51 protein-coding genes and 1 tRNA gene are annotated in these 57,671 nt (G+C 27.7%); 26 read left to right on the top strand and 26 right to left on the bottom strand.

Going from position 1 to position 57,671, the window contains the following annotated elements; translation table 4 throughout:
- Positions 1–602 precede the first annotated feature (602 nt).
- The 5 genes from CJF60_RS02210 to CJF60_RS02190 all read right to left on the bottom strand — a co-directional run bounded on the left by CJF60_RS02210 (position 603) and on the right by CJF60_RS02190 (position 4,013).
- Positions 603–1,274 (bottom strand): hypothetical protein, encoded by a 672-nt coding sequence (locus tag CJF60_RS02210; RefSeq protein ID WP_084232649.1) that lies wholly within the window; start codon positions 1,272–1,274, stop codon positions 603–605.
- A 50-nt stretch (positions 1,275–1,324) separates the two neighbouring features.
- Positions 1,325–1,642 carry a hypothetical protein gene (locus CJF60_RS02205; RefSeq protein ID WP_084232648.1) on the bottom strand — a complete coding sequence of 106 codons (318 nt, stop codon included), beginning with the start codon at positions 1,640–1,642 and terminating at the stop codon, positions 1,325–1,327.
- A gap of 296 nt (positions 1,643–1,938) precedes the next feature.
- Positions 1,939–2,205, bottom strand: coding sequence for a 30S ribosomal protein S15 (rpsO, locus tag CJF60_RS02200; protein ID WP_084232646.1), 267 nt, complete (start codon positions 2,203–2,205; stop codon positions 1,939–1,941).
- Between the two features lie 125 nt (positions 2,206–2,330).
- A complete protein-coding gene (locus CJF60_RS02195; protein ID WP_084232644.1) occupies positions 2,331–3,188 on the bottom strand; it encodes an FAD synthase in 858 nt (285 codons plus the stop codon).
- Positions 3,189–3,191: 3 nt separating this feature from the next.
- The gene (locus CJF60_RS02190) at positions 3,192–4,013 is read right to left on the bottom strand and encodes a YcsE-related riboflavin metabolism phosphatase (RefSeq protein WP_084232642.1); all 822 of its coding nucleotides are present in this window, start codon (positions 4,011–4,013) and stop codon (positions 3,192–3,194) included.
- A gap of 155 nt (positions 4,014–4,168) precedes the next feature.
- On the opposite strand from CJF60_RS02190, the gene CJF60_RS02185 reads away from it, so the two are divergent.
- A complete protein-coding gene (locus tag CJF60_RS02185) occupies positions 4,169–5,005 on the top strand; it encodes an MAGa7180 family putative nuclease (protein WP_084232640.1) in 837 nt (278 codons plus the stop codon).
- Positions 4,998–7,019, top strand: coding sequence for a UU173 family protein (locus tag CJF60_RS02180; protein ID WP_084232638.1), 2,022 nt, complete (start codon positions 4,998–5,000; stop codon positions 7,017–7,019). Before CJF60_RS02185 ends, CJF60_RS02180 begins: the two co-directional genes overlap by 8 nt.
- A gap of 59 nt (positions 7,020–7,078) precedes the next feature.
- On the opposite strand, the gene CJF60_RS02175 is transcribed toward CJF60_RS02180, so the two are convergent.
- From CJF60_RS02175 to CJF60_RS02130, 10 genes are all read right to left on the bottom strand, one after another.
- On the bottom strand, positions 7,079–7,609 hold the full coding sequence (locus tag CJF60_RS02175; protein ID WP_084232636.1) for a hypothetical protein: 531 nt from the start codon (positions 7,607–7,609) through the stop codon (positions 7,079–7,081).
- A 255-nt stretch (positions 7,610–7,864) separates the two neighbouring features.
- On the bottom strand, positions 7,865–8,161 hold the full coding sequence (locus CJF60_RS02170; protein WP_084232634.1) for a hypothetical protein: 297 nt from the start codon (positions 8,159–8,161) through the stop codon (positions 7,865–7,867).
- The gene (locus CJF60_RS02165; protein WP_084232632.1) at positions 8,133–10,259 is read right to left on the bottom strand and encodes a S8 family serine peptidase; all 2,127 of its coding nucleotides are present in this window, start codon (positions 10,257–10,259) and stop codon (positions 8,133–8,135) included. The genes CJF60_RS02170 and CJF60_RS02165 overlap by 29 nt, the downstream gene beginning before the upstream one ends.
- A gap of 308 nt (positions 10,260–10,567) precedes the next feature.
- Positions 10,568–11,611: a hypothetical protein gene (locus CJF60_RS02160; protein ID WP_084232630.1), complete on the bottom strand. Its 1,044-nt coding sequence runs from the start codon at positions 11,609–11,611 to the stop codon at positions 10,568–10,570.
- 279 nt (positions 11,612–11,890) lie between these two features.
- Positions 11,891–12,940 carry a hypothetical protein gene (locus CJF60_RS02155; protein WP_084232628.1) on the bottom strand — a complete coding sequence of 350 codons (1,050 nt, stop codon included), beginning with the start codon at positions 12,938–12,940 and terminating at the stop codon, positions 11,891–11,893.
- Between the two features lie 197 nt (positions 12,941–13,137).
- The gene (locus CJF60_RS02150; protein ID WP_084232626.1) at positions 13,138–13,614 is read right to left on the bottom strand and encodes an OsmC family protein; all 477 of its coding nucleotides are present in this window, start codon (positions 13,612–13,614) and stop codon (positions 13,138–13,140) included.
- Between the two features lie 137 nt (positions 13,615–13,751).
- Positions 13,752–14,948 carry a cell division protein FtsZ gene (gene ftsZ, locus CJF60_RS02145; RefSeq protein WP_084232624.1) on the bottom strand — a complete coding sequence of 399 codons (1,197 nt, stop codon included), beginning with the start codon at positions 14,946–14,948 and terminating at the stop codon, positions 13,752–13,754.
- A gap of 19 nt (positions 14,949–14,967) precedes the next feature.
- Positions 14,968–16,194: a hypothetical protein gene (locus tag CJF60_RS02140; protein WP_084232622.1), complete on the bottom strand. Its 1,227-nt coding sequence runs from the start codon at positions 16,192–16,194 to the stop codon at positions 14,968–14,970.
- Between the two features lie 25 nt (positions 16,195–16,219).
- Positions 16,220–17,113 carry a 16S rRNA (cytosine(1402)-N(4))-methyltransferase RsmH gene (gene rsmH, locus CJF60_RS02135; protein WP_084232620.1) on the bottom strand — a complete coding sequence of 298 codons (894 nt, stop codon included), beginning with the start codon at positions 17,111–17,113 and terminating at the stop codon, positions 16,220–16,222.
- A gap of 3 nt (positions 17,114–17,116) precedes the next feature.
- Complete coding sequence (locus CJF60_RS02130; protein ID WP_084232618.1) at positions 17,117–17,569, bottom strand: division/cell wall cluster transcriptional repressor MraZ; 453 nt, start codon at positions 17,567–17,569, stop codon at positions 17,117–17,119.
- Between the two features lie 473 nt (positions 17,570–18,042).
- On the opposite strand from CJF60_RS02130, the gene rplM reads away from it, so the two are divergent.
- The 3 genes from rplM (at position 18,043) to CJF60_RS02115 (ending at position 19,004) form a co-directional block, all read left to right on the top strand.
- Complete coding sequence (gene rplM, locus CJF60_RS02125) at positions 18,043–18,477, top strand: 50S ribosomal protein L13 (protein ID WP_084232616.1); 435 nt, start codon at positions 18,043–18,045, stop codon at positions 18,475–18,477.
- Positions 18,477–18,869, top strand: coding sequence for a 30S ribosomal protein S9 (rpsI, locus tag CJF60_RS02120; RefSeq protein WP_084232614.1), 393 nt, complete (start codon positions 18,477–18,479; stop codon positions 18,867–18,869). Before rplM ends, rpsI begins: the two co-directional genes overlap by 1 nt.
- Before the next feature lie 58 nt (positions 18,870–18,927).
- Positions 18,928–19,004: transfer RNA gene (locus CJF60_RS02115), tRNA-Ile, on the top strand.
- 78 nt (positions 19,005–19,082) lie between these two features.
- Here the strand turns inward: CJF60_RS02115 and CJF60_RS02110 are convergent.
- The 3 genes from CJF60_RS02110 to CJF60_RS02100 form a co-directional block, all read right to left on the bottom strand.
- The gene (locus CJF60_RS02110; protein ID WP_084232612.1) at positions 19,083–20,009 is read right to left on the bottom strand and encodes a hypothetical protein; all 927 of its coding nucleotides are present in this window, start codon (positions 20,007–20,009) and stop codon (positions 19,083–19,085) included.
- A gap of 407 nt (positions 20,010–20,416) precedes the next feature.
- A complete protein-coding gene (locus tag CJF60_RS02105; RefSeq protein ID WP_084232610.1) occupies positions 20,417–21,229 on the bottom strand; it encodes a hypothetical protein in 813 nt (270 codons plus the stop codon).
- A gap of 94 nt (positions 21,230–21,323) precedes the next feature.
- On the bottom strand, positions 21,324–23,213 hold the full coding sequence (locus CJF60_RS02100) for a S8 family serine peptidase (protein WP_159444213.1): 1,890 nt from the start codon (positions 23,211–23,213) through the stop codon (positions 21,324–21,326).
- Between the two features lie 541 nt (positions 23,214–23,754).
- Here CJF60_RS02100 and CJF60_RS02095 point away from each other — a divergent pair.
- The 6 genes from CJF60_RS02095 to CJF60_RS02075 all read left to right on the top strand — a co-directional run bounded on the left by CJF60_RS02095 (position 23,755) and on the right by CJF60_RS02075 (position 32,586).
- Positions 23,755–24,849, top strand: a complete 1,095-nt coding sequence (locus tag CJF60_RS02095; RefSeq protein WP_234805288.1) for a zinc-binding dehydrogenase — start codon at positions 23,755–23,757, stop codon at positions 24,847–24,849.
- A 495-nt stretch (positions 24,850–25,344) separates the two neighbouring features.
- Positions 25,345–25,473 (top strand): hypothetical protein, encoded by a 129-nt coding sequence (locus CJF60_RS05385; protein ID WP_268875533.1) that lies wholly within the window; start codon positions 25,345–25,347, stop codon positions 25,471–25,473.
- Positions 25,461–28,199, top strand: coding sequence for an SGNH/GDSL hydrolase family protein (locus CJF60_RS02090; protein WP_143823573.1), 2,739 nt, complete (start codon positions 25,461–25,463; stop codon positions 28,197–28,199). Before CJF60_RS05385 ends, CJF60_RS02090 begins: the two co-directional genes overlap by 13 nt.
- A gap of 115 nt (positions 28,200–28,314) precedes the next feature.
- Positions 28,315–28,677: a PTS transporter subunit EIIB gene (locus CJF60_RS02085; protein WP_084232456.1), complete on the top strand. Its 363-nt coding sequence runs from the start codon at positions 28,315–28,317 to the stop codon at positions 28,675–28,677.
- Positions 28,664–31,885 carry a DEAD/DEAH box helicase gene (locus CJF60_RS02080; RefSeq protein ID WP_084232454.1) on the top strand — a complete coding sequence of 1,074 codons (3,222 nt, stop codon included), beginning with the start codon at positions 28,664–28,666 and terminating at the stop codon, positions 31,883–31,885. Before CJF60_RS02085 ends, CJF60_RS02080 begins: the two co-directional genes overlap by 14 nt.
- Positions 31,886–31,980: 95 nt before the next feature.
- Positions 31,981–32,586 (top strand): hypothetical protein, encoded by a 606-nt coding sequence (locus CJF60_RS02075; protein WP_084232452.1) that lies wholly within the window; start codon positions 31,981–31,983, stop codon positions 32,584–32,586.
- A gap of 58 nt (positions 32,587–32,644) precedes the next feature.
- Here CJF60_RS02075 and CJF60_RS02070 read toward each other — a convergent pair whose 3' ends face one another.
- Complete coding sequence (locus CJF60_RS02070) at positions 32,645–33,763, bottom strand: potassium channel family protein (RefSeq protein WP_159444206.1); 1,119 nt, start codon at positions 33,761–33,763, stop codon at positions 32,645–32,647.
- Positions 33,764–33,807: 44 nt separating this feature from the next.
- Between CJF60_RS02070 and tsaE the strand changes: the two genes are divergently transcribed.
- A complete protein-coding gene (gene tsaE / locus CJF60_RS02065) occupies positions 33,808–34,203 on the top strand; it encodes a tRNA (adenosine(37)-N6)-threonylcarbamoyltransferase complex ATPase subunit type 1 TsaE (protein WP_084232448.1) in 396 nt (131 codons plus the stop codon).
- Here the strand turns inward: tsaE and CJF60_RS02060 are convergent, their stop codons facing one another.
- The gene (locus CJF60_RS02060; protein WP_084232447.1) at positions 34,204–34,737 is read right to left on the bottom strand and encodes a hypothetical protein; all 534 of its coding nucleotides are present in this window, start codon (positions 34,735–34,737) and stop codon (positions 34,204–34,206) included.
- Between the two features lie 97 nt (positions 34,738–34,834).
- Here CJF60_RS02060 and tsaD point away from each other — a divergent pair, with 97 nt between their 5' ends.
- Positions 34,835–35,758: a tRNA (adenosine(37)-N6)-threonylcarbamoyltransferase complex transferase subunit TsaD gene (gene tsaD, locus CJF60_RS02055; protein WP_084232446.1), complete on the top strand. Its 924-nt coding sequence runs from the start codon at positions 34,835–34,837 to the stop codon at positions 35,756–35,758.
- Positions 35,759–35,793: 35 nt separating this feature from the next.
- Positions 35,794–36,660 (top strand): hypothetical protein, encoded by an 867-nt coding sequence (locus CJF60_RS02050; RefSeq protein WP_084232445.1) that lies wholly within the window; start codon positions 35,794–35,796, stop codon positions 36,658–36,660.
- 50 nt (positions 36,661–36,710) lie between these two features.
- On the opposite strand, the gene msrB is transcribed toward CJF60_RS02050, so the two are convergent.
- Entirely contained in the window at positions 36,711–37,142 is a 432-nt protein-coding gene (msrB, locus tag CJF60_RS02045) for a peptide-methionine (R)-S-oxide reductase MsrB (protein WP_084232444.1), read from the bottom strand.
- Positions 37,143–37,305: 163 nt separating this feature from the next.
- Here msrB and rpmB point away from each other — a divergent pair, with 163 nt between their 5' ends.
- Entirely contained in the window at positions 37,306–37,497 is a 192-nt protein-coding gene (gene rpmB / locus CJF60_RS02040; protein ID WP_084232443.1) for a 50S ribosomal protein L28, read from the top strand.
- 44 nt (positions 37,498–37,541) lie between these two features.
- On the opposite strand, the gene CJF60_RS02035 is transcribed toward rpmB, so the two are convergent.
- A complete protein-coding gene (locus tag CJF60_RS02035) occupies positions 37,542–38,210 on the bottom strand; it encodes a ribulose-phosphate 3-epimerase (protein WP_084232442.1) in 669 nt (222 codons plus the stop codon).
- 167 nt (positions 38,211–38,377) lie between these two features.
- Here CJF60_RS02035 and CJF60_RS02030 point away from each other — a divergent pair, with 167 nt between their 5' ends.
- The gene (locus CJF60_RS02030; protein WP_084232441.1) at positions 38,378–39,526 is read left to right on the top strand and encodes a YbhB/YbcL family Raf kinase inhibitor-like protein; all 1,149 of its coding nucleotides are present in this window, start codon (positions 38,378–38,380) and stop codon (positions 39,524–39,526) included.
- Positions 39,527–39,680: 154 nt separating this feature from the next.
- Positions 39,681–40,442, top strand: a complete 762-nt coding sequence (locus CJF60_RS02025) for a YgjP-like metallopeptidase domain-containing protein (protein WP_084232440.1) — start codon at positions 39,681–39,683, stop codon at positions 40,440–40,442.
- 1 nt (position 40,443) lies between these two features.
- On the opposite strand, the gene CJF60_RS02020 is transcribed toward CJF60_RS02025, so the two are convergent.
- The 3 genes from CJF60_RS02020 to CJF60_RS02010 all read right to left on the bottom strand — a co-directional run bounded on the left by CJF60_RS02020 (position 40,444) and on the right by CJF60_RS02010 (position 43,785).
- On the bottom strand, positions 40,444–41,214 hold the full coding sequence (locus CJF60_RS02020; RefSeq protein WP_084232439.1) for a nitroreductase family protein: 771 nt from the start codon (positions 41,212–41,214) through the stop codon (positions 40,444–40,446).
- Positions 41,215–41,375: 161 nt separating this feature from the next.
- Positions 41,376–41,834, bottom strand: a complete 459-nt coding sequence (locus CJF60_RS02015; RefSeq protein WP_084232438.1) for a hypothetical protein — start codon at positions 41,832–41,834, stop codon at positions 41,376–41,378.
- A gap of 400 nt (positions 41,835–42,234) precedes the next feature.
- Positions 42,235–43,785, bottom strand: coding sequence for a phospho-sugar mutase (locus CJF60_RS02010; RefSeq protein WP_159444205.1), 1,551 nt, complete (start codon positions 43,783–43,785; stop codon positions 42,235–42,237).
- Between the two features lie 292 nt (positions 43,786–44,077).
- Between CJF60_RS02010 and CJF60_RS02005 the strand changes: the two genes are divergently transcribed.
- From CJF60_RS02005 to CJF60_RS01965, 9 genes are all read left to right on the top strand, one after another.
- On the top strand, positions 44,078–45,562 hold the full coding sequence (locus CJF60_RS02005) for a glycogen synthase (protein WP_084232436.1): 1,485 nt from the start codon (positions 44,078–44,080) through the stop codon (positions 45,560–45,562).
- Positions 45,450–47,456 (top strand): 1,4-alpha-glucan branching protein GlgB, encoded by a 2,007-nt coding sequence (gene glgB / locus CJF60_RS02000; RefSeq protein ID WP_180737977.1) that lies wholly within the window; start codon positions 45,450–45,452, stop codon positions 47,454–47,456. Before CJF60_RS02005 ends, glgB begins: the two co-directional genes overlap by 113 nt.
- A gap of 18 nt (positions 47,457–47,474) precedes the next feature.
- Positions 47,475–49,649: a type I pullulanase gene (gene pulA, locus CJF60_RS01995; RefSeq protein ID WP_084232434.1), complete on the top strand. Its 2,175-nt coding sequence runs from the start codon at positions 47,475–47,477 to the stop codon at positions 49,647–49,649.
- A 9-nt stretch (positions 49,650–49,658) separates the two neighbouring features.
- A complete protein-coding gene (locus CJF60_RS01990) occupies positions 49,659–50,783 on the top strand; it encodes a glucose-1-phosphate adenylyltransferase (protein ID WP_084232433.1) in 1,125 nt (374 codons plus the stop codon).
- Positions 50,783–51,901, top strand: a complete 1,119-nt coding sequence (gene glgD / locus CJF60_RS01985) for a glucose-1-phosphate adenylyltransferase subunit GlgD (RefSeq protein WP_084232432.1) — start codon at positions 50,783–50,785, stop codon at positions 51,899–51,901. The genes CJF60_RS01990 and glgD overlap by 1 nt, the downstream gene beginning before the upstream one ends.
- A 540-nt stretch (positions 51,902–52,441) precedes the next feature.
- Positions 52,442–53,422: a dihydroxyacetone kinase subunit DhaK gene (dhaK, locus tag CJF60_RS01980; protein ID WP_084232431.1), complete on the top strand. Its 981-nt coding sequence runs from the start codon at positions 52,442–52,444 to the stop codon at positions 53,420–53,422.
- Positions 53,416–54,015, top strand: a complete 600-nt coding sequence (dhaL, locus tag CJF60_RS01975; RefSeq protein ID WP_084232430.1) for a dihydroxyacetone kinase subunit DhaL — start codon at positions 53,416–53,418, stop codon at positions 54,013–54,015. Before dhaK ends, dhaL begins: the two co-directional genes overlap by 7 nt.
- 1 nt (position 54,016) lies before the next feature.
- On the top strand, positions 54,017–54,391 hold the full coding sequence (locus tag CJF60_RS01970) for a PTS-dependent dihydroxyacetone kinase phosphotransferase subunit DhaM (RefSeq protein ID WP_084232429.1): 375 nt from the start codon (positions 54,017–54,019) through the stop codon (positions 54,389–54,391).
- Positions 54,392–54,504: 113 nt separating this feature from the next.
- Complete coding sequence (locus tag CJF60_RS01965; protein ID WP_084232428.1) at positions 54,505–56,880, top strand: MIP family Ig-specific serine endopeptidase; 2,376 nt, start codon at positions 54,505–54,507, stop codon at positions 56,878–56,880.
- A gap of 221 nt (positions 56,881–57,101) precedes the next feature.
- Here CJF60_RS01965 and CJF60_RS01960 read toward each other — a convergent pair whose 3' ends face one another.
- Complete coding sequence (locus CJF60_RS01960) at positions 57,102–57,608, bottom strand: RpiB/LacA/LacB family sugar-phosphate isomerase (protein WP_084232427.1); 507 nt, start codon at positions 57,606–57,608, stop codon at positions 57,102–57,104.
- Positions 57,609–57,671 lie beyond the last annotated feature (63 nt).

Genomic DNA, 57,671 nt, shown 5'->3' with positions numbered 1-57,671 from the left:
GCTATGTACAAGTAATTGTTAAAAAATCGTTTTAACGATTTAAAACTACAATTCATCTATATTTAAAAATCTAATTCACAATTTAATCATGAATTAATAATCTAAAAATTTATTACGTGTTTTAGATGAGTACAAAAAGATAAAATTTTTACTTATTAATTTCTGAAATCAAAAAATTCAATTTTGAAAATTGATAAGAAATAATTAGCTCTTTTTTAAAACCTAAAATGGTCATTAAACTCATTGAAGGTTTTAATACTGTTTGTGTTTGAAAATTCATATTAAACCCTTTCTTATATTAATCATTTTCTAGATGATGAAAATGATTTTTTAACTTTGCAGAAATTTATTCTGCACAATAATTATATTGTTTTATTCAAAATATTATTAATTTTATAAATTTTCAGTTTTTGTGAAAATTTTCTCATATTTTAGTGACTAGAGGTCATTAATGACCATGTTTGTTTAACTTTTTAGTCTAAATGATCCATTACTAGATATAAGCAATTCAAAATTTAAAACAATAAAACCTATCCTTATTTTGCAAGGATAGGTATATTAGAAGTTGGTTTTTTTGAGTTGTTTACTAAAAAAACTAAGACTTATTTTTCAGTTATGATTTTCCATTCATTGAAATCAAAATCATTTAATTCACTTTTAGGTACAGGTAATAAAAACGATGTAATTGTATTAGGGCCAGTAAAGCGATTCTGTTTTTCATATGGCTTTGTCAACAAATAATCTTGTTCAGGAACATTAAAATATGAAAATTTTAATGTTAAAGTTTTGTTTTCTTTATCAATTATATAATCATACATTTGAATTCCTTTATCAACTTTATGGTAGACCAGACCACTCTCGCCAAAGGATTCGCCATAAACTATTAAATGAGTTAGATCTTTTACAAAAAGATAGTTATTATTTTTTAGATCTAATTTTTTATTAATCAAATCATAATTAAAATATGAATTTCAAGGTTTCATTTTTTCAATGTCATCACCTTTTAAACTAGCATCAATTTTTTCTTTAGCAAATTTAGAAAATTTTTCATTTTCTTCTTCACTAGTACGTAGCTGTGTTTTTAAACTTGATTCATCAGTTATTAAACTAATTGATTTAAATTGCTTATCAGTTGACTTTTGATCTTCTTTTTTAAGGGCAGTACCTAAAACTGTTTTCTTTGCAATTTCTTTTTTAATTTCATCTAGAGAATTTACTTTAAAAAACACTTCGCTATTTTCATTGTTAGGAGTGATTTTTTCATCGTAAATCATTTTATGCCGTAGTGCATCATTAACGCTTTTTTCTGCATCAATTCCTAGCCCTATTTCATATGAATACGATCTAATACTTTTACTTGTATCCTCTGATCATCAATAATCAGAAAATGTAAAGTATTCATAGCCTGCATATTTAAGTTGAATAACAGTTTTTTATTATCTAGAATTTTTACACTTACATCTGTTCCTTTACCAGTTTCAGCAAAACGCTTATCTTCTTCGGTTAATTTTGTTTTACTAGTTGTTGGTGTACAAGCGATGGCAAATGAAGCAAAAATGGGAATTGCTAACAATGCTGATGAAATAAAAATCTTTTTAATTTTTGCTTTTTTATTAAAGTTCTGAGTATCTAGGCGAGACATTTTATCTCTCTTTCTGAACTATTCCTTGGAATAATTCTAAAATATGTTAAATAAATACGTCATAAATAGTCGCTATTAGATTTTGCTAAATTTACACATATTTATATTTACCTAAAGTATATTACTTTGTCAAAAAAGTTGATATTTTAAAAATATTTTAGGTATTTTTAAAATACTTTTTTTGACAAAAAAATAGTTTTAAAATCACTTAATAATTGCTGATCGTGTCTATTTTAATTAAACAAAAAAAGCATCAAAAAAACTGCTCAAACGAGCAGTTTCAAGTTATAAACTTTTTACTTACGAATACCAAGTTTAGCAATTAAACTTAAGTATGATTGATAATTAGTTTTTTGTAAATAAGATAGTAATTTTTTACGTTGTTCAATTTTTGCTAGAAAACCACGTTTTGAATGACGATCTTTTTTATTTTCTTGAAAGTGTAATTTTAGTCTTTCAATATCATCTGTAAGGATAGCGATTTGTACTTCAATAGCACCTGTGTTTTTTTCGCTTCCACCAAATTCTTTAACTAATTGGCTAGTTTTAGCTTTATCTTTCATTTCTTTTCCCTTCTAAACCGAGCCTTAATTTATAAAATTAAAACCCAGCATAAAATAATTTTTTTTATTTTAGCAAAAATCTTGAGTAAAAGCAAGATTTTTCTTTAAATAATTAAGCGTGTTTTTTAAGATTGATTTTCCTCATCTTGATGTCTTAAAAACAAGATTTTTGAGTTCTTAAAATCATCTTGAGAAACGCTATCACGATGTGCTGCAGTGATGATTCTAACTGTTTCAATAAATTCTAAAGTAACTTTTCCAGGTTCAATTGTTAAGTCATCAATTAAAACGTGAATTTTATTTTTTAGTTTACCTTTATGTAAAACAGCAGGAATTTTTTGATCATTGCGATCGATATAGACTAAATAAATACCACTATGAATAGGTTCAATTTCGCCAGGATATTCAAATTCTAAATTCTTATTTAATTCAACAGTAATATTGTAATTTAATGCTAGATTTTGATTAATAAAATCAATATGTCCATAACTTAGTTGACTTTTTAATAAGGATGTACTGATTTTACTGCGATTTTCTTCAAATAGATCAACGACTATTACATCTTCATAAAGTTCTTTTAAACGATCAGCTTTACAAATACCTTTGTGTCCACCTGATCAATCAGAACCAACGATAAAAGCAAACTTATCTAAATCTTTTTCAAGTGGTTTAAAAAATTCTTCAAAAGTTAAACCTTCAACATCTTCAAATTTTCATAAAACAGTTGAATCAAAACCATAATCTGCAAAAACTTGTAGGCGATTTGCTAGTTGCATAAAATTACGATGTTCTAAAATTTTTGATGATTTAGGTAATTTTCTAGCATCAACTACAGCTGTTAAAACTATTTCATAACCTCTATCTCGATATGTTTTAGCAACATCAAATAATGATTCATGTCCTTTATGAAAAGTTTCATAACCACCTAATAAAAAGACTTGTTTTCTAGCATCTGATTTATTTGGATAAATGTATGTTTTCATAGACTAAATAATTTTAATTGCTTTACAATGGTGATAAACACCATCTTCAGAACAATTTAAAGATGTAACTTCCTTTGCATTTTCTTTGACTTTATCAATAGCGTTTTTAACGGCAACACCATATTTAACACCTGCAACCATTTCGATATCGTTTTCACTATCACCAAAAGCAATTACATTATCTAAAGTTAGATTATGTAATTTAACTAAATCAGCAATTGCAGTTAATTTATTAACGTTCTTTTGACAAACAAATCAACCACTACTTCAGTGAGCACTAACTCCATAATTTGCATTTTCGGGTCTATTTAAAAAATCTTCGCTAGCATCAAAATGAACTTTATCTAAAGATGTAACTGTTACAATTGAAATTTCTTGATCATTTCCATATTTTTTAAAATCAGCAAATTCTTTTAAAAGATCTGAATGCTGAATTAAGAATCAATTTTTTGTATTCACTCCTTCAGGACTTTTAAAAATATATTGATTATCAGTAACAGTTACTCCTGCATGAGGATAATTTGCTAATGTTCAATCATAATATCTTTTTGCAAAATCATAATCGATCATTTTATTGACAACGTATTTTTTTGTTTTTAAATCTAAAACAAAACTACCGTTAGCTCCAATAAAATAATCAACATTGTCAAATTGAGCAAATAATTCTCTAGCTGTGACAATTTCACGACCTGTAGCAATCACTGTAATTAAACCTTTTGCTTTTGCTTCTTTAAATAAATTTTTAATTTTCTTTGAAAAAATTTTGTCACCATAAGGCAGAATTGTTCCATCTATATCAGTGACTAACATTTTAATATCCTGCATAACACCTCATTCTAAACTTAGATTTATATAATTTAAAATTACTTATTTATAAGTATAAATTAAATTAATCTATTAATTATTAAATTTTCTGCATTTTAGTTTGCAAAAATAAAAAAATATTTTTGCATTCACTTTTTTCACGTTAAGATTAAGTTATGGCTAAAAGAAAATACTATAACAATCGTGACTACTTTTTAGATCGTCAAAATCAAGTAGTTAGATTATCAAGCGACTTACATGATAAGTTATTGAATAAAAAATTATACGGAAACCGTGGCTTTAAAAAAGTTACAGGTTCAAGAGCAGGCAACGTTTTAAACGTTGGTGGTTTTGCTTCACAATTTGCTGCTTTTTGTGATATTTCACAAATTGGACTACCAATGCTTGATTCAAAATATGTTAATGCAGGAACAATTATTGAACCTAAAGTAACTGATTATCTTAGAACAATGTTACCTGATCAAGAAATTGAAACTTATGATCCTATGAAATATAATTTTGATTATTTTGCAGATAAAGATGATGTAATTGGAGGAATTCCTGATGGATATATTAAAGATCAAAACGTAATTATTGAAATTAAAACAACGGGTGCAAAAAATATTGAAAAATGAAAAAAAGGTGAAGTACCTGAATCATATATTAGACAAGCACAACTGTATTCATATTTAATGAAGGCTGATATGTTTTGAATTGTTTCAACTTTTTTAAATGAAGATGATTATTTATATCCAGAAAAATTTGACATCAACCAGCATAAATCTTTAATTCATAAATACAAAGTTAATCATCAAGCAGTTGCTAATGATGTTTTATTAATTAAGGAATGATATAAAAAATATACTTTATCAGGTGTTAGTCCTAAATTTGATTTATTCAAAGATAAAGACTTAATTGATTTTTTAGAATGTTCAAATGAAGAAGAATATGAACAGTTAATTAGAAGATGAAAATCATCTGGAAAAGCAGAAGCAAGTTTTGAAAATGTTTAGTGAAATTGATGAAGAAAATTTAATAACATTTAAAGAATATAAAAGATTTTTTTCAGTTCCTAATCCATATTTTATTTGACATGATTTCAATTTTAATAAAGAAAATTTAGGTGATGATTTAACTGATGAAAATGATGAAGAAGATAGTGATGATGAAGGATCAATTTTTAATTTAAATCCTGATGAAGATGTTTTTGATCCACAAAATTATCATGATGTAATAACTAATTTTAATCCATTTGAAAAAACCAATTCATTTGCAATTAATTTATTAAAAGAAGATTTAGATGATTCAGAAATTTATGTTGTTAGTTCAAAAGATAATAAAATTTCAAAATTGAATAACACATTAATTGCTTTAAATGATGAAAAAATTAAAATTGTTTTTAATGCATATTTTTATTGAAACGATTTTTTTGCAAATGTTTTTTACTTCGATAAAAGAACAAATGAAATAGGAGTTATTAACTATAAATCTAAGTCAGTATTAGATAATACACTTAGATCTATTTATAATTTAGAAGTTATTCAAAACGCCCTAAAAATCGACATTTCAGAACATAATTTTTTAATTTTTGATGAATTAAATTCAATTAAAAAATCAAAAAATTTAGTATACAAAAAAACTAGATATGCAAACTATTATAAAAAGAATTATTCAGATGGATCAAAATTAAAAAAAGAAAAAGAAGGTGTTGTAGATCTAGAAACTTTAATTTCAATTGAAGAGGATTTTAAAAGTGGCTTTTTACATTACAAAAATCGTGCAAAAGAACCAATTCAACTTTTAACTGCAAAAGATTTTTATGAAAAATTAAATGCAAATGCTATTTTAGAAAATGAATTTGATAATTTAAAAACTCCTCATCTTATTAAAAATGAAATTCTATATGCAAAGAATAATTCTTTTTTTAATATCAATGATTTTAATTTTAAAGAAGAAAGCTATGATGTTTTTTATATAAACCCTTTTAAAAAAGATATGAAAAATTATGTCTTTGCTGACTTAATAAGTTTTAATGGAAAATCATATAGTGTTAAAACAAATGATCATGAATTAGTAATCAAAAATTTACTAAATGAACATTCACTAATTCAAGAAAAAGAAGTTATTCCAAATAACTATAAAACTGATTTTTTAAATTTAATGTATTCATATTTAAAAAAAGATCAAGTATTAGTTTGATTTGATTTTGAATCCATCAATTTACCAGAAACTGCATTCAAAGGTTATACACCATATTCACAGGTACCTTTTCAGGTTTCTATTGTCAGAACAATAAATGGTGAATATTTAAAAGGTGAATGAGATAGTGAAGATATTGTTTTTGATCCTGAAAATTTAGATATTGAATTATTTGCAAATATGGTTAGAAGAATTTCAAGCTTCAAAGATTTTGCTTCAAAAGATAAAGATTATAAATATATAACTTATAATAAATCATTTGAAAATGGTGTTTTGAAAAAACTTAAAAGTGTTTTCAAATATCATAATCATCCTGATTATGAAGATTTAGCAAAACGTATTGATTACATTACTTTTACAAATAAAGATGATAAAAGTAATGACAACTTATTAGACTTAGCTGATTTCTTTTTTTACAGATCCAATAAAGAAGATAGTGCTAAAAAGAATTATTCAATTAATAATACAGCAATAGTTTTTTTAGGTTATTTAAAAGGTAAGTATAGTATTAAGTTATTAGAAAAATTTATCAGTTCTAAACATTCTGATAAATCATTTTCTAAATTGATTACTCCTTATAAAGAACTAGAAATTAAAAATGGTTTACTAGCAATGACTGAAGGAGTTAAAAAGTATTTAGGCTTAACTCACCAGCAGATTTGAGATCAACAACTTGTTCCTAATTTGAAAAAGTATTGTCATAACGATGTTATGTCAATGGTGATGGTTTTAGAATATTTAATTTACTTATTAAAAAGAGATTGAAAAGATTTAAAAAACCTTCAAACAAATTTTGACAAAACAAATGTTTATGTTGACCTAGATTAGTTTTGAGTCAAAAATTAAAAAATGAAAAAGTTGCTTTAATTAAACAAGCAACTTTTTGTTTATTCAAAATGTTTCATATTTCAATCGTAAACATTGAAATCAGATATTTTGCCTTTTTCAACTGGAATTAAAAAGGAATGAAATCTTTTAGGAAGACTTGTAGGGATTACAGAATCTGCACCAGAAGTTATACCTTTAGGTACTGTCGGTGCAATATTTCAGTCAACATAAATTGTTTTAGTTATTTCATCAATTTTGTATTTGCTGATTTCTAATCAACCTTCTAATAAATAATCGCTACTTTCATTAAATCTAAAGTATTGAGAAATATCCTTAATAAAAAGGTAGTCATATTTATTGAAATTTAATTTATCTTTTATAATTTCAAAATTAAATGTATTTGATCACGGTAAAAATTTATGTCTTAACTCTAATATGTTTTTTGAATTTTTAAAGTCAAAGAAATTTAATAAGTATTCATCGTAGAGCTTTTGATCATTATCGCTCAATCTTAAACTCATTCTTAGATCATTTTCATTTTTTACAATACTAATAAATTTTTGGTAGTCTGGTTCAGCTTCTTGTTCCAACGCATCAACAAGGTAACGACTATTTTTTTGCTCTTTATCAAGACAATTATAAACTTTTGATTTACTATAAATTCAATCAGGTTTATTTGCAAAAAAAGTTCATGTATCTCTAATTTTTTTCTGTCTTGGAGTTTCTTCTTCACCTACCTTGAGAGAACCACCTCCATCACCTATATTTAAATCAGGGTCACTAGTTTTTCCATCAGAAACATTTCTTACTAAAAGGTTTCTTCAATTAAAGTTTTCAAAACTATCTTATACAGGATATCAATTACCAAAAGTAAAAAACTTATAACCATATAAATTTATTTGAATATAAGGATCATTATCAGCCTTTGTTAATTTTGAATATACTGCTGCTCCTTTCTCAAGAGGTCAAGGAAATTGTTTTATAACTACTTTTGGAGTTTCTAAAGGAGTTTCTTTTTTATACATAGCTTCATTTGTTGAACAAGCAATTAGTACACCAACAGAACTAGTAATTAATAATGATGATATAACAAAAAATACTTTTTTGTATTTTTTAGATTTTTGAATATGTCATTGCGACATCGAAATTATCTTTTCTATCTCCACCATTTTGGAAAATGTCGAAGTTATATGTGCCACTTTCAGCAACTTTAAATTCAAAAGTAAATGTATTAACTTTATTTGCTTGCTGCCATGAAGATCATTCGGTGTATGCTTCCATTTTTTTATTAGACGGGTCAATAATATTAAGTTTAACTGGAATAGGTCCTACATGTTCTTCGGTAGGTTCTGGTCCATTTCTTAGAGGAAAATAAATCACTGGTTTTTGAAATGGGTCTATATTCAACCATGTTAAATTTATTCTGTATATATCACCTTTAACTAGGTCAAGTGTTTTCTTTCTTGGGTTATTTTCTGTATTTTCACTTCTTAGAGTGAAGTAGTCTAAATGTTCCAAGGATTCTTTAACTTTTTCAAAATTAACCCTACCAAACCCTGCTTGATCATTGTAAACTTTATGTTCTTTAAAAGTTAAATTAGGAAAAAATTTAGTTTCTCAATAAAGCCTACTTCTTGAACCTGATATTAATGCACTCTTCATAATAATTGAATCATAGCCTCTGTCAAAATACTCACTATAGTTGGTTTTTAACAAACTAGCAATTGCAGTTATAGTTGGTGCTGCAAAACTTGTTCCAATTTTTCTATCACTTTCTCCGTCTTTTCTTTCTTCATCTGTTAAATATCGGCTTGCATATTGACTAATAAAAAGATCGGGAGCAGATGTTGTTACGTAATTTATTCATGCAGAATGCTCTGAGTAGTCATTTGCCTCAATGTTATCATCAAATTTTAATGCTCCAACAATTATTGAATTGTATGATAAAGAGTATGAATCAAGATATTTTGCTATTTTACCGGGTGTAGCATATTTATAGTAAACTCCGTTTTTTTTATAATAATCATCACCTCTACCACGATTTCCTGCTGCTTTTATGAATACCACTTCTGGATTGGCATTTATAAAATTATCTAGTCATATAGCATTGTCATTGTATGAAGTATATTCAATTTCCTTGCTAAGATCACCTTCTTCTCAACTATTATTAATAATAGTTACACCTTTACTTACAAGCCTTTCAATAGCACCTTTATGTCCGTTTCACCCTTGCAATCAATCACTATATAAACTAGCATAAGGATTGATTCCTTGTTGTCCAATAATTATTTCGGCAACTTCATTAGCATGAAGTGAAATAGGACCTTCTTCAACATGAATATCATCAGAACTGTAAATGATAGCATCTTTTCTTACTAAACCACCATATTCAAGTACTCCGACTTTAACTCTTTTTTCTTGTTCTCAAGCTTTTTTAGCATTTACTCTTTCATCCCTTAGTGTTAATGGATTCAGTCCAGCAAATTCGTATCTTAATCTGTTTTGATTATAATAATTGTTTCATACTTTATCTTCATCCATATCTCATCTTTTATATACAGGTTTTGGTGGTGCAGGTGGTGGAGTGTAAACAGGCTCTGGTTCTGGTTTTGGTTCAGGAGCAGGTGGATGCATATCTTCATAAGAACGACAACATCAAGGAAGTGGGTCAAAATAATCAAAATCTAATGCAATACTGCTATTGATTTTTTGTCACTCTTGAACTGGATATTTTGTATCAAAAATATTTACTTGTAATAAGTCGTTAAAATCTATTTGAAGTTCAACTATTTTTAAAAAAGACTGTTTTAAATCTTCAATATCTTCGAAGGCAATTGAAAAAGTTAGTGTATGTTCTCCATAAATATATTGATGATTTTTTTCCAGTAATTTTTTTAGACTTTCAACATATTGATTAATTTTGCTTTTTTCAACATCTGCTTTAAAAACTATTTCTAAACGATTAGAACCGTTTTTAATAATTTGTTTTTTACTTTCTAAATTATTTTCACCAATTTTTTTATAAACTCGGTAATTCAAAAAATTACCTTCAGCCATTTCGGTAATTGATGTTGCGTTTTTAATTTTATTAATCAATAACTGATAATCTGATTTTTTAGAATTATCAGTTATAGAAGGTGCATGCTGACTAATTGCTGAAATACCAGCAAAACTAGAAACAGTAAATATCCCACCTGTAAGTAAGGTAAGGATTGTTTTTAGTTGTGTAGTTTTTTTCATTATTTGAAATCCTTTTTTGTTTTTATTTTGCTCATTTTAAAGAAAATTTTTAAGAAAGTAAACGAACACATAATTTCTTGAAAGCATTATATTTAGATTGCAAAAATTACTTTTTAAAGGCTAATTTTTAATTTTAATTAGAGAATATAAATAATAAATTGATACAATTAGAAACACACGACTGAGCACTCAATTATTTAATATTTTTTTCAAAATTAAGTAGCTCATTCAAATTTATTTATGAATTTTAATACTCAAAAAAATAAAAAAGTTACACCTTAAAAAGATGTAACTACAGTTTCAAAAAACTAGTTTATGTTTTTAAATGATCAATCATTAACTTTAAAATCAGAAATACTTCCTTTTTCAACAGGAATGAAAAAAGAGTGATATCTACTAGAAGGTTCTGAGTGAATTGCAGTATCAACAACAATATCAATGCCACTAGGTACAGTTGGTTTATGACCTCATTTAATATTGAATGTTTTACTATTTGGATCAATTTTATAATCTTGGATTTCTAGTCCACCATCTAGAAAAACTTCTATACCTTCACCACTATTACGAAAGTAACTGCCACTATCTTTAATAAAAATATAGTCATATTTTTTTAGATCTAGTTTACTTTTAATTGTTTCATAATTAAAACTATTTGATCAAGGTAAATATTTTTTCTCCAAATAAGAATCCTTATCAGTGACATTTTTTAATTCAGATTCTCTTACTATTGATTTTAGGTATTTTAAATAAGTACTTTTACTTTCTTCATCTAATCTTAAAGATGATTTTAACTCTTCTTCATTCTTAATTAAACTGATAAATTTTTGACTATCAGGTTCTTGATTTTGTTCTAATGCATCAACTAAATAAAAGCTATCTTTTTGTTTATCACTGAGTGAATTATAGATAGGTGAGTTATTATAAATTCATTTATATTTTGGAACAAATAATCCCCATCTTTTTCTAACTTCTTTTTGTTCATCAGTTTCTTCGCCAATTATAAAAGGTGACTTTGTATCGGTTTCATGCCAATTAGGATCTTCTCCATTTTTATTATCACTGCTATTTCTAATAATGATACTTCGATAAGTTAAATAACTTGAATCGGGTCGTGCACCTGTTCGGTATCAATTACCAAAAGTAAATCGTTTGTATCCATATAAATTAATTTGAACATAAGGTTTCTTATCTACTTCGGTAGTTTTTGAATAAACTGCTGCACCTTTTTCAAGTATAGTAGGATGGCTACTACATGCAATTAAAGACACAGTAGAAATCACGCCGACTGCTAAAGTTGTAAATAAAAAAATTAACTTTCTTTTTTTAGATTTTTGGCTATTTATAAGTTTCATCATATTCTGCTTGACATTCACGATAATTGTTTTCCATTGTAATTATAATTCAATTAAAAAAATGAAAAATCAAATAACGATTTTTCATTTTAAACAAAGTTTCTAAATAAGAAATTGGTATAATTTATATTAGATTTATTTTAATTCTTTTATGCTTGATTCATCAGTTTTAAAATTTAAAATTTTATTTTTTAACTTAATTTTAAATCACTTATAAAAAGTTTTGAAAATAAAAAAGTTACATCTTAAAAAAGATGTAACTATGAATTTATAAGTTAATTAACTTATCTTTTTAAATGATCAATCATCCACTTTAAAATCAGATATGCTCCCTTTTTCTACTGGTAATAAAAATGAATGAGATCTTTTAGAAACACCTGTCAGGATAATGTCGGGTGCTGCTAAATTTTTGTCTTTTGGTGCTGTCGGTTTATAATCTCAAGAAATTGAAATTTCTTTACTGTTTTTGTCAACTTCATAATTTGAAATTTCTAAACCACCATCTAGAAAATATTCGCTACCATTTCCTTCGGTATGAAAATATCTTGCTAAATCTTTTATGAAAATGTAATCATATTTTTTAAGATCTAATTTACTTTTAATTGCATCATAATTAAAAGTATTTGATCAAGGTAAAAAGTTTTTTTCTAAAAAAGCATTCTTATCAGTTACATTTTCTAGAGTAGATTTTTCTGTGATTGATTCAAGATATTTTAAATAAAGATTTTTGCTCTCATCATCTAATCTTAATGATGATTTTAGTTCTTCATCAGTTTTTATCAAACTAATGAATTTTTGACTATCAGGTTCTTGTTTTTGTTCAAGTGCATCAACTAAATAATCACTGTCTTTTTGTTTATCACTTAAAGAATTATAGATAGGAGAATGATTGTAAACTCACTTATATTTTGGAGCAAATAATCCCCATCTTTTTCTGATGTCTTTTTGCTCTTCGGTTTCTTCTCCAATAGTAATTAATTTATCACCAGTTTCAGGAAATTCAGGATCTACGGTAGCTTTATTATCGCTACTATTTCTAATGATAAGTTCTCTATATTTCAGAGTACTAGAATTAGAGTTTGTATATGTTGGGTATCAATTACCGAATGTAAAATCTTCATACCCATATAAATTTATTTGTACATAAGGTTTTTTGTCTACTTCAGTTGTTTTAGAATAAACTGCAGCACCTTTGTCAAGTTCTTTGGGATTGTAGTCAATACTGCTACATGCTACTAGAGAAATTGTTGAAATTACACCAACTGCTAAAGAAGTAATTAAGAAAATGAATTTTCTTTTTTTAGATTTTGGATTAGGTATTATTTTCATCTTATACTCCTTGATATCCACGATAATTGTTTTTCATCGTAATTATAATTCAATTAAAAAAATGAAAAATCAAATAACGATTTTTCATTTTAAAATTTTTTCAAACAAAAAAAGTGGTATAATTTATGTTAGATTTATCTAGTTGGTTTTATTTATAAAATTTACTAGGTTTTAAGAGTAATAAACTAATAAAATTATTAAACTGATTTTACTTTATAGTCTAATTCAAATTTAATTTCTGGTTTTAAAGCATTCGCAACATAACAATATTTATGAGCTTTTTCCATCATTTCATTTGCCAATGAAATGTGTTCTTGATCTTTAATTAAGACAGTTGGATAAAGACCTACTTCAGTAATTTTGGTATCTGCTGCACTAGTACCTTCTAAAGTAACTGTTGGTTTATCTTCATAAGCATACACTGTAATTTTACGGTTTTTAGCTAGTGCTAAAAAAGTTAGTAAATAACAATTACTTAAAGCTGAAGCTAATAATTCTTCAGGATTTCAAAAGTGATTTTGAAATCCAGTTTCAGAAAAACCACCAGTGATTTTTTCTTTATTATTTAAATGACTAGTAATATTGATTGCTTTATTGTAATTACCATCAATAAATTCTTCACCTTTTAATTCTCATTTGACATCAGCATGATGCAAACTTTTTCTTGTTTTCATATGAACCTACTTTCATGATAAATTATAAATAAGAAAAATAAAAAGTAACAGCAAATGCTATTACTTAAAAATTTGTTGCCAAAAGCAAATTTTATGTTTAATAATTTTACTAAAATTATTGCTTCTAAGACATCGCCTTAATTTTTCTTACTAAATCATGAAGGTAATTTGCTCTTATGCCCATCTTCTTGGACTGTTTTTGTTTTTGTTTCACTTGTTAGAGAAATGTTATTAACAAATTTACTAGTTAAAGAAAGTTTTTCAGTTAATGGAAGAGGTTCATCGAATAAAAATTCTTTGGTATTTTTATTTTCTAAATCAATTTCCATTGTCTTGATAAGTTCTTTAATTTCTTCAGATTTTTCCATTGTAGATAATACTTGATTACTCTTAATTCCAGTAGCGATTACACTTACATAAATATCATCACCTGCATTATTATCCATTGATGTTCCAAAAATAATGTTGCAATCTTCACCTACAGCTTGTGTAATTACACTTACTGCTGTGTTGATTTCTTTTAGCGTAATATTAGCGCCACTAATATTAACAATTGCATCAGTTGCACCCTTAATTGAAGTTTCAATTATAGGGCTACTGATTGCATGAATTGCAGCCTTAGTAGCACGGTCTTCACCAACAGCTCTTCCCATTCCAATAATTGCATTACCTTTATTAGACATTACTGTTTTAACATCAGCAAAGTCTAAATTGATATGCGCTGGAGCAGAAATAATATCTGTTAGTGTTTTAACCGTTAGTTTTAAAATCGTATCAGCAAAGACAAAACTATCATTCATCGGTACATCGCCATATTGCTCTAGTAATTTTTCGTTACTAATCGTAATAATTGAATCAACTTTCTGAGATAGTTTAGCAATACCTTCTAAAGCATTGTTTTTACGTTTATTACCTTCGAAAATAAAGGGAGTTGTGACAATTGCCACAACAAGAATTCCTAAACTTTTTGCGATTTCAGCAAAAACTGGTGCTGCTCCAGTACCTGTTCCACCACCCATTCCGGCAGTGATGATAACCATATCAGCACCTTTTAATGCTTGCTTAATCTCAGCGATACTTGATTGTGCAGCTTCTTCTCCTACTTGAGGATTAGCTCCTGCACCAAGACCACGAGCACTGGTTGAGTTTTCATTATCTGCTCCAAGGTGAAGTTTTACCAAAGCAGGTGAAGCATCAAGAGCTTGTTTATCAGTATTGGCAACGATAAATTCAGCGCCACTTAAGTCGCTGTTAATCATGTTGTTTATACTATTAGTTCCTGATCCTCCAACACCGACTACTTTAATAATAGCTGTGTTTGTTTTTTCTGACATTTGACCTCCCAAGGTTTAGTTAATGATACTTCTTCAGTTTATTAGGACTTTTGACTTCGTAAAAAAATTCAGGGAAAGTGTAAGTACTTTCAAAGTTGTAAGTCACATTTGCTTTTTGATAGATACGGTTTAAATATTGATGAGAAAGTTCATTCTCATTGAATTCAAACTCGGTGTTTTGATTTTCGATAAAGACTATTTTAGAATTTGTGATAAAAGCATCACTTGCTCGGAATGCTTTTCCCATAAAGTTAAAAGCACCACTAAAAACAACTACTTGTTTTGTTGCATAGTCACTGAATTTTTCACTTAAAAATTCATGCAGTTTTTCTCAGTATAAGATGATGTAATTTTCTATTTCCTTGAAATAATCTGGATATGATAAGAGAGGAGAGAGAGAGTTGAGATTATTTCTTAATTCAGGATTTTCGACTATTAAATCAAATTTTGAAGCATAAGTATAAAGTGTTTTTTCAGCTTCTAAAGCATTTAGGTTAAATTTGTCATGTAACCATTTTATAAAGTAGTTTTCGCCAAATCTAAATTGCTCAATTTTCACGATTTTGTCGTTTTTACGTTGCGTAATAAATGTGGCGTTGCTTGATAAATGCACGTTGATGTAATCGCTGCCATTATCTTTTAAAAGTGAGTTTGAAATTTCAGCAAAGGAATAGATTTTATTAATTACTAAGCCTAATTTTTCAAGTGCTTCACAAAGTTCAAAGTATTTATCGTTTTCAACATAGGTAATTAGTGATTTGATTTTAACACGTTTTAATTCGCTAACATCATTTCAGTTATCAAACTTTTGTCAATAATTACTGTGTTTTGATATCGAATATTCTAAAGGAGTGATATTAATTGCAAAGTCTTCCTGATTTTTTTTGCTAAAATCACTGTCAATGCTTTTTAAAAATTCCCCAGTAGAATCTAGATTTTCATCGCTGTCTGCTTGCTCGCTGTTCTTTTTAATATGGATGGTACTTTTTATAGCTTTTGTGCGAGCATTTAAAAAATTATCCTTATAAACAACGTCAATTTTACTTGGAGCAAATCCTAATTTTTCTTTATGCAAGACAATAAATCGCCTTGCATTAGAAATTTCTTCATTTAAATTAGTGATATCTAGATAAAACTTTTCATCAATAATCTTAAAAGAATTTACTTCATCGGTTACATAAGTAACAAAGCGAATACTCGAAAGATCCACTTCAATAAAGCTTTTTGGTTCCCTTGAAAAAGTCATTAATTTGCTCCTTTCTTAAGTATTTTTACAATTTTTGTAGTACTCTCAGTTTGGCACTGCGAGCACGTTTATTTGTTTCAATTTCGTTTTTATCAGCTGTAAAACTTTTAACTTTATATTCTTTAACTTCCATTAATGGAAGTTTTGAATCATGTTTATTTTTGATTAATTTACCAAAAAAATATTTGACAATTTTGTCCTCTTTTGAATGAAATGTAATCACCATTAACTTAGAGTTTTTTCGCATAAATTCTAAGCAGGTTGGTAAAACTTTTTCTAAGACTTCAAATTCACGATTAACAGCAATCCTTAGTGCTTGAAAAACTGTTTTAGCAGGATTTTTTTCACGCAAAATCTTTGCAGGAAGTGCTTTTTTAATCACGTCAACTAGTTCCATAGTTCTATATAAAGGTCTATTTTTAATAATGGCCTTCGCAATTACGTGGGGTAATTTTACATCGGCGTAGTTATTAAAGATCTTTAATAAATCTTGATAGTCTCAATGATTAATAATTTCTTGCGCAGTTAGTTGCGTATTTTGATCCATTCGCATGTCTAATAAGGCATCTTTGTTATAGCTAAATCCTCTTTGGGCATCATCTACATGAACGCTAGAAATACCTAGATCAAATAAGAAGTAATCAACTTCTGAAATTGCTAATTCTTCTAAATAAGTCTTCATATTTTCAAAGTTCGACTTAATAAAAGTAACATTAGGGAATTTTTCTAAATGCTTTCGACTATTTTTTATCGCAAAGTCATCTTGATCAAAACCGATTAATTTCAAGTTAGGATTTTTTTCTAATATTGCTCTGGCGTGACCAGCATACCCTAAGGTGGCATCTACATAAAGTGCTTTTTTATCAGGTTCGATTTGTTCTAAAACTTGTTTTAACAAAACAGGTATGTGCAAATCCATGAATTATTCACTGCCTTTTTTATCATTACGATTAAAAATAGCAGCGGCTGCTTTAGCATAAGCTTCATCATTCATTTCATCGTCAAAGGAATCGTAGGCTTCTTTTGATCAAATCTCTACTTTGTTTCCAATTCCAACAAAAACAACTTCTTTTTTGATAGAGGTTTTTTCAACAATGTTGTTGGTCAATTTAATTCGACCAACTTTATCAACTGTAACTTCTTCAATTCTTTGATAAAAAGCACGTTTATATTTAATTGCTTCAATATCTCTTAAATCAATTAAGTCCAGTTTTTGTGACTCAGCATTAAAGTCTGCATCAGTTCACATTTCTAAGACATTATTAAAAGTTCTAAATAAGAAAAATCGTGACCCAAAATGGTCTTTAAACTTAGTCGGGATGGCAACTCTAAGGTTGTCATCCAAGGTGCGTTCAAAATTCCCGAAATTCCCCATTTTTCCCCCTATCTCTTCTATTTAACCACAAATTTGGACAAAGTTGTAAATTTTTTCGGCTTTTCAGTTGATTTTTTACCTAAAAATGGTTGATTAGTCAAGTTTTAGTTGTTCCCTTTATATAAATAGAAGGGATTAGTAATTTTGCTAGTCTAGTTTAATATCTTTTTTAGTATTAAAAAAGCCACTTTTAATTAATTAAAAAACAAGTTTTTTGCTCTTAAAACTAAGAAACAATAACTTCAAACTTAACTAGGTAAAGCACTCATAAAAGTAGTAAAAATAAAATCAGAAAAAGTGCGTAATTTTTCTGATGAAAAAACGCTTTTTTCTGATATTATAAAAAAACGAACTTATACTTTTAGTTCAAGATTGTTGTCCCGTTAAACAACATTTTGCGACTTATTCGTAAATTAATAAAAGTAAATTCTAGGCAAATTTAAATTTATATATGAATATATTCAGGAGAAATCATGCGTCAAACAACTATTGTTAAGCACCTTGAAGTTGACAAAAAATGATATCTAATCGATGCTGAAGGGCAAGTATTAGGTCGTGTTGCAGCTCAAGTAGCAACAATCTTACGTGGAAAAAACAAACCTACTTTTACTCCAAATGTTGACATGGGAGACAATGTAGTAATTATTAATGCTGAAAAAATTGTTTTAACAGCAAATAAAGAATCTAAAAAAATGTACCACCGCCACTCAGGTTATAAAGGTGGATTAACATCTCAAACAGCGGCAGTTGTTAGAGAAAAAAAACCTTATGCTTTATTAGAATTAGCAATTAAAGGGATGTTACCTAAAACTGCTTTAGGTAGAAAACAATTTAAAAACTTATTTGTTTATGTTGGTCCAGAACACAAACAAGCAGCACAACAACCAGTGAAAATTGAGGTGAAATAATGGCTGATGTAATGTTTAGAGGGCTAGGAAGAAGAAAAGCTTCTGTTGCTCGTGTTATTTTAAAACCTGGTAGTGGTGCTTTCGTAGTTAATAACCGTGAAGCAAAAGAATACTTAAAAAGTGACATCTATATTAAAGATGCCTTGCAACCTTTTGGAATTACTGACACAGTTAATAAATTTGACATTAAAGTAACCGTTAGAGGTGGAGGACTTTCTGGTCAAGCAGGTGCGATTCGTTTAGGAATTGCTCGTGCTTTACTAGAAGTATCAGAAGATCACAGAAGAACACTGCGCCCTGAAGGGATGCTTACTCAAAATTCAAAAGTTAAAGAACGTAAAAAACCTGGTTTACGTAAAGCTCGTAAAGCACGTCAGTTCTCAAAACGTTAGAAATTTTATTAAAAAATTTACCAGTTACTATATACTTTATAATTGGTAAATCATTTATGGGAGCGTAGCTCAGCTGGTTAGAGCACACGACTGATAATCGTGAGGTCGATGGTTCAAGTCCATTCGTTCCCACCATATATTAGAGATAATCAATTCCAAAATAAAATGCAAAATAACCGTTATTGAAACGGTTATTTTTTCTTGCATTAATATTTAAAGATCACCTTCAGTCAGAATTATATTTCACTCATTCATATTAAAATCAGTAATTTTACCTTTTTCAACAGGTATTAAAAAAGATGTAGTTCTAGGTGGATAAGCATATACAGCTCTAGCATTATGCGCACAATTAGAGCAAAACTTTTCAGCAACAAAACCTGCTTTCATTTTAATTATTTTATTTTCAATATCAATTATATAATCTAATAATTCAATCCCTGCTTCTACTCTAGAAACTCTTATTGCCGTGGAAGAAAAATATTCTCAAAGATCTTTAACAAATAAATAGTCGTGATCTTTTAAAGTTAATTTTGACTCAATAGTTTGCTGATTAAAACTTTCTGATCAAGGCTTTAATTTTGCTAATTCAGCAGTTGTTAAAGTTTTCCCCTCAATTCTTTCTAAATAGGTATTATGCTTTTTTTGATCTTCATCATTTAATCTTAGTTGCTTTTTAAGGCTTTCTTGATCAGTAACCAAACTAATAGATTTTAAATAATTAGGATAACCTTTTTGAATTAAAAAATCTTTAAATTCTTTTTGAGGCATCAATTCATTAATTATGTCCATTTTTGATCATTCATGAACTTGACCGTTTTCATAAATTCATTGATCTTTTTTAACTGAAGTATTAAAAAACTGTTTTGGATCAGTTATGTTACTCGGACCTTGCCTTTGGTATGATCAATATCAATCACTAAATGAGAATCAATTGTTAAACCCAACTATGTTCAACTGAACATAGTTTTTCTTTGAGTCAGTACTTTTACTATAAATAACTACAGTGTCACTGACATATTGTTTATCACGCATTTCTGCTCAGTAGTTACTACATGCAACTAGTGATGAAACAAAAAATGTTACAGCTGGTAAGGCAGCAAGGAGAAATATTTTCTTAATTTTTTGAGTTTGTAATTTCATTTTAATCCTAACATTTTTATTTATTTGTATTTTTTTATTAACACTTAACTAGGCAATTAATAATGAAATTCTTTTACCTAAAATTTTTTATAATACTTTTATTCCAATCCAGTAATAAGGCAAGCAAATTATAATTCATGTGCAAATTAATCACTTTTAAAAAGCAAATTATTTATTGATTATTAAATATTTTTATAATAAGAGTACAATTTTATATATTAATTTGAAGTAACTATAAATAATAGTTTTAGTGCTTTAATTGAATAAATATTTTTGCACTTTGAAACATAATTAAAACTCTGTATATCTGTATTTAGAATTTTTTTTACTAAAAATACTAAGCCACTTGTTTTGGCTTAGTATAAATGTTTGTTCTGTAAAATCGAATTTTTTAAATAAATGATTTTCTAAATATCACTTCTAGTTAAAACTATATTTCACTCATTCATATTAAAATCAGAAATTTTACCTTTTTCAACAGGTATTAAAAAAGATGTAGTTCTGGGTGGATTAGCTCATGATATTCCCTGATTTACTACTCCACTAGTTTGAAATTTTTCAGGGACAATATAAGTTTTAATTTTTATTGTTTTATTTTCTAAATTAACAATATAATCAATAATTTCGATACCAGCATCTACTCTTGAAACTTGAATCATAGGACTTTCAATGTATCTTCATAGATCTTTTAAAAATATATAATCAAACTTTTCTAAATTTAATTTTGAGTTGATGGATTTTTCATTAAAACTATCACTCCATGGCATTAGTGCTTTTATTTCATCATTAGTCAGTGTTTTTTTCTTAACTCTTTCTAGATAATTTTTATACTTGTTCTCTTCATCTGCCGTTAATCTTAATTGTTTTTTTAGGTTTTCTTGGCTGCTGATTAAACTTACAGTCTTCAAGTAATTAGGAAAATTTTTCTGAGAATCAAAGTCATTAAATTCCACTCAATTAGAACTACCAATTCCTTCTAAACTTATCTCGTGAATTTTTTTATTATCATATTCTCATTTATTCTTTTTAACAACATTGTTAAAATACTGGTTAGGATCATTTGTATCGTCTTCACCGTATCTTTGGTATGACCAATATCAATCACTAAAGGAAAAATAGCGATTATATCCCACAATATTAAGTTGAACATATTCTTGGTTGTTAGATGTTTTTTTACTATAAATAGCAGCAGTATCACCTGTATACTGTTTGTCTCTCATTTCTGCCCAGTATCCCTGACAAGAGACTAATGCCAATGAGGAAATAATTGTTATAGGTGAAAATAAGATAAATATGTATTTATTTTTTTTAAATTTAGAATTGAGAATAGGTCATCGCCACATCATAATCTTTTAGCCTTGGATCTTTTAGTATTGAATTATAGAATACCTCGAAGCTATAATAACCTGATTCTGTTGCTTCAAAATCTACAATCTTTGTATTTCAAAGGTTGTTGTCTACTGATACTACTTTTCCAGAGTTCCCTGGAAATCTTACATTTAGTGAAATTGATACTGGTGGCGTAAAAGTATCATCGGGTGTAGGTACATTATAAAGTCAAACACTTTTATCTATTGGAAAGCGATGAAGTAAATCCCTAACTTGTCATGTTATATTAACACGGTATTTTTTACCCTTGTCTATATAAACTTTTTTTACGTATTTATTGTCTTCTGTATAGCGAGAAGTTAGTCTAAAATATTCTAAATTATTTAATGATTCTTGAATTTTTGAATAATTTGCTCTACCAAATCCAGTTTTGTTATTATAGTTATGATTTCATACAGATTTTTCTTGATTATTTCATAGATAGTCATCTAGATTATTTCTAGAACCAGAAATAATAGCACTTTTGATAATTATTGAGTCTTTTCCTTGGTTAAGTTTTGCTTGATATTTTGGCTGTTTAAGAAGTGCAACAATCCCTGTAATAGAAGGTGCTGCAAAACTTGTACCACCTATTGCATGAAGCCCTTTTTCATCTTCAAATTCAGATATGAACAGATCAGGTGCTGAAGTTGTAACATAATTAACGTTTTTAGAAATTTCGCTAAATGCTTGTCCTTTTACTCTCTCTTGGGTTTCTAATGCACCAACAATTATTGAATTAAAAGATAATGATCTGTGCTCAAGAAATTCGTTGCCCTTTTTATATCCTTTTTTTAACGGATTCCCCTCATTTCCTGCTGTTTTTATAAAGACTACTTCACTATTTTGAAGTAAGAAGTTGTCCAGCCATTGAGCATCAGCATTATAAGCTGTAAGATTTTGATAAACCGATCCCCAACTGTTATTAATTACATGCACACCGTTATTTATAAATCAATTTAACTCACCTGCTATGCCATTTCAATCTTCAAACTGAGAACTATAAAGATCCACATAAGGCGTTATGCCCTGCTTACCTATTATAACTTCGGCTACACGATTTGCGTGAAGTCCTACAGATTCAGAAAGAAAAAAATCATCATGAGTTACCTTTTTTGTTGACTTTCAAAATTGTTTTGCACTTGTATCAATAATCCCAGAAGGGTCTAAAATTCCAACTTTCACAAGTTTTTTCTTTCCAACTATGGGTGCACTATCTCTTCTTTCTTCACTTAGAACTGGGTATGTCAAACCTATGAGTCTGTATCTTTCTTGATTTAATCAATTATAATTTTCTCAAAAAGAACTTTCTCCATCGTAGATAATAAACGGGCTACCACCTATGTCTGGATCTGATCCAAGCAAAATTTTATATATATTTTTATAATAAGCAGGCTTTAACTGTTCTACTGTTTTACCTGTTTCATTTACATTGACTTGTAATATATCTTGAGAGTCTATTTCTATAGTTAGCAATTTTAAAAATATTTTCTTAAAATTTTCTAATGAATCAAAAGCAATAGAAAACGTTAAAGAATTTTCAGAGTAAATATATTTAGCAGAAAGGCTGTTTATTGCTAATTTTATTTTTTCAACATAATGATTTATTAAATTTGAATCTCTACCTGCTTTAAAAACAATATCGAATCGATTAGCACCGTTTTTTAAAGAAGTAATGTAATCGCTTAAAGAATTAGTCTTAAATTGTTGTTCAGTTTTTTTGTAGTTTATTATGCTACCTTTAAGAATTTCCTCAATTGAATCAGATTTTTTTATTTTTTCAATTAGATTATCTAAAAATGTTTTTTTATCTTTAACAGAATTGTTTTCTTCCATTGTATTGTCATTCTTTGCAGAAATATTTGCAAAGCTAGACAAAAATGTAGCACTTGCAAAAGACAGAAGAATTAGTTTTTTTAAAATGTTAAATTTTTTATTTTTTATCATGTTTACCTCAAATTTAGTTTTAATGCAATAATTATATTAAATTTCCAAAATAGACTTTAAAAATAAATTATTAATATTTTTTAACAAAGCAAATATTCAACAGTACTCTTTTTAAGAAGATTTTTTCAGTATCCAAAAAATCGTTTTTTTAAATAAGAAGATAATTTTAATATTTTGAAGATATAAATTTTTAACGTTAATAAATGGTTAAAATTTTCGAAAAAGCAACTTAAATCAATATTGAAATTAATCAAAAAGTTGTTTTTATGCTCTTATACACCTAAAAAAGTAATTTTTTAAATAAATTTAAAATTTTCAGTTTGATATGAAAAAAATTAAACTTTTTCAATTATTTTTTAATTTTTTTGTAAAAGTTGTAAGATTTTTATATATAGAAATTTACTTTTTTAAAGTAAAGGTTAGGAATATTATGTCAAATTTACCCGAAAAAATGAAGGCTTTAGTCTGGAAAGGTAATGGTGAAGTTAAATTAATTGATAAAGATACGCCCAAATTAATTAAAGACTCAGATGCAATTGTGCATATGGAAACTACCACAATTTGTGGTACTGATTTAGGTATCAAGCACGATAAAATACCTTACATGGATAAAGGTACAACCTTAGGTCATGAAGGTGTTGGAACAATTGTTAAAGTTGGAGTTGATGTTAAGGATCTTAAAGTTGGTGACAGAGTTATAGTTTCAGCTGTTAGCACTTGTGGAATTTGTGATAATTGTAAAAAAAATCTACAAGCTCACTGTACAAATGGTGGTGGTTGAATCTTTGGTTACAAAATTGATGGTACTTTAGCTGAATATGTTAGAGTGCCTTTCGCTGATCATTCATTAATTAAACTAGATAAAGATATTGCTGTTGATCAGGCGATTTTTACTTCAGATATTTTACCTACAGGTTATGAAATTGGTGTTTTAAAAGCAAATATTAAACCAACTGATTCAGTTTTAATAGTTGGTGCAGGTGCAGTAGGAACTGCTGCTTTATTAACTGCGTTAACTTTTAATCCAAAAATGATCATAGTTGCTGACATTAATGATGATCGCTTAGAACTTTCTAAAAAATCAGGTGCTACTCACGTAGTTAATAGCCGTGATGCTTCTAAAGCTGCTGAAGAAATTTATATGTTAACTAATGGTCAAGGAGTTGATGTAGCAATTGAAGCTGTAGGTTATCCTGCAACCTTTGATCTAGCACAAGTTACTATAGCAGTTGGTGGGCATATTTCAGTTGTTGGAGTACATGGTAAACCAGTGCCATTTAACCTAAATAATTTATGAATTAAAAATATTACTGTTTCAACAGGGCTAGTAAGTGCTAACACAACAGTTGATTTATTAAGTAAAATCAAAGCAGGCAAAATTTCAACTGAATTATTATCAAAACCTGAACACCGTAATTTTAAACTAAGCAAAATTGATCAACCAAATGAAGCATTTGATATTTTTGAAAATGCTGAAAAACATCACGCCATGAAGGTTATTATCAGAAACGATATCGAAAGATAACTTTAACTCTTAAACTTAAACTGAACCAAACTAAACATTCAATTTTAGAAATTGAAATTAATAAATAATTAAATTTAGTCACTCAAAATTATTTGAGTGATTTTATTTTTGCTTCAAAAATTCAAAATATTTTACTAACTCATTTATTTTGTAAAATAAGAATTTTTTGTGGGCGATACCAAAGCAATATCAAGAAAATTTTTAAAAGCCAAGATAAAAAAATTAATTACTTTTTTCAATTTTTTTATTTTTTATTCACAAAAAAATCAAAAATGTCAAAAAATTGGTTTTTGATTAATTTTTAGATAAAAAACCAATTTTTTGACTAATAATAAGATAGTGGCAATACAAATATTTTTTTAATATTTTTTCCTAAATATTTTTTAAAAAAATCTTGGAAAAAATATTAATTCGATAATATTTTTATGTTTAATTAAACACCAAATTTGAGAGAAGAGATTTCCAAAAAATTAAGAAAGGTTTTAATAAATTAATATGAAAATTAAAAGACGAAGACTTTTAATTGCACTTTCAGGTTCTTTAATAGTATCAGCAAGTGCATTAATCGCAACTGCGTGTGCAGTCAATGGAGATAATTCAGGCTCAACTGAATTACACCAGTAAATCAAGATAATACAGACCAGCAAAAAGCAGCTGAGCAAAAAGCAGCTGAGCAAAAAGCAGCTGAGCAAAAAGCAGCTGGTAAGGATAATCTTAATAATAACCTACTGACAATTCCTGATTCAAGAATTAAGTTAGAAAAACTTAATTTACTTGCTCTAGGTGATTCAGTTGCTGCAGGTTTTAACGGTGAATATGGTTATCAATTATCAGGTGATTCTAAGAATACAGGACTAAGTTACATTGATTTCTTAGCTAATTTTGTTAAATCAGTTGATGAAACAAAATTAGAAACATATGATAACTATGCCTTGACAGGGTCTACTTTAAAAGACTGATTATACCTTTTAAATATTGATGATCAAAGTCAATCTAACCAAACTAGCTTCAATTTTTTGCGTTCTTTAGATTCTAAAGAAGATAATCCTTTTAAAGATTCTGTAAAAGAAAAATTTGGATCATTTAGTAAAAATGATTTAAATAAGCTACATGAAAAAATTAAATCAGCTAATTTAATTACAATTAATTTAGGAGCAAATGATTATTTAAATGCACTTAAAAATTTATTTCCAATGATCTTTAGTGGAAAAGTTGGTTTTGGTTTAATGGGTGATATTAATAAAATTACTTCAGTAATTCAAAGTGATATTAATAAAGTAAGTGAGTTAATTAAAAAGATGAATCCAAATGCACAAGTTGTATTTTTATCATATCCAATGCCACTACTAAGATTAACTAATACATTAAATGAAATTATAAAAACTAAAATTAGTTTCTTTGATGATCCTGCTGATTTAATTTTAGGTTTCTTAAATAATGCAATTAAAAAAGCAGTTGAAAAATTAAGAACTAATAATCAAAATATTAACTATATAGATGTTTATGATAAAGATGATTGAGCAAAAAATAGTGATACTTTTGCACCAACAATTTTTGATATTCACCCTGGTACAATTGGTTATAAAAAGATTGCTCAAGATTTATTTTTAAAATTATTTTTAAAACAAAATAGTCAAAAAGAATTGTCTAGTTTAATTCCAAATTGAGATAAAGTTTACTTTGCAAATGATGAAAATAAATTTAATAAATTAAATCTTTTTAATCAAAAATATTCTGATAGAGAATTAGTTCAAAAAGTTTATGGGAAAGATGAAAAAGATATTCTATTAAAATTAGATGAGCTACAAACTAAATTTAAAAATGTAAAACATTCATCTATGAAAGATGTTGTTTCTTCATATGTAAACTCAAATAAAACAGAAGTAAAAATGCTTGTTAAAACTATGTTTTCACAAGCAGCATCTTTTGGTTTTCCTCTTGATTTATCATCGATTTTAAACTTCATAAATGATGACCAAAATTTTGACTGAATAGTTGATTCTTTAATCAATTCTGAAGTCATAACAAATTTATTATTTAATTTACAAAACGCCGTAAATACCGATGATTTAGATCAAAATGGAATAGCAGGAACACAAAAAATTACACTTGCAATTCTGAAAGATCAATTAGTAAAAATGCTATCAAAAGATGATGCAATTTTACCTTTTATTAATACCTTAGTTTCAGGATTAAAAACTAAAACAGAACAACAAAAAGAAGCAATTAAAAAAGTTGTTTCTGACTTTCTAAAATCAACATTTGAAAATGATCAAATGGGTACATTATTATTCAAATTAGTTGAACAATTAAAACTACCATTAGAAATTAGTGAAACAACTTTTAAAGGGATTTTAAAAAATCAAAACCTACTGGATTTAATAAATTTATCAGTTAATGATTTTTTAGAAAATAGTGATCAATATGTTTCGCTTACATCATTAAATCAGTTCTTATCTAAATTAATTTCTAGATTGAAAGATAAGCAAGAATTTATAGATTTAATAAAAAAGTTGTTTAGGCTTCTTTTAAAAGATGATTCATTTAAAACATCAATTACTGCAAAAGTTATAGAAGAAGCCGGATTAAAAATTAAACCTGAAGATGCTAATTTTAAACTATTCAAAGATAGTTTAGCAAATGTAGTTGACGGCTTTTTAACTAAAGATATTTTTGATGTTTTGATAAAAGATGTTTTATCAAAAATTGATCTAACTAATTTAAATCAAATTACTAATCTTCCTTTTGCAGATTTAATTAAATCTAAAATATTTAATTTAGATGGAATGTTATTTAATCTAAATTTAATTAAAGAAGATAATAGCTTTGACATTCATTCGTTTGCAAATTTAGTCAATATTTTCTTTGAAACCTCAGATACAGAAACAAGCAGTTTATATAAAGAACTTTTTGAAAAAAATTTTTCATCTAGTTCAGAATCAAAGATTGGTTTTGGTTGAAATGTGTTTGAAAAACTAAAAGAAGTAATAAGTGAATTTTCAATTTTACTTGCTAGAGAATATTTTAAAGAAAGTAATTCTAAAATAAAAGATGTTTACAAAAAAGCAATTTATAGACTTGAAATAACTTTCTATGTTTTTGCAACTAAATACCTTGGGGCAGTATTTGCGTGGTACACAGCTTATCCTTTAATAAATAATTGATTAAGTGGTTCTGAAGAATCTGAATCTTACAAATTGCAAGAACTTTCTATGGGTGAAGAAAGTAAAAGAAAAAAAGATGGGACACCCCTTTATGCAACTTATTATATTTATGATAAATGGTATCCTATGTATGCTAAAGATTTAAAAGAATCACTAGTAAAAGGTTATTGAAAAGACCTAAAATAATTAGATCCCAAATGGGATCTTTTTTATAAATTTATGCTAGTAAAAATGATAAAAAACAAAATATTAAAATTGAAAAATTATATTAATAAATGCGTTGCTTTTATATAATAAATTTATGAACAAATTCACGAAGATCCTAGCCAGAATTTTAAATTTTCTAACTTTTGGAAAATTAAGAAAAAAAGCACTTGAAACTAACACCTATCAACTTGATGTAAATGTCAAAACATCATTTGAATATCAGGGACTACTAGATAATCTAGGTGGTAAAGATAATTTAATTAATGCTGAAGCATCTTTATCAAAAATCAAGTTTTATTTAAAAGATAAAAAACTTGTTAACCTAGAAAAAATTAAAAAATATCCAGATGTAACTGGTACATTAGAAAGTAGCAACGCAGTTACAATTATTATTGGTAACGCTGCAAGAGTGATTGCACAAAAAATAAATGAGGAATTAAACAATGGAAATAATTAAAAAAGATGAACTACTAGAAATTTTAAATACTAAAAATTTAACCAAGGAAAAACTAGATCGTTATCGTATTATTTTAGATAACTTACTAGATATTAGTCCTAATGATCCTTCTATAACAACAACTATTAACGACAAAACTTATTTTGATCTAAGTAAAAAACTAGATGCAAAATCATTATTGAAAATTATCAATAATGAAAATTTTTCAATTCGTTTAGATATTAATGAATTTCAACAAATTATTGAAGAGTTAAAACTTGCTTCAACTGTTGAAGAAGTTTTAGAAATTGCTAAAAAACATAGTTTAGAAATTTCATCAAATAAATTTAAAGAATTAAGTGTTGACTTTAAAAAAACCTTAGAAAAAATTATTGATAATGTTGAATCACAATCACAAAAATCACTTGTTAATTGAAAAGTATTCTTAAATGAAGCAACATCAATTAATAGTGAAAATAACATTTGACCAATGCATATTGGTTTCCTATTTGTTAGTGTTAATATCGATGGAAAAAGTATTTTTGCACCGTTATTTTTAAAAGAAGTAACTATTCAAATTGCTAACTCAGTTGCTACTTTAAAATCAAATGGTGAATTAAAAGTTAATGAAAAACTACTTTGATTATTAAATAATTCATCATTTGCTTTATCAGTTGATTTCCCTTTTGCAACTGATTCAATTGCTGCTTTTATTAATAAAGTTTCAACAGTGTGACAAAATATTTACAATGTAAATATCGACCTACTAGCAGAAATTAAAAAACCAGAAAATAACACAAGTGAGAAAATTACTTTCCATAACGGAATGATTTTAGGGCTATATCAACCTCTTGGAGGTTATGCTAGAAATCGTATGGTTGAGATCATTAAAAGAAATGATATTGATAATATTTTCAAAGTTGAATTTAATAAAAATATCAATCGTGAAATTGTAACTAACTCAATTTTCAAGAGAAATTTTGGATTCTATAGAATTGTTGCAACTAACTATTCACAAGATAAAGCAGTAGTTAGTGCACTAAATCAGGACACAATTATTTGAGGTCCTCCTGGCACAGGAAAAAGTCAAACTATTGTAAATATTTTGGCGAATATTTTAGCTTATGAAAAAACTGCTTTGGTAGTTAGTGAGAAAAAAGCAGCACTAGAAGTTATTAAAAACCGTATTGCAAAACTAAGTAAATTCGGACTATTTATTCTTAATGATAAAAACATGAAAAAGTCTCATTTTTATGAACCTATTAAAGAATACGTAGAGTTTTTAGAAAATTTTAATGGTTCTCAAGAGTATGAACCAACAGCAATCATGAGTGATGATGTTAAAGAATATGTAAGATTGCTTCGTGAATTATTGCAATATGAAAAGCATAACGAATTATTCTTTTTAATTGCTAAATTAAAAGAATACCAAGCTAGAATTGATTTGAAATTATTAAGTGACATTAATGCTTTAGATGAAAATCAAAGATACCCTATGAAATTATTTGATGATAATTTTGAAAAAGAATTTTTAAAATTAAACCATTCAAATATTCTTTTATCTAAATTAAATTTAACTGAAAAGCAAAAAAAATTAAATAACTTAATAAGTTTTTTAAAAGAGAATTTTCCAAATTTTAGTGGTGATTTAAACTACTTAATTCCCCTTGTAAAATCTCACGATTTTAAATGATTTGAGCATTTAATTTTAATTGAAAATCTAAATACAAAAATTGATTCATTTACTTACACAGATGACATTTTAGAAAATATGATTGCGGCAAAAATTGCTTCAAAAATTGAAAGTTTAGATCATGAATCAGATCTATATAAAAAATATCATGCCTTTTCTTCTGCAGCAAAATTAGGGAATATGGTTCCCCATAAATTTATAAAAGAACACTTAGAAATTATTAAATTATTGTTCCCTATTATCATCACAACACCTGATACAGATTTATCAGGATGAGAAAAAGATGAATTTGATTATGCAATTGTTGATGAAGCTTCACAGATCTTTATTGAAAAAGGTTTACCTATTTTATATCTAGCTAAAACTAAAATTTTAGCAGGTGATGATAAGCAAATGAAACCGACAAGATGATTCTCTGTAAGAAGTAATGATGAATCGGCTTTTGGTAATGTAGATTCATTATTAGACTATGCTTTATCTTATGGAGTGCATACAATTTTATTAAATAAAAACTATCGTTCACGCTCTGCTGCTTTAATGACTTTTAGTTCAAAACATTTTTATAAATCACAATTAGATGTCATCGATGATTTTGAAGTTATTGGTAAAAAATCAATTGATGTTTTAGAAGTAAATGGTCAATGAGAAGATGGAGTTAATACAGTTGAAATTGAATCTGTACTTGAATTAGCTGTCGAAAACCACGAGAAATACGAGAAAATCATCATTTTAGCTTTCAACACAAAACAATTAAATGAAATTACAAATCGTATTTTTTCATCATATCCACAGCTAGAGAAAAAATTAAATGATGATCAATTACTATTAAGAAATATTGAAAATATTCAAGGTGATGAAGCTGATTTAATTATTGCAACTTTAGTTTATGATGCAACTAGCAAAGTACATTCTACTTATGTTGGTAGACCTGGCGGAGCTAACGCTTTAAACGTTGCCATTTCAAGGGCACGTGAAAAAATGATTGTTGTTAAAACAATCAAAGCAGATGATTTAAATAACGTGCAAAATAATGAAGATGTTTCTTTATTTAAAGTCTGATTAAAATTCTTAGAACTATCTTCTGAAGAAAAGAAAAATTATTTACAAACATCAATGGATGAAAATAAAGACTTAAAACATATCAAAAAAAGTGCTTATGAATTTGGTCAAAGATTTCCTGAATTAAATACTAAATTAAATTTTTCACTAGGAACATTAACTGCTGATTTAGCTCTTTTTAATGCTTCTGATAAATTAGACAGAATGATTATGTTTGATGATTTTGATTATGCTCTTCCTGGTTCAACTTATGAAGACTATATTATCTTCCAAGACAAAATAAATTTTTTAAGAGCTAAAAAATATCCAGTTGAAATTATTACACCTTTAGTTAATCTAAATCGCTGAAAAGAAGATTTCACCCACACTGCTCATAAGGTAGTTGAAGTAACTTCAGATAACTTACATAAGTTAAATGAAGTTAAAATTACTGAAGAGGAAATTCTTTCTTCAGGTGAAAAAGATCTAATCGAATAAACTGCTTTTAATGACGAACTTTTTACAAATTTATTTTTGTAAAAAGTTTTTTATTTCTGTGTAATTTTTCTAAATAAAAATATAATTAAGAGAATATGGCTATTAGAGTTAACAAGTGAGTACGAAACTCATATATCTTCGTTGTAGTAACAGCAGTTCTAGCAATTACTTATTTTATTTTACAAGTAGTGTTTATCAATATTAAAGAGATTTACCCTTTTAATGTCTTGCAGATCAAAAGTTACACGGCAAGCGAGAATTATATTATTAATCAGTTTTTTATCTATGGCTTAACAGTTTCATTAGTAATTTTGATGCTTTATTATCTGATCTTCTATTTTTATATTTTACCTAGAAGAACATATACGATTGTCTCAAGAACTTTTGCAGCTTATTTTGCTATTTTAGCATTCTTTATTAACCTTGAATTCTTATTTCAACTTTATTATAGTGATTGAACTTTTTTACAAGCACTAGTAAATGAAAATTCAGAGGTTTATGCAACCTTTATTAATATTAATTATGTCAATTATTTAATTCGCCTTGGAATTTATTTAGGAGTAGCAATTGTTATAACAATGATTTGATTTTCACTTGTTTACTATTACTATAAGCGTAAAAATAGAAGATTTGTTGAGTGAAAACGTGCTCAGGCACAACAACAACCATCTAGTTCAGAAAATTATGAACAAACGCAATAAATTTTGAAATTATTTTGAATCAAAAAATCTGGAGCAGTTTTTTAGCTCCAGATTTTAATTAGACATTTTTAGAATTATTTTCAAGATCATCTATTTTAGATCTTAAGTATTTAATTTCCTCCATCATTTGTCTTTGTAACTTTAAAGATTCTTCTTCAAAATTTACTTCTACTTTATCTTCTTTTTCAAGTTGTTTTTCTTTGAGTTCAATTTCATGAAGTTTTTCTTCTGTTAAGAAAAACTTTTTAAATTGAAAGAGTTTTCTTTGAATAAAAGATGTTGCTTTATTTGAATTAGTTTTAGTTATTTTCTTCTCCACACTTAATAAAAATGAAGAAGCGATGATACCACTAGGGATAGCGAATAAAGCAATTCCAATAATTGACATCACAATAACAATTGCTCTTCCTAAAGATGTAACAGGTGTAATATCACCATAACCGATTGTCACCATCGAAATAGTGACAAAATAAACCGAATCTCAATAAGTTTTTAAATTATTATTATCCACTCTTTCGGCATTTAAAATAATAGCTGCAAAAATCAAGATTAAAGCAATTATCGTAATAAAAACATAAAGCAATGTTTTTCATTGTTTGGTAAAAACTCTAATCAGTAATTTAAAAGGACCAAAGATAGCCAATAACATCATAATGCGACCTAATCTAAAAAAGATTAGTGATTTTAAAGTCAGTAAGTCAATTGGTGTCTCAATTTTATTACCGTTGATAATTTCGGGAATATTAGGTAAAATTCCAAAAACTCATAAACTAGGTAATAAAGAAAGAATAATAACAATCCCAGGGAAACTAAGAGGAAAGAGAAAGGCACCTATTTGTTTAGAACCAGACCTTAAAGGGTAAGTTATTGCTCAAAGAATTAAATCGATAAGTAAATAAAATGCCATGGCAATATCAACGATTGCGACAATAATTACCGATGTAGGTGAATTAGAAACTTCTAAACTAGTATTAACAAACGATCATATAATTAGCCCTAATAAGGCATATGTGTAAAAACGCCTTAAAATATCATGAATGGGTTTTAGATTTGTAGGAACTATCTTTCTTAAGTTATTTGTACAAATATAGTTAATAATTATTAGTAAGTTTTTACGCTTGTTATTGAAATCATCAAGATTAACACTGGGAATAAAATTCTTTTTATCTTTAATCATAGTCATTATATTTTATATAATAAAATCCAATTGAGTTTAATATTATGAAATTAGTTAGTGAGTTTAAAGTTAAAGATAAAAAGGAATTAGAAACCAATCTAAAGCTATTTTTAAATTTACTTTTACATAAAAAAATTTCCCTAGAAGGAAATTTAGGATCTGGCAAGACTACTTTTGTACAAGTTTTTGCAAAAATATTAGATATCAAAGAAGTAATTACAAGCCCTACTTTTAATATCATGAAAACATATGAAAATCTAGTTCATATGGATGTTTATAATCACCAAGGTGACCTTGATTTTTATGAAGATTATTTTGATGATAATACAGTTTTAATTGAATGAGGCTCAAGAGTTAAAAATTATATTAATTTTGATTTTGTAATTTATATAATCAAGGAAAATGACTTTTATAATTACAAAATTATGCAGATCATTTAACTATCATTTTGCTTTACCAATTTGAGGATCTTTTAAGTAAATTTCTTTGATATTTGAGTTGTCTTTTTCAAGTATAAATTTGCCTTTATATTTAGAAAAATTATCAATGATTTTATCATAATTAAATTCAGGAAAATGCTCTATATTTTCACTACCTATTTTTATATCTAAGTCATCAATATTTTCTTTATAAAAATATTTATTTCCTTTAGCATCGATTAATAATTTTTCACCATCTAAAAAAATAAAACTATCAGATGTAAATATTTTAAAATTATGAAAAAGAGAAAAAGTTTGAAAGTAAACTAATGCAATTCTAACACCTGTAAAAAGACCAGGTCCTTTTGCAATATATAATTCTTTTAGATCGGTTATTTTAAAATTAAATTCATTTAAAATATTTTTAAAACTTTGATCTAGAGTTTCCACTTTTTGTTTTAAATTTTTAAAATGTATTTTTTTAATTAATTTATATGATGAATCAAAAAGCGCAATTAATAAATCTTTATTTGTTGTATCAACTAGTAAAATCATGTTATCCTTAAATTAAAATATATTATTTATTCTATTCTAATTTATACAATATAATTATTTTTAATTAAAATTAAATCACCGTAAAATAGGGGCTTTTATGATCATTTTAGCATTTGAAACTAGTCATGATGATACTTCAATTAGTGTTGTAGAAATTACTGAAGATAAAAAAATAATTCATGTTTTAGAAACATTATCTCAAGCAGATTTTTTTAAAAATTATGGAGGCACAATTCCTGAACTAGCATCAAGATTACATAAAGATAATATTTTAAAAATTTTAGATTTAGTCAAAAATAAATTTGATTTATCTAGTGTTGATTATGTTGCATATACAGAAAAACCTGGATTAATTGGAACACTACATATTGGATTTTTAGTCGCTAGTGCATGTTCACTGTTTTTAGAAAAACCACTAATTCCAGTCAACCATCTTGATGGTCATTTTTTCTCTGCTGAATTTAATAAAGACTATCAATATCCTGTTTTAGGATTAGTGTTAAGTGGAGGTCATTCACAATTTATTTTTGCAAAAAATGATCATGAATTAGAAATAATTGGACAGAGTCTTGATGATGCAATTGGAGAACTTTTTGACAAGATTTCTAACAAGGCAAAATTAGGTTTTCCTGGTGGTCCTTTAATTGATAAATTATGTAAGACAAATGAATATAGTAAAATAAAATTAAACAAGGTTAAAACTGAAAATGAATATGATCTTTCTTTTAGTGGAATCAAATCACAAGTCATTAATTTAATTGATAAAAATGAGCATCCTATTAGCGATTTAATTTGCTCTATGCAGGAACATGCTTTTATGCAAGTTTTAGAAAAAACTAAAAAAATAATTGAAACATTTAAACCTAAAACTTTAATCATCGGTGGTGGTGTTTCTGCTAATTCATATTTAAGGCAAGAAATTGTTAAATTACATTCAAATGTTATCATTCCTGAGATTAGGTTAGCAACTGATAATGCAGCGATGATCGCTTTAGCAGCAAGTAAAAAAGTAAATCGTTAAAATATCTCAAATTTATTATAAAATACTATTTACTTATGAAAAAATCATTAATTCTTATTCCCTTAACTATTGCACCTGTTGCAGTTGCAGTAACTGCTATTTCATGTGGAGGTGGTGGACCACAACCTGATTTAGGTAGCAATAAATTAAATGCTGCCCAAATTAATGTGATGACTTTGGAAGCAAGTAAAACTTATATTGTTGCAACTGAAAGTCAATCACAAAATCTAGGTTCCTTTGTTGAAACACTAAAAGCTCGTGAAAATATTACTTTAAAAGAAAGAATAACTAACTTTTTAAATGCCTTACAAGTAGCTGATAAGGAAAAATTTGCTCGTTTTACAGTTACAAAAATAGATGCTAGTGCTTATACCAATTCAAGCAGCGAATGAAACTTAACAGCTGAAAATACAACAACTGCAAAAGTTTCTTTAGAAGCAACTTTAGAAGGTCAAGCACGTGCTTTTACAGTTTATTTAGCAGGATTTAGTGCAACCGAAACAACAACACCTAACGTTAATAAAACTCAGCAAGAAGCTGCTGTTAATTTAGCAAATACAATTGCTAAAACTAACTACACAATTAAAGATCGTAATCAAACTACTTATACAACTGCTAAATCCTATGCAGAACATCTTGCTAACTTTTTTGTCGGTGCAACTGCTTTAAGCGCTGAACAACAACAAACAAAATTAGTTGAGATTTTAAAACTACCTGGAGTAAATTTTGAACAAGCAACTCTTGATAAAATGAGTTTTGTTGATCCATATTTAAGCGAAAAAGCAAACGATGAAAAATATATCAGAGTAGTGCAACAAGACAATAAAATAACTATTTATGCTGCTTTTAGATATGATAAAAGTACAACCTTAGTTACTCAATTTAATTTCACAGTTGAATAAAAAACCTTTTGCAAATTTGCAAAAGGCATTTTTTTTGCTTTTAACAATTATTATTCAAATAACTTTTTATATTCAGCATAACCTTGCTTTTCAAGTTCTTCATAAGGAATAAACTTTAAAGAAGCAGAGTTAATGCAATATCTAAGACCACCTTTATCACGAGGTCCATCGTTAAAAACGTGTCCTAGATGTGAATCAGCGTTTTTACTTCTAACTTCAACACGGCGCATTCCGTGGCTAAAGTCTTGTACTTCGACAATTTCACTGACAGGTTTAGTAAAGGCTGGTCAGCCACAACCTGAATTGTATTTATCTAATGAAGAAAATAAAACTGAGCCGTCAACTATATCAACATAGATACCTTTTTCAAAGTGTTCATCATATTCGTTAGTAAAAGGTCTTTCAGTTGCATTTTCTTGTGTTACTGCATATTGAATCTCGCTCAGGCGTTTTTTTAATTCTTCTTTTGAAGGTTTTTTCATAAATAATTCTCCTTAGTTATATTCTATAACTTATTAATGATTTTTACTTTAAATAAGCCTGAAAAGGGCTAATTATTTTTATAAGACTATTTAGATTTTTATGCTAAAATGAAAAAACAAATCGTTTTTTAGATTATTCAACAAAATTGATGAAAGGAATAACATGCCAGGAAAAGATCAATTAACAGGTCAAAAAGCCCAATTTGGTAACCGTCGTTCACATGCTTTAAATGCTACAAGAAGACGTTTTGACCTTAATTTACGCTATGTCACTTTAGAACAAAATGGACAAAAAGTTAGACTACGTGTAACTGCTAAAACAGCCAGAACTTTAAGAAAAAAAGGGTTGATTTAATTAATTAAAATATGAAGACAAAGTAAAATGTCTTCATATTTTTTTTAATCTTTTTTCAGCATTTCAGCGATAGTTTCAATTTTTAAGTTGTTAATTAAATATGAACCACTAACTGCAGCATCAACACCTGCTGCAAATGCTTTTTTAACGGTGATATTGTTAATACCACCATCGATTTGAATTTTAATTTTAGGTGTTTCTTCTTCAAGCATCATTAGTCTTAGTTCTTTAACTTTATCTAATGATGAATCAATAAATTCTTGACCTCCTTTACCAGGTTCTACTGACATAATTAAAACAAGCGAAAGATATTTTAAGTAAGGTCTTAAAATTTCAATATTAGTATTTGGTTTAACACTTAAACCAAATTTTGCAGTATGTTTATACTTTTCAAAAATTGCTAAAACATCATCAGGATTTTTAAACGATTCAATGTGCATCGTTATAAAATCAGTTCAAGTTAGTAAGGGATCAATTCAGTTTTGAGGGTCTTTAACCATCAAATGAACATCAGCAATATGTTCATCAGTCCTTTTTCTTAAGTTAATAAATTCTTCAATTGAAATGGCAGTATTAGGCACAAATTCGCCATCCATCATGTCATAATGAATTCATTTAATTCCAAAATTTAATAAGTTTAAAATCACCATACGGCGATCTTCGGGTTTAACATTTAAAATGCTAGGGGTTATCAAGCGATCTTTTTTTCACATACTTTAATTATAAGAAAAAATAGTTATCTTTAAGTTTTATTTTTAAAATGTCTGCTTTTTCCCCAAAAATGTGAAATTTAAGAGCTAATTTAAAAATTATTTTTAGCAAAGCCAATTAATGTCTATAATTTAAAAAACTAAGAAATTTTTTAATAGAAAAGAGCAACATGAAAAAATTCCCTCCACGCACTCATTTAAACATTCATTCAGATACTTTAGAACAAAATTATTGAAATCTTGATTCTATTTTTGATGATGGATCAACACTTTATCATGGTGGTAAAAATAAGAGCCCACATTTAACTTGAGATAAAGTAAAAGGTGCCAAATCATATGTGGTTAAAATTACTGATTATGAAGCAGCGAACTTAATTGGAACACCTTTTATTCACTGAGTAGTAGCTAATTTAGAAACTAACGAACTTGAATTTGATGCTGCAAGTAGAAGTGATTTACACCAAGGTTATAATTCATTTTCATCTCCATCTTTAATGCATATTAGTGACCGTAGTTTGGCTAAAGCAAATGCTTTAGCTAATGCCACTTATGTAGGACCAAATGCAAGCGATACAAGTCATAATTATGAAATTATTGTTTATGCAATTAAAGATAAATCACTTGATTTACCTAAACCATTTTATTGAGCAGATTTACATCAAGCAATGGAAAATAAAATAGTTGCTTGAGATAGTATTAGCGTTAAATTAAGACATCCTTCAGATAATGTAAACCACCTTTATAAAGATTTATTTAAAGATCGAAGAAACTTAAAATACATCGACATTATTTCCAATAATGTCGATAAAAAGGGGTTTTTAGACTCACAATACGCTTACAGCCCTTATGCTCCAAACCCTAATTTAGATTGAACTCACGTTGAAGGCGCTAACTATTATTCACTAATTATGCTTGATAATGAATCAAGACATTCAACTGGTGGATTACCTTTTATTCATTGATTAGTTGCTAATATTAATGTCAATTCTTTAGAAGCAAATGCGACAGCAACTAATAAGGAAATCTTGCATGGAGATACATCTGCTTCAAGAGAATATGAAAGCAAATATTTAATTAATAATGAAGCATTTATGGCTCCTTTTATCCCTGATAAATTTTTATTAGATGGTGCAGCAACACGTTATCTAGGACCTAATCCTCAAGATGCAGAACACCGTTACACAGTGATCATTTATGCACACGAAAATAAACTGAATTTAATCAAAGGATTTAAATTAGGAAGTATGTCTAGAGCGTTGCATGGCAATGTTTTAGGTGAAGGTATTTTCGAATTTAAAGTTAAAAAACAAGTTAAATAAATTTTGATAAGCAACTAAAATGTTGCTTATTTTTATTTCCATTCTGAAAAAAATAGTTAATCTGATTAGTTAAAACTAATCAAAAATTTTAAAAGCAAAATCTTTAATTTGAATTTGAAAAAAATCAATTTCCGAGTGTATGATAATAATTAATATGTTTTGAGTAAGGGATGAAAAACTATCAACAAAAGACTATCTGATTTATAAAGATAGTCTTTTTGATAAGACCATTAAAGTAGAAATTAAGTATACAGATAATAAGCACACTAGAATGAGAATCAAGGACCAGAAAATTATTTTAGTTGTAGGTAAAAGAATCAGTTTTAAAAAATTACTTGAATTTGCAGATTCTAAAATATGAAGCATGAGTAATCGCCTTGAAAACCAAAAAAACTCTGAGATCATACATCTTGATGAAAACTATTTTTACTTTTTAGGTGAAAAAATTTATTATCGATTTTTTGGAACAGCACTATTTTTTAATTTCAATAATATTCCTTATGTAAAACAAGTTAATAAGGTTTCAACTATTTATGATAATCTAGTTAAAATTATTAAACAAATGTTTATAGATTATTTGGAGGTTAGACAAAAACATTGAGAAGCAATCATGAATGTTCCTGCTCACGGTGTTGAAGTAAGAGAAAAAACATGAGCATGAGCATCAAATCATGTTTATAGAAAAAAAGTATTTTATGCCTTTAGGTCTTGTCCACATGAAAAAGATATATTGGACTATTTAATTGTTCACGAATTAACTCATCATTTTTCGATTCCACATAACAAAAATTTTTGATCTATTGTTGCTAAATACATCCCTGATTGAAAAATAAGAAGAAAAAATATGAATCTAAGAATTTATGCTGATGAGAGTAAAAGAGTAGTTGCAAAAACAAAACAAAAGAAAACCATCTAGTTTATGTGCTAGATGGTATTTTTCTATTTTTGTCTTTATCAGGGTCATAGATATTTCTTAAATACTCTTGATAAATTGCCGTAGGATCAACTGTGTAATATTTTGCAATATGTCCAACTCAGTCTTGAGTTTTACCTTGACTTTCTCAGAATTTTTTTTCTTCTTCATTAAATTCTTCGACTTCTTTTTCAACTTTTTCAAGGCTATAACCATTTCAATAAACACGGTTTAGCCGTGGTCGATGGATTGCAGGTTCTTTATTTTTACCTATTGCAATCGCAATAACTGGAAATAGGTTTTTAGGCAAGTTAAATCTTTCTTGAAGCAATCAAGGGAAATCAAAATGGCGAATCCCTCCTAAAAAAACAGTTCCATAACCTAATGATTCAGCGGCGATTACGGCATTTTGAGCCATAATAAAAGCATCTCCCCATGAATTTAATAAATTATCTAATGTATTGAATTCAGGTTTTGTACCAATCATTTGGGCTGCTTTACGACCTCGATTGATATCTGCAAAGAAAACTATTAAAGCTGAAGAAGTCAAATAGTGTTCTTGAGTAGGGTTATCAATGCGGCGATACATTTCTTCTTTGATATCTTGATTAGTGATGATAATTGCTGTAGCATCAAACTTATTTGCTGAAGTTGGTGCTGCATTCATTGCCTGACTAATTAATTCCATATCTTCTTCATTGATAGGTTCATAAGTCATTGAACGTTGACTGTGACGATTGATTAAATAGTCAATTACGTTATTATTTTTTGGCATAGTTACTCCTTTTATAATTATGTATTAAACGCAATAAGGCGTTATTTCTATTTTATAGAAACAAACGCCCTTTTTAAAGATAAAAAAGCAATATTTGCAATTTATTTTTTAAAAAATACTTTTTGTGTCATTATATGTAGTTATTTAATTTTTTATAAGTTTTAGTCATTAAAACTGAATGTAAAATTTTTACTTTTAATCTTGCTATTAAATAGATAAGCACTTAAAGTTGTGTTTGTAAGTTTTTGGATCTTAACATCAATATCATTAGCAAATTGACTTGCCCTAATTCCTAAATTAGTATGCGATAGAAAATGGTTAAGTCTCCCTGAAGGTGTTGAATTTAAATTATTTCTTAGAATAAATTGTTCAACTGAATTAGCTGCTGAGCTAATTTTTAATGTATTAGTTTTTAAAGATGCTTCTTCATAAATGTTGAAAGTTGTGTCATTCATATCTCTCTCCTTCAAATCTTTGTTGCTGTCGGTAGAAGAACCAACATTTGAACCAGATGTATCTTGTTTTGTTTGATTAGTACTTGTCGAGCAAGCTACTAATGTAGTAACTGCCGCTAAACTTGTGATTGTTAGTGAAAATGCAATGCGTGATTTTATAGTCATATTTTTATTATCTAACTAAAATCCTCAAAATAAAATAAATAAAAAATATTTGTAGTTTTTTACTATATTCGTAATTAAAACTTGAAATTTTTTCAAATTTTAATTAGTGGGTATTCAAATAAAAAATCAAAAATATTTGAAAATAACTTTTAGAATTTAAATTACAAAAATCAAATATGCAGTTTATGAATTTAATTAAATATTTAATCTTGTGAGATTTAATATAAAAATGGAATCTAATAAAATTATTTTTTTCAACTAACAAAATAATTCTTTTGGTATTTTTTAAAAGCAAAAAGCAGTTAAACAAAAAATTAAAATATGTACTAAAACATCGGTAAAAGCGTGTTTTCAGAACATTTTTTAGTTTAAAAAACCTGCATTTTAATGCAGGTAAAAATTACTTAAATGTTTTTTCTATCTCAGCCATCATTCAGCCAAAACGATCGTTTGCTCAATCTTTTTGTCTTTCAGTAGCAAAGATATAAAACTTAATTTTTGGTTCAGTTCCACTAGGTCTAAGAGCCATTCAGTCATATAAACCATTATTCATAAATTCTAATTTCAACATGTCGCTTGGAGCAACTTCTTTATTGCCATTAGAAAAATCAATTAACTTACTATTATGTAAATGTAAGTTTCTAAATTTATGTTTGATGTCATTTAACTGATGTGGATTACTTGGATCTAAATCGATTGTAAAACTTTTTGAAACTACATATCCATATTTTTTATAGATATCTTCAAGATCATCAAGTAGTGTTCGACCCTTAGTTTTTGATTCACTTGCAATTTGTGAAAGAATTACAAGTGATTGCAATGCATCTTTATCAGCTGCCATATTTTCATCTAAAAGTGACCCATAAGATTCTTCAAAACCAAATAGTAATTTAGCGTTTTTATCGTTTTCTTTTAAACGTTTAATTAACTCACCGATTCACTTAAATCCTGTTGCTGTTTCATAAACAGCAACATTATTTTCCTTAGCAATTGTTGCAGGTAAAGTTGTTGAAACAAATGAATGAATTAAATATTTATTTTCTGTTTTTCTATTTTTGATTAAGTAATCAAAAATTAAAATGGCTGTTTCGTTACCAGTTAAAAGTTGGTATTCACCATCTTTATCTTTTACACCTAAACCAACTCGATCTGAATCAGGATCTGTTACCATTAAGATATCTGCATCATTTTCTTTAGCAATTTTAATCAGTCTTTCATAGGCTGATTTTGATTCAGGATTAGGATTAGCAACATAAGTAAATTCTTTATCTTCTTTCATTACTTCTTCATCATAAACAGCATTAACTTTTAGTTTTTTAAAAATGTGTTTTGCGTATTTAGCACCAGTTCCATGTAATGGTGAAAAGGCTACTTTAAGATTTGAAAAATCAGCGTTTTTACTTGCTAATTTAACTAAATCATTTTTATATTTGTCAATTAAAGTAAGATCTTTTTCAAGATCATCTTCAGCATATAAAAATAATTTATTACTTTTATCAAACTTAAAGTGTTTTTTAGGATATAGGTTGTAGTCTTCAAATTGTTCCACAATTTCATCAACTTCATAAGGTAGAATTTGGTAGCCAAATTCATTATAAAGTTTGATTCCGTTGTATTCTTTTGTGTTATGTGAAGCGGTAATATTAACTGCTCCTTGGGCTTTTTTATGTTTAACTAGATATGAAACTAATGGTGTAGGAGTGATTTCTCTTCCATAGTAAACATTAATTTTATAGTAGTTTAAAACTGCAGCAGCAGCTTCAGCAAATTGCTTGCTTTGATTACGATTGTCACGGCCAATGACAATTGCAATTTTTTTTCTTTTGCCGTATTTTTTTAGAAGGCTTTTTGCAAAACCTTCGATTACTCGTTGTACATGTTTGACATTTAATTGAGATTCGTGATCACCAATTACGCCACGCATTCCGGCTGTACCAAATTCTAATTTCATTAAAACTCCTTCTTTTCTATGTTTAAATAATAGAATTTCTTGTTTTTTATGCATTATTTAACATTTTGAAAATGTCAATAATTCAGTAAATTTAAAAATGTACATATTAATTTTACTAAATTAGTTATTTTATTCTTTTAGAAATTGCTAATATTTTTAATAAATTTGGCCAAAATGAAAAATTTTTCACATTTATCTGCAAAGACAGAAAATTTGATATTTTTGCAGGTTAAAAAATTATAAAAATGTAAAATAAAAGTAGGTGATAAGTTAAACATTAGGTTATTATTTAATGGAGACAATTATTACTTTAAAAGAGAGAGAAAAAGAGGTCAAAATGAAGATTTGATATGTTTCAGCCGAGAGTTATCCATTTATCAAAACAGGTGGATTAGGAGATGTTAGTTACGCCTTCCCTCGTGCTTTAAGTAAAATCGGAGTAAAGGCAAGAGTGATCTTACCCTTCTTTTACACGATACCTGAAAAGTATACTTCACAAATGGTAGACTACTTACAATGAAGTATGCAACTTGGTTCTAAAAATTACCAAGTTATTGTTAAACAACTTAGATATGGAAATATCGATTATTTCTTTATCGCCAAAAATGAAAACCCTGACAACAAACTATTAAGCATCTATAGTAATTACACTAATGCTTTCGACTTTATGTTTTTTTCAAAGGCAATCATCCGTTTCTTAGAAATCGAAGATGAAAAACCTGAGATCTTACATTTAAACGATTGACATACAGGTTTAATTGCTTTACTACTTAAAATGTCAGGAAATTCTGAGTTAAGTAAAATCAAGGTAATTTTTACAATTCACAATTTACAATACCAAGGACAATTCGGTGCTGAGCATGTGTTGTCTGCTTTTGGTTGAGAAAAAAATAAAAACGTAATTGAAAAAACTGTTAGTGATGGAGTGTTTTCATTTATGAAAACTGGAATTGTCTATTCAGACAGAGTCACAACAGTTAGTCCAACTTATATGTTAGAAATTCAAGGTGGCGAATTTGGAATGGGACTTGATGGATTATTAAGAGAACATTCTAGCAAGTTATCAGGTATCTTAAATGGTCTTGATACAGAAATCTATAGCCCTAGTGCCGATGAATTTTTAAAAGAAAACTATGATGAAAACACTTGAGAAAGAGCTAAAAAAGTTAATAAAAAATTCTTACAAGAAAAATCTAATTTAGAAGTTAGTGACTCTAAATTCGTAGTTGGAATTGTATCAAGATTAGCAAATCAAAAAGGATTTGATATTTTTGATTTAGCATTACCAATTTTACAAAACGAAAACCCTGATATTCAATTTGTAATTTTAGGTACAGGTGACAAAGTTTATGAAAATAATCTAGCAAGAACTTGTCATAACCAAAACAAAAACTGTACATTTATTAATGATTTTAGTGAGGAATTTGCTCACCAAATTTATGCAGGTTCTGATGCCTTTTTAGTGCCATCATATTTTGAGCCTTGTGGTCTAACACAATTAATTTCATTGAAATATGGATCAGTACCAATCGTTAGAAAAACAGGTGGTTTAGCTGATACAGTTATTGATATTGAAAAACCAAATGCAACTGGATTTAACTTTGAAAAATTCTCAGTTGAAGAACTAGTTGCCGTTGTTAAAAAAGCCGAAAATGTATTCCAAAATGATAAAAAACGTTGAACTGAAATCGTCAATGCAGGAATTAGATCGAGATTCAGTTGAGATGTCATTGCCGAACAATATTTGGAGCTTTATAAACAACATGTCGCAAAATAGTAAGAAAACAAACTTAAAAAAAGTTGATATTTTAAAATTTACTGAAGGGTGGCATTCAAGCCTTTACGATGAACTTGGTGTTCATCCTATTTCTGATGAGACAGGTTCAGGATTTATTTTTAGAGTCTATGCACCTAATGCAAAACACGTTAATGTTTTAATTTTTAAGGGAATTGAAACACATGTTTTTGCTACAGTTAAAAAAGAACACGGAATTTGAGAAACAATTATCCATGGTTTAACTTATGGAGATTTTTACAAATTCGAAGTTATTGATTGAAATAACTTTTCAAAATATAAAACAGACCCTTTTGGTTTTTATAACCAACAGGCACCGTTTTTTAATAGCATAATTTATGATCGCAAAAGATATAAATGGCATGATAAAGAATTCCTAAAAGCACGGAAAACACGGGATTTTCGTTCAGAACCAATGGCAATTTATGAAGTCCATTTAGGTTCATGAAAAAAAACTTTAGACAATCAGTTTTTAAATTATAAAGACTTAGCTCACTTATTAATTGACTACGTTTTAGATATGGGTTATACTCATATTGAATTTTTACCATTAGCTGAGCACCCTTTTATTGGTTCTTGAGGATACCAAGTTACTGGTTATTTCGGGGCTACAAGTCGTTATGGAAATCCTGATGAGTTAAAATATTTAATTGATTATGCTCATAAAAATGGCATCAAAGTAATCATGGATTTTGTTCCAGTTCACTACAATAAAGATGATCACGGGTTATATAAATTCGATGGAACTCATTCAACTTTCTCATCAGAAATTGAATTTGACAGAGAAAATTATTTATGGGGAACAGCTAATTTTGATCTAGGAAAAAATGAAGTAAAAAGTTTTTTACTTTCTGCTCTAAACTATTGAATTGAAGAATTTCATATTGATGGCTTTCGTTTTGATGCAGTTTCTTACATAATTTATTATCAAGGAAATTCCAAAGCAGGTGTTAATCCTGATGGAGTGGAATTTATCAAAAGCACTATTTCAAACATCAAAAAACTACATCCAGATATCTTAATTATTGCCGAAGATTCATCAGCATTTCCTGATGTTACAAAAGCAATTGCAGATGGTGGATTAGGTTTTGATTTAAAATGAGATCTAGGTTTTTCAAACGATTTATTTCGTTTTATGAAGAAAGAATTCATTGAAAGAAAACACAGTTTTAATGCTTTCAATGACATAACTTTTTCAATGGTTTATAACTTCAATGAAAAGTTTTTACTTGCTTTTTCACATGATGAAGTAGTTCACCTAAAACGCTCATTAATGAATAAAAGCCCTGGTTTTTATGACCAAAAAATGAGACAATCAAAGTTAATGATTTCTTATATGTTTGCTCATCCAGGTAAAAAACTTTTATTCATGGGAATTGATATTGCTCAGTTCAAAGAATGAAATGAAAGAGTCAGTTTAGATTGACATCTTTTAGAAAATCAATTGCATTATCAACATTGAGATTTTGTCAAGGATTTAATCCATACATATAAACAGCAACCTTCTTTATATGTCAAAGATTTTGATAAAGATGCTTTTGAATGAGTTTTAGTAAATGAACTTGATAATATTTTTGTTTTCAAACGCTATGGAAAAACAAAAAACGATGAAATGCTAGTTGTTTTAAATTTCTCTGATAACTACTATGAAAATTATAGTTTTAAGTTAAATCTAAATAGTAAAACACCTTTAAACATTAGATACAGCGAAATTTTAAATAGTGACAATTTAAAATATGGAGGTAGTGGTGCAATTAACAGCCTAAGTGCTGAAAATGGCATTCTCGATCCTTTCCAAGACTATGAAAATAGTTGAAGGTTATCTTTAAAAATTGCACCTTTTGCAGCAATTTTTTTAAAAAAAATTAAGAAGTAATTCAGAAAGTTCACTAACATGCCAACAAGTTTAATACCTCAGTTTTTTCAAAACAACTACCGTGAAAATTTGCAAGCCTACTATGATAGGTGAGATTTAGTCACATTAAGCGCCCCTAAGAATTTTTATCATAAGGGTGATGCTTTCAATATTTTTATTGAGCAAGAACATACCACTTATCAAGCCTATATTTTAAATATTGAATCTTATGAAGGTAGAGACTATGTTAAGTTAAAAGTGCCAAGGCGCTTATATAATGTGCGTAGCCGCCATTATATTATTGATAAAGAAAATAATCATATTCCGATCAAAGCAGGTTCGATTGTTTTTCAACCAGATTTTGACCGTTTTATTTATTATTCAGGTAATGATCTAGGTTATCACTATAGTAAAGAAGAAACTAAATTTGTTTTATATGCACCTTTAGCTATTTCTGTTAGTTTAGTAATTTATAACCCTGATACTAAGGAAGAATTACAAAGAGTCTTAATGGAAGACCGTAATAACGGCACTTACAGTGTAACACTTGATGGCGATTGTGAATTAATTCATTATCGTTATGCAGTTTTTTCTAATGATGAAGAAACCTTAACAGTTGATCCTTACGCTTTTGCTTCAAATGCAAATAGTGAATTTTCTTGTGTCATTGATAAGTCAAAAACTGATTCAGCAATGGAATTTCCTAAGGTTAAAAAACCTATTAAAAACTATACAGATGCTATTATTTATGAATTAAATGTCAGGGATTTTACTGATAGTGGTTTTTTTGGCAATCGAGGTAAATTTTTAGGTTTAACTGAAGAAAATTTAAAGGATCAACAAGGCAATAAAATCGGTTTAGATTATTTAATTGAACTAGGCATTACGCACGTACAATTACTTCCCATTTATGATTTTCAAACTATAAATGAGATGACTTATCCAAAGGCAAATGAATATAACTGAGGTTATGATCCAGTGCAGTTTAACGTGCCTGAAGGCTCGTACGCTCTTTATCCTAATAACCCTTATAGCCGTATTTTTGAACTCAAAAAAATGATTTCAAAATTGCATGAAAAAAACATTGCAGTAGTCATGGATGTGGTTTTTAACCACGTTTATCAAACTTCTAATTTTTCATGACAAAAAATTATTCCTGGTTATTATTTTCGCTTTGATCAACACGGATTTTTTTCCAACGCATCAGGAGTTGGTAACGATGTTGCTAGCGAAAGATTGATGGTGAGAAAATACATAGTTGATATGTGTCGCTATTGAATCACTGAATTTAAATTAGATGGATTTAGATTTGATTTAATGGGTTTAATTGATGTTGAAACCATGAACGCTATTACTAAAATGGCGCATAAAATTAATCCTAATTTTATTATTTATGGTGAAGGTTGAAACATGCCAACTGCTTCATTATTACCAATGGCTCATATGCAACATCACCAAATGCTCCCAAAAATCGGCTTTTTCAATGATTATTTTAGAAATACAATTCGTGGTAGTCATTGAGATAAAAACGATACAGGGTATGCTAGTGGAAACTTTTTAGTTTTTAATAAAGCTTCAAACGCCATCATGGCATCACTAGGAATTAACGGCTTTCACTCAATTTTTGATGAACCCTGACAAAGTGTTAACTATATTGAAGTTCATGATAATCAAACTTTTTATGATTTTATTCAAGAGCAATTACCAACTTATAATGATGATACGTTGCAAAAAATTGCCTTAATGGGATTAGCAATTGTGATTTTATCACAAGGAATTCCTGTGATTCATTCAGGTCAAGAATTATTCAGAACTAAGTTTGGTGAAGATAATACTTATAATAAATCAATCAGTTATAACCGTTTTGATTGAAACAAAATTAGTGAGCATTATTGGGATTTAAACTTCATCAAAAGACTGATTTCAATTAGAAAAACCTACTCTCTATTCAGATTAAATACAAAGGCAGATATTCAAAAATATATAAAAGTAGAACGCTCAAAAAGTGGGCTTACTGTCTATATTTTAGAAAATGAAGTAGATAATTTTCTAGTTTTAATCAACAACACCAGTTACAATCAAGACTACTTTTTTACAAATGGTAAAATGCATGTCTTGACTAATAACTATCATCAATATCCTGAAATGGATGATGAAAAAATTACTATTAGACCATTTGGTTTTTACGTGTTACATAAACCCGTAAAAAGATAAGGAAAAGATATGAAAAAAGAAACAGTCGCTTTAATTTTAGCAGGGGGACAAGGTTCAAGACTTGGTAAGTTAACCGAACATATAGCTAAACCAGCAGTACCTTTTGGAGGTCGTTATCGCATTATCGATTTTGCTCTAAGTAACTGTACAAATAGTGGAATTGAAACAGTCGGAATTTTAACACAATACAAACCACTTGCCTTAACTAGGCATATTGGTGTGGGAATGGCTTGAGATTTAGACCGTTTAAACGCAGGAATTACGATTTTATCACCACAAGTTAAAGGTAAAACAGGTAATTGATATGAAGGAACAGCACATGCTGTTTATGAAAATTTTGAATATATTGAAGAATATGATCCTGAATATTTATTAATCCTTTCAGGAGATCATATTTACAAAATGGACTATTCTTTATTAATTGATTATCATAAAAATCATGAAGCAGATGTCACAATTGCTGCGATGGAAGTGCCTTGAGAAGATGCTAGCCGTTTTGGTATTTTAAATGTTGATAGCGAGCGCAAAATCGTTGAATTTGAAGAAAAACCAGCAAAACCTAAATCAAATTTAGCTTCAATGGGAATCTATGTTTTTAGTTGGAAAGTTTTAAGAGATGTAATGAACTACTGTACTGAAAACAAAATCAATGTTCATGATTTTGGACACAATGTTTTACCTTACATGCTAAAAGCAGGTAAAAGCATTTTTGCCTATCCATTTGTTGGCTATTGACGTGATGTTGGTACTGTTGCTAGTTATTGAGAAGCAAATCTTGACTTAATCAACTATCAAAGTGAACTAGATTTATCAGATCGTAAATGAGTAATTTACACAAAAGGAAATAGTTTACCACCTCAATATATTGGTGATAGTGCAACTATTAAAAAGTCATTTATTGCTAATGGATCAGTGATTTATGGACATGTGGAAAATTCCATGATTTTTCCAGGTGTAACCATTGAAAAAGGTGCAGTTGTTAAAGATTCAGTGGTTATGGGTCTATCTAAAGTAGGAGCAAATTCTAAAATAACTAAATCAGTAGTTATGGAAAATGTTGAAGTTCCTGAAAATAAAGTAATTAAAGCAGATGATGAAAACGAAGTTTTTGTTTATGCAGGAGAGGGTAAATAATGTCACTACATAAGAATGTAATTGCAATCGTTGATGCTAACGAAAATGCAAGTCGTATTCGTGGTTTAGGTGTATCACATGCTAAACCAATCATGCCTGTTTTAGCACGTTATAACTTAGTTGATTTTGCTTTTTCTAACTTAATTTATGCAGGTATTTACCCAGTATTTTTATTAGTAGATAAACCTAATCGCCATATTTTCAACTACATTGGTACAGGTAGTCCATGAAACTTAAATCGCAGAAGTAATGGAATTCACTACTTATTTTCAACCAAGGAACAAATTGGTACGGGTAACAATTTAGGTGCTTTATATAAAACTGTTTCATTTGTTAAAAGTATCGACCGTGATGTTGTTTTGATAACAAATACTAATACAATTAATCGCATTGATTATGTTGAAATGTATGAAAAACTAAAAACATCTGGAGCAGATATTGTTTGAGCATTTCGCCGTGAGGCAAATCACGATCGCTACTTAAACATGGAAATTTTAAAGTTCAACGCTCGAACTGAAAAAGTTGTTAATTTTGGAATTAATACAGGAAGTAAAGAAGAAATAAAAATTGATTTAGGAATTTTTATGATGTCTAAAAAAATGTATTTATCCTTAATCAATGAAGCTGTTGAATTAAATATTAATAGCAAGTTCGAAACTTTCTTAAAATCAAAAGTTGAAGAATTAAAAATTATTGCTTATGAAATCGATACATGAGTAGGATTTTTAAATAGTGCTGAAGAATATTTTGAAAACCAATTAAAACTAATGAATGATCAAAATATTGCAGTGGAAACTTTCGCAAAATTTCCACTTTACACTCGTGAGTTAGACCAAACTTCATCATATTATAGCCAAAGTGCTAGCGTTTCAAATTCCTTATTAGCAAGTGGTTGCAAAATTAAGGGAAAAGTTAAAAATTCAATTCTTTTTAGAGGAGTTGAAATCGGTAAAAATGCTGAGGTTGAAGACTCAATTATTTTAAGTAATGTCATCATTGGAGATAACGTTAAACTTAAAAATATTATTATTGATGAGAACGCAATTATATCTGCTGAGAAGACATTAATTGCAGATAAAAAATCACCATTAGTAATAATGAAAAATTCTAAAATTTAGTTCTAAAAAAGCCTTTTTTCCGAGCTATTTGGAAGAAAGGTTTTTTATTTTGCCTATTTTGAATGAAGTGATAAAAGTAAATTTGGACACTCTAAAATCTAGGGATAACTCTGTTTTTTTAGTGTGTTTTTACATGCAAGTTACGACTTTTTTAACTTTTTTTAAGTGTCTAAAATAAGGTCTTTAAAAGGTAGAAATTACTTAATTATTAAGTTGGTTAATTGAATAAAAAAATATGAAAACTATTTACTAATTAACCTATAAAAACAAACATATTTTAAGCAGATTTATTCAAAAAAATACTTTTAAAAAGTTTTTCAAAAAAACTTCAAAAGATGGAGTAAAAGTCAATCTGAAAATGAAAATAAAGCAGTTTTTTTCAGAATTGTCTCAAATTTCTAAAAAATCGTTGTTCAGGCGAAATAAAATTGAAAAAAATATGAAAATTTTCATATTTTGAAGAATTAATGAAGAAAAATTCTATATCTTATTTTTTAATATTATCATTTAGATATATTAAATTTGCTTCTGGGAGGAGTTATGAAAAAATTAATAAATAAGAGCGAGAACATTGTTCGAGAAATGCTCGAAGGAATTGCCTTTGCAAATCCTAATTTAAAAGTTGATTACGAAAATCAAGTTGTTTATAAAAAGAATTTAAATAAAGATAAAGTTACCTTAATTTCAGGTGGAGGTTCAGGTCACGAACCTGCGCATGCTGGTTATGTTGCAAAAGGGATGCTTGATGCAGCAGTTTGTGGAGAAGTTTTCACTTCACCAACATCAATCATGGTTAATGAAGCAATTGAATTAACTAAAAGTAATAAAGGTACTTTATTAATAATTAAAAACTATACAGGTGATGTTTTAAATTTTACTATCGCTAAAGATATGGCTAGTGAAATGGGTTACAATGTCGAAACAGTAGTTGTAAATGATGATGTAGCAGTTGAAAATTCAACCTATACAGCAGGTAGAAGAGGGATTGCAGGAACTATTTTTGTTCATAAAATTGCAGGTGCAGCAGCTGAAAAAGGTATGAGTCTTTTAGAGGTTAAAAGAGTTGCTGAGAAAGTCATTAATAACGTTAAAAGCATGGGCCTATCAATTGGTCAGGCAATCGTTCCTTCAGTTGGTAAAGCATCATTTACTTTAGAAGATGATGAAATTGAATTAGGTTTAGGAATTCACGGTGAACCTGGAGTTAAAAAAGAAAAAATGCAATCATCTGAATTTCTAGTTTGAAAATTATTAGATCATATTTTAGTTGAAGATGATTATACTAAAGGTGAAGTTGCTATTTTATTAAATGGGTTAGGTGGTACACCACTGATGGAACAATATATTGCTTTAAATGATGCTAAAAAGTATCTAGAAAGCAAAAACATTAAAGTTACATATGCAAAAGTAGGTAACTTTATGACTGCTTTAGAAATGCCAGGAATTTCTATTTCATTATTAAAAATGGATTCAGAAATTAAAGAATTATTATTAGAGAAAAGTGAAGCAAGCCAATGATAGATAACCATAAATTAGTAGAAATTTTTAAAGCTATTGCAAGAGAAATCAGTTTAAGAAAAGATGAATTAACTGAATTAGATAGACTAATTGGTGATAGCGACCATGGCACCAATATGGACAGAGGTTTTAGTTATGTCTTGAGTGAAATTGATAACTATAAAGAAAAAGATTTAAGTGAAATTTTTACTTTCGTAGGCAAATCATTAATGGCTAAAATTGGTGGCGCTTCAGGTCCTTTATATGGTATGGTATTTGTCAGAGCTGCAACGATTTTTAAAGATCAAACAGTTTTAAATGAAGATTTATTTCAAAGATTTTTAACTTCAGCAGTTGCTTCTTTACAAACTTATGGACAAGCTAATTATCTAGATAAAACTATGTTAGATGTTTGAATGCCTTTAAATAAGGAATATCAACATAACAAAAACAAAATGGATTTAATTAAACAAATTGATGAATATGTAATGGCTACAAAAGTTCGACAAGCTTTAAAAGGTCGTGCTTCTTATTTAAAAGAGCGTTCAATCGGTGTCATTGACCCAGGTTCATTATCCAGTTCAATAATTTTGAAAGAATTTATTAAGGAAATTTAAAATGCACTTAGTAATTGTTACTCACTCATACTCTTTTACAGAGCATATCATTAAGTACTTAAAAGCAATGATCCCTGATTTAGATCTTGCTTATGTACATAATGCTTCAGGTTTAGATGAAACCATCATCGGTACTAGTCCGATGCGTATCTTAGATACAATTAATGAAGTTTCTGATCAAGAAATCATTTTAGCAGCAGATTTAGGTAGCAGTATGATCAATTCTGCACTTGCTCAAGAAATGATCGATGATAAGAAAATTCACCTAGTTAAAGGACCTTTTTTAGAATCTCTTTTCAGTGTTTCAAGTTTATTAAATTCAGGTATTGAATTTAATGAAATGATTAAAATTTGCGATGAAATCGCTGTTAAATAATTTTTTATCATTAGATACTAAAAATAGAAAAAAGTTTAAAAAATCAAAGAAAAATAGTTTTTTTGTCAAAATCATTGCTTATTTGTTTAAATATCAATAGTAGATGAGAGACCATGAAAAATAAAAAACTATTGCTTGTTCCGAGCCTAATAATTGCTGCAGCTTCAACTGCGGCTTTTATTGCATGCGCTGGCAATGGTGGCGGTAATCTTACAGAAGCAAATCAAGTTTTTCAAGATAATGTTAAAGTTTTATCTGCATTTAGTAATTCAGAAATAATTATTAGTCAAAAAGTAAACATTGACACATATATTGCTGATTTACAAAAACGTGCTCAAAAGTCTCCGACAAACGCTGTGCATAAAATTCTAAAAGATTTTAATATTTCTTTAAATCTAAATAATTTAGATTTAACTTTTGAAATTGATATTACAAAAAAAGAAAGTAATAGTTTTTTAATTGACTTAACTTTAATTGAAGCTACAAATAAGGCGAATTTTGAATTTAATATTAAATACAAAGATATATCAGGTTCATTAAGTTCAATTGAAAGCAATATTTTGCAACTACAAAATAAATTAGTTAATAAAGTAGCGATTAAATCAACTAGAACAATTGATGAATTTATTGAAGAATTAAATAATTTAGATAGCGATTTATTAATAGATACTTTTTGACAATACATTGGATTAGAAAAAGCAGATCTAGATTTATTTTATGAATTAATTATTCATAAATTAGATGAAGCAAATTTAGCGTTTCAATTTAAATTTTATCGTGCTGGCGAAAACCCTAAAATTTACCAAAAGAATCTAAAATACGAAAGAATTACATCTAAAGAATTTTCAACTCTTGAAAATGAATTCAAAGCAATTAGTACTAAAGTTGCAGGTTTAGAAACAATAACTTCATCTCATGAATCAGCATCTGATTTTGTTGAAAAAATTACATCATTAAAACCAATGCAACAAATTGAAATGTTGCAAAATTCTTTTGCAACAACTTTTGAAAAAATTAAACAAACTAAACTGACATTTCAATTTGAAGTTATTGATCAAGATATTAAAGTTACATTTAGATTGAATTTCAAAAATGAAAATGAATTAAGTTTTGAAAAAACTTTTAACTACCAGCAAGAAAATAAATTCTTTTCATCAACAAAACCTAGTGATTTATCATATTCAAGTGCAATCGACATTAATGGTGACTCAAATAAAAAAATCCAAGTTGATAGCAATATTTATTCAAACAGTGATTATATAAATGGTTATAACTCACCATCTGATTTAGAAATAAGAAGCGTTGAATTTCCTAGAAGTGAACACTTTTTATTCATTAACGACAACTATAAAAAAATATGACAAAGAACAACTTATTTAAATATTAAAAATAATTCAACTAATACTAGCGAAGATGCTTCGAGTGCTTCAGGTACTGCATGAATTTTAGATTATAAAGTTGATGAATTTAATTCATATCCAAGAACTTGGTATTTTGCAACTAATATTCATGTTGCAAAACATATTCATAATTCAGAAAGTTATGTGCAAGATAATCTTGAAGGTGCTGAGACATCAGAAGTTTTAATGACTATCGTTAAACCACAAGATTGATGATCATATAAAACAGGTACAAGTTTAAACTTCTTAACTTTAAAAGGCAAAGCTTTACCTAAAGTGGTTTATTTAGGTTTAGATTATTTAAACACATCACCTAAGAATTGAAATAGCGACTTTCTTGCAGAAGAAGCTATTGATTTTGCTGTTTTAGAAGTTACCTTTGATAATGATGAAGACGCTAAAAATATGACACAATTATATGCAGGATCTGAATCAGCCAAAAATATCGTTGCTAGTGATTTAACCGATAAAACTGAACTAGAAAACGAATTTTATTCTGCAGGATTTAGTTCAAATGGATTCTATTCAGTGAATCCAAAAATAAATATGCCTCAATATAATGATTATTGCAAAGATTGTTTTAAACAAGTTAAAACTCATCCTGAACTTGAATATGAATCAGATAAATACAACGAATGATTAAAAGAAGGTAATAGTCTGGCTATCGTTCCTTATTTATCATCTAATAATGAAAATAACGGTATTTCAGATGCGCTTTTAAGTATTAAGACTCAATTAAGTTATCGTGGAAATAGATACCAGTTTCAAGGCTTAACTTATGCTTTAGCAAATACAGCAATGGGTAATGGTTCATCAGGTTCACTTGTTACTTATAAAGATGATCCACTAGCCATTTTATTTTCTAACTACTTTAATACAGATATCGGTTTAGCTTTTGGATTAAGAAGTGAAGGTGTAGTTTGAGATAAAATTAAAAACTACCAAAGCCCTGCTTATGACATCGTAAACGGGAACAAAAACCAATATCACAAAGCTCAAAAATCTTCATATTTTAGTGCAATTAAGAAAATTGCAAATGGGCAATTTAAAACTAAACTATTTGATTCATGAGAAGAAAAAACTGAATAAAAAAATACACAATTAATTGTTTTGATTAGCAAATTAATTTGTGTATTTTTATTTACTATATATTTTTTAAAAAAACTGCAAACTGTATTCAAAAACTATATACAGGTATTAAAAAAATATGATTTTATGTAAATAAAACAAAATTTTTTGTAAGCAAAAAATGAGTAAAAAAAATGAAATTGCTAATAACAATTTCACTAAAATATTTTTTCAAATTAAGTTTATTTAACTTCAGTTTTTTTGAAGATGTGTCCTTCAGAATCAACCTCAATAAATTCATCAATTCCTTTGATTCTGTCCATGTGACGTCCACCTTCAAAAGTTTCATTTTCATAAGCTTCAATAATTTTTTCAGCTTCTTCAATTGTATGAATACGACCACCAAAACATAAAACATTTGCATTATTATGTTGCTTTGCTAATGCTCCATCCTTAACAGTTGAAACTCTAGCAGCAACAATTCCTTCGTGGCGATTTAGTGCATAAGAAATTCCTAAACCTGTTCCACAAACACCAATACCGTAGAAAACTTCATTTTCTGTACCTTTATTTTTTTGAATGTAGTTTGCTAATTTATGACCGTATGTTGCATATGAAGCTGAAATACTTTCGCTATCATTTCCTACATCAACAGTTTCATAACCACGTTTTTGAAGATACTTAATAATTTCTGTTTTAAGTTTATAACCAGCGTGGTCGCTACCTAAAGCAATAATTTTTTTAGCCATTATTTGACTCCTTTAATATCGTTTGACATCTTTAATTATATGGCAAATAATTCGTAAATGACA

Origin of the sequence: Mycoplasmopsis agassizii, assembly GCF_002272945.1 — a bacterium.
GTDB lineage: Bacteria > Bacillota_I > Bacilli_A > Mycoplasmatales > Metamycoplasmataceae > Mycoplasmopsis_B > Mycoplasmopsis_B agassizii.
The sequence above is the reverse complement of the archived record's forward strand: the minus strand, read 5'-3'. Positions and strand labels throughout refer to the sequence as shown.